The sequence below is a fragment of the Brevundimonas lutea genome (assembly GCF_003704105.1).
Classification (GTDB): Bacteria; Pseudomonadota; Alphaproteobacteria; order Caulobacterales; family Caulobacteraceae; genus Brevundimonas; species Brevundimonas lutea.
The window spans coordinates 617,651-666,087 of record NZ_QUOQ01000003.1 but is presented as its reverse complement, the minus strand read 5'-3'; the positions used below and the strand labels follow the sequence as shown (position 1 = coordinate 666,087).

The 48,437-nt window shown below is 69.2% G+C and carries 47 protein-coding genes and 2 pseudogenes (1 of these 49 cut by a window edge); 41 read left to right on the top strand and 8 right to left on the bottom strand.

Features of this window, described 5'->3' with window-relative positions; genetic code table 11:
* From EES48_RS07255 to nadE, 3 genes and pseudogenes are all read left to right on the top strand, one after another.
* Positions 1–812: mechanosensitive ion channel (locus tag EES48_RS07255; protein ID WP_162998070.1), on the top strand; the 812-nt coding region annotated here is incomplete at its 5' end.
* A 125-nt stretch (positions 813–937) separates the two neighbouring features.
* Positions 938–1,138: an NAD-dependent epimerase/dehydratase family protein gene (locus EES48_RS15305; RefSeq protein WP_420807944.1), complete on the top strand. Its 201-nt coding sequence runs from the start codon at positions 938–940 to the stop codon at positions 1,136–1,138.
* A gap of 34 nt (positions 1,139–1,172) precedes the next feature.
* Positions 1,173–1,490: pseudogene (nadE, locus tag EES48_RS07245) on the top strand (NAD(+) synthase); the annotation flags it as partial.
* Positions 1,491–1,629: 139 nt separating this feature from the next.
* On the opposite strand, the gene EES48_RS07240 reads toward nadE, so the two are convergent.
* Together EES48_RS07240 and EES48_RS07235 are read right to left on the bottom strand one after the other, a co-directional pair.
* Positions 1,630–2,802: a zinc-dependent alcohol dehydrogenase gene (locus tag EES48_RS07240; protein ID WP_122465675.1), complete on the bottom strand. Its 1,173-nt coding sequence runs from the start codon at positions 2,800–2,802 to the stop codon at positions 1,630–1,632.
* A 22-nt stretch (positions 2,803–2,824) separates the two neighbouring features.
* Positions 2,825–3,394 (bottom strand): SRPBCC family protein, encoded by a 570-nt coding sequence (locus EES48_RS07235; protein WP_122465674.1) that lies wholly within the window; start codon positions 3,392–3,394, stop codon positions 2,825–2,827.
* Between the two features lie 130 nt (positions 3,395–3,524).
* Between EES48_RS07235 and EES48_RS07230 the strand changes: the two genes are divergently transcribed.
* The 7 genes from EES48_RS07230 to EES48_RS07195 all read left to right on the top strand — a co-directional run bounded on the left by EES48_RS07230 (position 3,525) and on the right by EES48_RS07195 (position 11,303).
* Positions 3,525–4,325: an SDR family NAD(P)-dependent oxidoreductase gene (locus EES48_RS07230; protein ID WP_122465673.1), complete on the top strand. Its 801-nt coding sequence runs from the start codon at positions 3,525–3,527 to the stop codon at positions 4,323–4,325.
* A gap of 407 nt (positions 4,326–4,732) precedes the next feature.
* Positions 4,733–6,736, top strand: a complete 2,004-nt coding sequence (locus tag EES48_RS07220; protein WP_122465671.1) for a TOL_0244 family TonB-dependent receptor — start codon at positions 4,733–4,735, stop codon at positions 6,734–6,736.
* Positions 6,737–7,309, top strand: coding sequence for a TOL_0243 family YfiR-like periplasmic protein (locus EES48_RS07215; RefSeq protein ID WP_122465670.1), 573 nt, complete (start codon positions 6,737–6,739; stop codon positions 7,307–7,309). It begins immediately after the preceding gene.
* Entirely contained in the window at positions 7,306–9,060 is a 1,755-nt protein-coding gene (locus EES48_RS07210) for an ATP-binding protein (RefSeq protein ID WP_240623255.1), read from the top strand. The genes EES48_RS07215 and EES48_RS07210 overlap by 4 nt, the downstream gene beginning before the upstream one ends.
* A 1,084-nt stretch (positions 9,061–10,144) precedes the next feature.
* Positions 10,145–10,639, top strand: a complete 495-nt coding sequence (locus tag EES48_RS07205) for a Crp/Fnr family transcriptional regulator (protein WP_162998069.1) — start codon at positions 10,145–10,147, stop codon at positions 10,637–10,639.
* 33 nt (positions 10,640–10,672) lie between these two features.
* Entirely contained in the window at positions 10,673–10,900 is a 228-nt protein-coding gene (locus EES48_RS07200; RefSeq protein WP_122465668.1) for a DUF6894 family protein, read from the top strand.
* 94 nt (positions 10,901–10,994) lie between these two features.
* A complete protein-coding gene (locus tag EES48_RS07195; protein ID WP_122465667.1) occupies positions 10,995–11,303 on the top strand; it encodes a SemiSWEET family sugar transporter in 309 nt (102 codons plus the stop codon).
* Positions 11,304–11,836: 533 nt separating this feature from the next.
* Here EES48_RS07195 and EES48_RS07190 read toward each other — a convergent pair.
* Positions 11,837–12,730 carry an SDR family oxidoreductase gene (locus tag EES48_RS07190; protein WP_122465666.1) on the bottom strand — a complete coding sequence of 298 codons (894 nt, stop codon included), beginning with the start codon at positions 12,728–12,730 and terminating at the stop codon, positions 11,837–11,839.
* A gap of 126 nt (positions 12,731–12,856) precedes the next feature.
* Between EES48_RS07190 and EES48_RS07185 the strand changes: the two genes are divergently transcribed.
* The 3 genes from EES48_RS07185 to EES48_RS07175 all read left to right on the top strand — a co-directional run bounded on the left by EES48_RS07185 (position 12,857) and on the right by EES48_RS07175 (position 13,982).
* The gene (locus EES48_RS07185; protein ID WP_122465745.1) at positions 12,857–13,327 is read left to right on the top strand and encodes a DUF305 domain-containing protein; all 471 of its coding nucleotides are present in this window, start codon (positions 12,857–12,859) and stop codon (positions 13,325–13,327) included.
* Positions 13,328–13,575: 248 nt separating this feature from the next.
* Positions 13,576–13,767, top strand: coding sequence for a response regulator (locus EES48_RS14830; protein ID WP_162998068.1), 192 nt, complete (start codon positions 13,576–13,578; stop codon positions 13,765–13,767).
* The gene (locus EES48_RS07175) at positions 13,731–13,982 is read left to right on the top strand and encodes a response regulator (protein ID WP_122465664.1); all 252 of its coding nucleotides are present in this window, start codon (positions 13,731–13,733) and stop codon (positions 13,980–13,982) included. The genes EES48_RS14830 and EES48_RS07175 overlap by 37 nt, the downstream gene beginning before the upstream one ends.
* 21 nt (positions 13,983–14,003) lie before the next feature.
* On the opposite strand, the gene EES48_RS07170 is transcribed toward EES48_RS07175, so the two are convergent.
* The 3 genes from EES48_RS07170 to EES48_RS07160 all read right to left on the bottom strand — a co-directional run bounded on the left by EES48_RS07170 (position 14,004) and on the right by EES48_RS07160 (position 16,345).
* On the bottom strand, positions 14,004–14,291 hold the full coding sequence (locus EES48_RS07170) for a hypothetical protein (protein WP_122465663.1): 288 nt from the start codon (positions 14,289–14,291) through the stop codon (positions 14,004–14,006).
* Positions 14,288–14,713 (bottom strand): DUF421 domain-containing protein, encoded by a 426-nt coding sequence (locus EES48_RS14825; protein WP_162998066.1) that lies wholly within the window; start codon positions 14,711–14,713, stop codon positions 14,288–14,290. The genes EES48_RS07170 and EES48_RS14825 overlap by 4 nt, the downstream gene beginning before the upstream one ends.
* A gap of 414 nt (positions 14,714–15,127) precedes the next feature.
* Entirely contained in the window at positions 15,128–16,345 is a 1,218-nt protein-coding gene (locus EES48_RS07160; RefSeq protein ID WP_122465661.1) for a hypothetical protein, read from the bottom strand.
* Positions 16,346–17,086: 741 nt separating this feature from the next.
* Here EES48_RS07160 and EES48_RS07155 point away from each other — a divergent pair.
* The 19 genes and pseudogenes from EES48_RS07155 to EES48_RS15125 form a co-directional block, all read left to right on the top strand.
* Positions 17,087–20,032: a monovalent cation/H+ antiporter subunit A gene (locus EES48_RS07155; RefSeq protein WP_122465660.1), complete on the top strand. Its 2,946-nt coding sequence runs from the start codon at positions 17,087–17,089 to the stop codon at positions 20,030–20,032.
* Positions 20,032–20,373 (top strand): Na+/H+ antiporter subunit C, encoded by a 342-nt coding sequence (locus tag EES48_RS07150; protein WP_122465659.1) that lies wholly within the window; start codon positions 20,032–20,034, stop codon positions 20,371–20,373. Before EES48_RS07155 ends, EES48_RS07150 begins: the two co-directional genes overlap by 1 nt.
* Complete coding sequence (locus EES48_RS07145; protein ID WP_122465658.1) at positions 20,370–21,965, top strand: monovalent cation/H+ antiporter subunit D; 1,596 nt, start codon at positions 20,370–20,372, stop codon at positions 21,963–21,965. Before EES48_RS07150 ends, EES48_RS07145 begins: the two co-directional genes overlap by 4 nt.
* A complete protein-coding gene (locus tag EES48_RS07140) occupies positions 21,962–22,450 on the top strand; it encodes a Na+/H+ antiporter subunit E (protein WP_122465657.1) in 489 nt (162 codons plus the stop codon). The genes EES48_RS07145 and EES48_RS07140 overlap by 4 nt, the downstream gene beginning before the upstream one ends.
* Positions 22,447–22,728, top strand: a complete 282-nt coding sequence (locus EES48_RS07135) for a K+/H+ antiporter subunit F (protein ID WP_122465656.1) — start codon at positions 22,447–22,449, stop codon at positions 22,726–22,728. The genes EES48_RS07140 and EES48_RS07135 overlap by 4 nt, the downstream gene beginning before the upstream one ends.
* A complete protein-coding gene (gene mnhG / locus EES48_RS07130; protein WP_122465655.1) occupies positions 22,725–23,087 on the top strand; it encodes a monovalent cation/H(+) antiporter subunit G in 363 nt (120 codons plus the stop codon). The genes EES48_RS07135 and mnhG overlap by 4 nt, the downstream gene beginning before the upstream one ends.
* A gap of 639 nt (positions 23,088–23,726) precedes the next feature.
* A complete protein-coding gene (locus EES48_RS07125; protein ID WP_122465654.1) occupies positions 23,727–24,053 on the top strand; it encodes a helix-turn-helix domain-containing protein in 327 nt (108 codons plus the stop codon).
* The gene (locus tag EES48_RS07120; protein ID WP_122465653.1) at positions 24,050–25,303 is read left to right on the top strand and encodes a type II toxin-antitoxin system HipA family toxin; all 1,254 of its coding nucleotides are present in this window, start codon (positions 24,050–24,052) and stop codon (positions 25,301–25,303) included. The genes EES48_RS07125 and EES48_RS07120 overlap by 4 nt, the downstream gene beginning before the upstream one ends.
* A 657-nt stretch (positions 25,304–25,960) precedes the next feature.
* Positions 25,961–26,650 (top strand): RadC family protein, encoded by a 690-nt coding sequence (gene radC / locus EES48_RS07115; protein WP_122465652.1) that lies wholly within the window; start codon positions 25,961–25,963, stop codon positions 26,648–26,650.
* A 4-nt stretch (positions 26,651–26,654) separates the two neighbouring features.
* Positions 26,655–27,563 carry a DUF7146 domain-containing protein gene (locus EES48_RS07110; protein WP_122465651.1) on the top strand — a complete coding sequence of 303 codons (909 nt, stop codon included), beginning with the start codon at positions 26,655–26,657 and terminating at the stop codon, positions 27,561–27,563.
* A gap of 49 nt (positions 27,564–27,612) precedes the next feature.
* Positions 27,613–29,709, top strand: a complete 2,097-nt coding sequence (locus tag EES48_RS07105) for a ParB N-terminal domain-containing protein (protein WP_162998065.1) — start codon at positions 27,613–27,615, stop codon at positions 29,707–29,709.
* Between the two features lie 158 nt (positions 29,710–29,867).
* Positions 29,868–30,308, top strand: coding sequence for a single-stranded DNA-binding protein (locus EES48_RS07100; protein WP_240623254.1), 441 nt, complete (start codon positions 29,868–29,870; stop codon positions 30,306–30,308).
* A gap of 31 nt (positions 30,309–30,339) precedes the next feature.
* Positions 30,340–30,753 carry a single-stranded DNA-binding protein gene (locus EES48_RS07095; RefSeq protein WP_122465649.1) on the top strand — a complete coding sequence of 138 codons (414 nt, stop codon included), beginning with the start codon at positions 30,340–30,342 and terminating at the stop codon, positions 30,751–30,753.
* A 411-nt stretch (positions 30,754–31,164) separates the two neighbouring features.
* The gene (locus EES48_RS07090; RefSeq protein ID WP_122465744.1) at positions 31,165–32,103 is read left to right on the top strand and encodes a DUF2493 domain-containing protein; all 939 of its coding nucleotides are present in this window, start codon (positions 31,165–31,167) and stop codon (positions 32,101–32,103) included.
* Positions 32,104–32,390: 287 nt separating this feature from the next.
* A complete protein-coding gene (locus EES48_RS07085; RefSeq protein WP_122465648.1) occupies positions 32,391–33,632 on the top strand; it encodes a DUF3363 domain-containing protein in 1,242 nt (413 codons plus the stop codon).
* A 759-nt stretch (positions 33,633–34,391) separates the two neighbouring features.
* Positions 34,392–34,874 carry a GreA/GreB family elongation factor gene (locus EES48_RS07080; RefSeq protein ID WP_122465647.1) on the top strand — a complete coding sequence of 161 codons (483 nt, stop codon included), beginning with the start codon at positions 34,392–34,394 and terminating at the stop codon, positions 34,872–34,874.
* A 7-nt stretch (positions 34,875–34,881) separates the two neighbouring features.
* Complete coding sequence (locus EES48_RS07075; protein ID WP_162998064.1) at positions 34,882–35,445, top strand: hypothetical protein; 564 nt, start codon at positions 34,882–34,884, stop codon at positions 35,443–35,445.
* A 376-nt stretch (positions 35,446–35,821) separates the two neighbouring features.
* Positions 35,822–37,375 (top strand): FMN-binding glutamate synthase family protein, encoded by a 1,554-nt coding sequence (locus EES48_RS07070; protein WP_122465645.1) that lies wholly within the window; start codon positions 35,822–35,824, stop codon positions 37,373–37,375.
* Positions 37,376–37,400: 25 nt separating this feature from the next.
* Positions 37,401–37,517 (top strand): annotated as a pseudogene (locus EES48_RS15125) (hypothetical protein); the annotation flags it as partial.
* A 372-nt stretch (positions 37,518–37,889) separates the two neighbouring features.
* On the opposite strand, the gene fixJ reads toward EES48_RS15125, so the two are convergent.
* Both fixJ and EES48_RS07055 read right to left on the bottom strand, forming a co-directional pair.
* Positions 37,890–38,492 carry a response regulator FixJ gene (gene fixJ, locus EES48_RS07060; RefSeq protein WP_122465644.1) on the bottom strand — a complete coding sequence of 201 codons (603 nt, stop codon included), beginning with the start codon at positions 38,490–38,492 and terminating at the stop codon, positions 37,890–37,892.
* Positions 38,482–39,897 (bottom strand): sensor histidine kinase, encoded by a 1,416-nt coding sequence (locus EES48_RS07055; RefSeq protein WP_122465643.1) that lies wholly within the window; start codon positions 39,895–39,897, stop codon positions 38,482–38,484. The genes fixJ and EES48_RS07055 overlap by 11 nt, the downstream gene beginning before the upstream one ends.
* Before the next feature lie 225 nt (positions 39,898–40,122).
* Here EES48_RS07055 and EES48_RS07050 point away from each other — a divergent pair, with 225 nt between their 5' ends.
* The 9 genes from EES48_RS07050 to trbE form a co-directional block, all read left to right on the top strand.
* Entirely contained in the window at positions 40,123–40,812 is a 690-nt protein-coding gene (locus EES48_RS07050) for an alternative oxidase (protein ID WP_122465642.1), read from the top strand.
* Positions 40,813–41,031: 219 nt separating this feature from the next.
* Positions 41,032–41,481 (top strand): Ros/MucR family transcriptional regulator, encoded by a 450-nt coding sequence (locus tag EES48_RS07045; protein ID WP_122465641.1) that lies wholly within the window; start codon positions 41,032–41,034, stop codon positions 41,479–41,481.
* Positions 41,482–41,649: 168 nt separating this feature from the next.
* On the top strand, positions 41,650–41,835 hold the full coding sequence (locus tag EES48_RS07040; protein ID WP_162998063.1) for a hypothetical protein: 186 nt from the start codon (positions 41,650–41,652) through the stop codon (positions 41,833–41,835).
* A gap of 421 nt (positions 41,836–42,256) precedes the next feature.
* Positions 42,257–44,182 carry a type IV secretory system conjugative DNA transfer family protein gene (locus EES48_RS07035; protein WP_122465639.1) on the top strand — a complete coding sequence of 642 codons (1,926 nt, stop codon included), beginning with the start codon at positions 42,257–42,259 and terminating at the stop codon, positions 44,180–44,182.
* The gene (locus EES48_RS07030) at positions 44,175–44,618 is read left to right on the top strand and encodes a hypothetical protein (RefSeq protein ID WP_122465638.1); all 444 of its coding nucleotides are present in this window, start codon (positions 44,175–44,177) and stop codon (positions 44,616–44,618) included. The genes EES48_RS07035 and EES48_RS07030 overlap by 8 nt, the downstream gene beginning before the upstream one ends.
* Positions 44,618–45,574, top strand: a complete 957-nt coding sequence (gene trbB, locus EES48_RS07025) for a P-type conjugative transfer ATPase TrbB (protein WP_122465637.1) — start codon at positions 44,618–44,620, stop codon at positions 45,572–45,574. Before EES48_RS07030 ends, trbB begins: the two co-directional genes overlap by 1 nt.
* 497 nt (positions 45,575–46,071) lie before the next feature.
* Positions 46,072–46,338: a TrbC/VirB2 family type IV secretion system protein gene (locus tag EES48_RS07020; RefSeq protein ID WP_240623253.1), complete on the top strand. Its 267-nt coding sequence runs from the start codon at positions 46,072–46,074 to the stop codon at positions 46,336–46,338.
* Complete coding sequence (locus EES48_RS07015; protein ID WP_122465636.1) at positions 46,338–46,616, top strand: VirB3 family type IV secretion system protein; 279 nt, start codon at positions 46,338–46,340, stop codon at positions 46,614–46,616. Before EES48_RS07020 ends, EES48_RS07015 begins: the two co-directional genes overlap by 1 nt.
* A 5-nt stretch (positions 46,617–46,621) precedes the next feature.
* Positions 46,622–48,437: the 5' portion of a conjugal transfer protein TrbE gene (trbE, locus tag EES48_RS07010; RefSeq protein ID WP_122465635.1), read on the top strand. Its footprint extends 608 nt past the window's final position; the window shows 1,816 of its 2,424 coding nt (coding positions 1–1,816); the start codon lies at positions 46,622–46,624; the stop codon falls past the right edge of the window.

Here is a 48,437-nt window from a genome sequence, read left to right as displayed (position 1 = left end):
TCATCCCCATCACCATCGCCGCGCTCGAGCAGCTGAGCATCGAATCGCTCACCGTTCCGGCCGTGGCCGTGCTGACCATGGTGCTGGCGGCCATTCCCCGCGTCATCGTCGCCGCCATCCTGCTGGCCATCGGCTGGTTCATCGGCCGCTGGGTCGCGCAGCTGATCGAACGTGTCCTGCCCGCCACCGGGTTCGACCGGTCGATCCAGAGCCTGGCCAATCTGTCGTCGGCCCGCTCCACCACCGAGCCGCCGCCCTCGACCCAGCCCTATGCCGGTGACGTCACCCCGGCGACCGCCGCGGCCATGGGCGGCGCGGGCGTTCCGGCCCGGACGACCCCATCCAGGGTTGTCGGCTGGCTGGTGATGGCGGCCATCGTCGCCTTCTTCGTGGTCGAGGCCGCGCATGTCCTTCAGTTCGCCACCATCGCCGAGATGGTCGAGACCGTGCTGGGCCTGGCGGTTCAGGTGATCGTCGGGGGCGTGATCATCGCCGCCGGGGTGATCATCGGCGACCTCCTGGCCAACGCCATCGATCGGGGAACGGGCGGCGCCGACCGCTTCGCCTCGATCATCGTGCGCTGGGCGACCATCGCCCTGGCCACGGCTATGGGCCTCAGCTTCATGGGCATCGCCGACGAGATCGTGCTGATCGCCTTCGCCCTGATTCTGGGCGCGGCGGCGGTGGCCACGGCCCTGGCCTTCGGCCTGGGCGGTCGCGACGCCGCCGGTCGCGTGGCCCAGACCTGGGCGGACAAGGTGACGCGCAAGTCAGGCGGCTCCAGCCCCCGCCCGCCGATGGACAAGGTCTGATTTCAGACTCTTAGAAGAAAGAAGGCAATCCAGGAGCGGCCCGTCGGGCCGCTCCTTTTCTGTGACCGAAGTCAGACTTTGGAACACTCCCGATCAGGTGCGCTTGCCGTGGTCAGGAGGCGCCCATGAAACACGAAAATAGTCCGGAAAAGGTTCTGGTGACCGGTGGGGCCGGCTTCATCGGATCCCATGCCTGCAAGGCCCTGGCCGGCGCGGGCTATCGGCCCGTGGTGTTCGACGACCTGTCCAACGGCCAAATGGGGGCCGCTGGTGGTTGGCGACGTCCGCGACACCGCCGCCGTGGAGGCGTGCCTGCTGCTTCATGAAATCGGGGCCGTGGTCCACTTCGCGGGCCTGATCATCACCCGCTACGGCATGACGCCGTCCAAGGTCGCCTGGCTGGCGCATCAGGCGTGGAAGGACGCCTCGCGCGGCGACTGGCCGGCCGGCACGCCCGAGGACGAGAAGGTCGCGTATGACCTCGGCACGATAAAGACCTGGCTGCGGAAATTCCTGGTCCGTTTCTTCCAGGCCAGCCAGTTCAAGCGCTCGGCCGTACCGAACGGGCCCAAGGTGGTGACCGGCGGCTCGCTGTCGCCGCGCGGCGACTGGCGCGCGCCGTCAGACGCCACGGCGCGAGTGTGGCTGGACGAACTCGAGGCCAACGTCCCGGATTGACCCGCCCGAGCGGACAGTCGGCGGCGCGACCGATCACGGGCGGGCGCTCAATACCCTCGGTGAGGGGGCATTCGCCCCTGCGGTCGCCCGGCCTGGGCGGATGTGAGCGGCCGGGCCCGCCCCGGACCCGGCCACCCCCTCAATGGGGCTTGAGGACCACCTTCGTCCATTCGTTGGGATTGTCGTGGAAGTTCTTGTAGCCTTCCGCGGCCCGCTCGAGCGGCAGGATGTGGCTGATCAGGTCGGTGGTGTCGAGGCGGCCCTCCAGGATGAGATCGAGCAGCTTTGGCAGGTACTTCTGCACATGGGTCTGGCCGGTCTTGATCGTCAGGCCCTTCTGCATGAAGGCGCCGATAGGCAGCTTGTCGCCGATCCCTCCATAGACTCCGGGCACCGAGACCCGGCCGCCCTTGCGGCAGGCCATGATGGTCTCGCGCAGGACATGCTGGCGGTCGGTCCCGAGCTTCGTCTCCTGTTTGACCGCGTCGAGGATATTATCCGGAGAAAAGCCGTGGGCCTCCATGCCGACGGCGTCGATACAGGCGTCGGGGCCGATCCCGGCCGTCATCTCGGTCAGCGCCTCGCGCACCTTGACCTCATGGTAGTTGAGGACTTCGGCGCCGTTCGCCTTGGCCAGTTCAAGCCGGCGCGGCAGATGATCGATGGCGATCACCCGGCCCGCGCCCTGAAGCAGACAGCTCTTGATGGCGAACAGCCCGACGGGTCCGCATCCCCACACCGCCACCGTGTCTCCCGGCTCGATCTCGGCGTTCTCGGCCGCCATCCAGCCCGTTGGAAAAATGTCGGTGAGGAAGAGCACCTTCTCGTCCTCGATCCCGTCCGGGATGACGAGCGGGCCGACGTCGGAATAGGGAATGCGGGCGTATTCGGCCTGGCCGCCGGCATAGCCCCCGGTCAGATGGGAATAGCCGAACAGTCCGGCGGCCGGATAGCCGTAGGCGACCTCCGACAGATCGGACTTGTCGGCGGGATTGGAGTTGTCGCAGGCCGAGTACTGCTGCTTGCCGCAGAAGAAGCAGGAGCCGCAGGCGATGACGAAGGGCACCACCACCCTTTGGCCCACCTTGAGGGTCGAGCGGGACCCGACCTCCTCGACCACCCCCATGAACTCGTGGCCCAGGATGTCGCCGTTCGACATGGACGGGATCATGCTGTCGTACAGATGCAGGTCCGAGCCGCAGATGGCGGTGGAGGTCACCTTGATGATGGCGTCACGGGGATTGACGATCTGGGGGTCGGGCACGGTGTCGACTTGGACATTGTGTTTGCCGTGCCAGGTGAGGGCGCGCATGGGCGAATCCTTGTCGTGATGTTCAGAGGTGACGGTCAGCGCGCGGGGCGGCGTCGGGCGCCTGGGAGGTGGGTATCTCGCCCGTTTCCATCAGCTGTTTGAAGCGCCGCAGGTCACGCCGGGCCTGGATGCGCGGTTCCCGCTGCATGACCTTGGCGGCCAGCTTCCCGATCACTCCGGCAGGCGGATCGTAGCTGATGAAGAGCCGGACCTCGGTGCCGCGGCCGAAGGCGTTGTCGCGGAACTCGATCCAGCCTTCATGGTCGACGTCGGACTCCTCGGTCGCCGTCCAGGCGATATATTCGCCGGGGCGATCCTCGGTGATCTCGCTGGTGAGCTCGACGTCGATCCCGGCGGGACCGGCGATCGTCCAGGTCGATCGGTCCTGGCTGAGCGCCTCCACCGACTTCACATTCTCCATGAAGGCCGGCAGGTTCGAGAGGTCCCGCCAGTAGGCGTAGAGCTCCTCACGCGGGCGATTTATCATCGCCGCGCGCACGCTCGCGGCCTCGTGCTCGCCCTCGACACGGTCCTGGTCGAGAAAGGCGGCGGAATGGACGTCGGCGTCGGTGGACGGCGGGGTCTGGGACATGGGGCCTCCGGTTCAGAGTCACCTGACAACCACCCCCGGCCCGACTCGTTCCCATCGGTCCGGTCTCCGATAGAAGCCCGGAACAGCCGGGCGGGGCGACGGTTGCCCATCCAACCGCGGGAGATGAGACATGGACGATCGCAACACCGGCCCCGGCCTCGCCGTGGTGACGGGCGCATCTTCGGGCATCGGCTACGAGCTGGCCCGGCTGATGGCCGAGGACGGATATGCGCTGGTCCTCGCCGCCGACCGACCGCTCGACGAGGCGCGCGAGGGCCTGGAGGCGTCGGGTGCGCAGGTGGAGACCCTCGAGGTCGACCTGGCGACCAAGGAGGGCGTCGACGCCCTCGTGGCGCGCATAGGCGACCGTCCGGTCGCCATCCTGGCCGCCAACGCCGGCCATGGACTCGGCCGGGGCTTCCTCGATCAGGATTTCGACGAGGTTCTGCACGTGATCAACACCAATGTGACGGGAACGGTGCGACTGGCCCAGCAGGTCGGCCGGCGCATGCGGGAGGCGGGCGAAGGCCGCATCCTGTTCACCGGGTCGATCGCGGGCTTCATGCCGGGCGCCTTTCAGGCCGTCTACAACGCCAGCAAGGCCTTCTTGGACAGCTTCTCCTTCGCCCTTAGAAATGAACTCAAGGACAGCGGCGTGGTCGTGACCTGCCTAATGCCGGGCGTGACCGATACGGAGTTCTTCGAGCGTGCGGGCCTGATGGACACACAGGTCGGGCAGGACGACAAGAAGATGCATCCCGCCAAAGTCGCCCGGATCGGTTACGAGGCGCTCAAGCGCTGCGACGGCGACGTCGTGGCGGGGCTGAAGAACAAGCTCCAGGCGGCCGCCGCCGCCGTGACCCCCCAGACCCTCCTGGCGGAGCGGCATCGCAAGATGGCCGAGCCGGGCTCGGGCGGCGAGGCACCCTAGGATCGTATGGCGGGGGCGGGTGGCGCTGGCGCGACGGGCCCGGGGCGGGCCCGGCCCGATCAGGGTCGAGGCTGCGACTCAGAAACCGGGATGGAAACCGGGGGGTCGGCGCGCCGTCACGGCGAGCAGGAGAGGCCCATGAAAGTCCGAGGCGGGAGGGCGCCCTTGAGCGCCGCCATGGCGCCCGGCTTGAATCCCGACGCGGACACTGAGGTTTTGCTCGGCCGCTTTGGGCTTCGGCGCGCGCGGCGGCGGTCCCCGTCCTTGCCTCGACGTCTTGGCCTCGACCTGCGCATCCTCAGCCGTTGCGGGGAGGAATGGGTTTCGGCGGCGCGTGTGCTTATGTCCGGCAGCTGACGTACGGGAACCGAGTCGGTCTATCGCGACTCTGCAGACGAAAAGGGGGGATGGCGACCATGGACGTCGATCAGTCCGATCACGGAATGTCGGCGCAGGCCGCCGTGGCCGGGGAGGCCGGTCGTCTGGCCCCGCGCGCCGGCGGCTCCGGAGGCTGGGTTCGGGCCGCCGCGGGCCTTGCGGCGGCCGGCGTCGTCCTGTCGGGCTCGCCGGTGCTGGCGGGCGAATCTGTCGTGCCGGACGACGCCGCCCTGGCCCGGCTCCCGGCGCCGCGCGACCTGACCGAGCTGTCGCTGGAGGAGCTGGCCATGGTCGAGGTCACCTCGGTCACACGCCGGCCCGAGGCGCTGAGCCATGCCGCGGCTGCCGTCTTCGTGATCACGGCGGAGGATATCCGGCGCTCCGGGGCCACCAGCCTGCCCGAGGTCCTGCGCTTGGCCCCCAATCTCCAGGTCCAGCGCGTCAACGCCGGCGACTACGCCATCAGCGCCCGGGGCTTCAACGGCTATGAGACGGCCAACAAGCTCCTGGTCCTGATCGACGGCCGCAGCGTCTACTCCCAGCTCCACTCCGGCGTGTTCTGGGACGAACGGCATCTGCCGCTCATGGATATCGCCCGGATCGAGGTGATCAGCGGTCCCGGCGGCGCCCTTTATGGCGCGAACGCGGTCAACGGCGTGATCAATATCATCACCCGTTCGGCGCAGGACACCCAGGGCCTGGTCGTGGACGCCGCGGCGGGGACGGAGGACGCCGTGCTGACGTTTCGCCACGGCGGTCGCCTGGGAGAGGCGGGCGGCTGGCGCGCCTATGTGAGCGGCTTCGACCGCGGCGAGAGTCTCCTCGCCGACGGGGCCGAAGCCGGGGACGGCCTCTCGGGACTGCGGGCGGGGATGCGCCTGGACTGGACCGGGGGCCCCGACAGCCTGAGCCTGCAGGCCGATGTCTTCGACCATGAGGCGGTCGGCCAGGTCGGAATCGCGGGCGGCAATGTCACGGGCGGGTGGAGCCGCGTCTTCGCCGATGGAGCGGCCTTGCAGCTCCAGGCCTATTACGACCGGGTGGAGCGCGCGAGCCCGGGGACGCGCGAGACCGCCGATACGGTCGATCTCTCTCTGCAGCACGCCCTGGACCTGGGCGCGCGCCATCGTCTGGTCGTCGGTGGAAACCTGCGCCAGATCGACACCGAGCTGATCGCCTCCACCGAGGCCTTCCTCGATCCCCCCCGCGAGACGGTGCGGCTCGGGTCCGTTTTCGCCCAGGACCAGATCAGTCTGGCGTCGAATGTGATTTTGACCCTGGGCGCCAAGTTCGAGGACAACAGCCTGTCGGGAGCGGTGCTCCTGCCCAGCGCGCGGCTCGCCTGGACGCCGCCCGGCGGCTCCCTGGTCTGGGGGGCGGTGTCGCGCGCCACCCGCTCGCCGAACCGCATCGAGCGGCGGCTGACCCAACCGGGCTTTCTTGAGCCCGGCGATTTCCGGGCCGAGGACCTGGTCGCCTATGAGATCGGCTACCGGACGCCCCCTCATCCGCGGGGAAGCCTGTCGGTCTCGGTCTTCTACAATCGCTACGACGACCTGCGGACGGTGACGATCGATCCCGAGACCGTGTTTCCCCTGCGGTTCGACAACGGCGGGCGGGGCGCCAGCTGGGGCCTGGAGGCGTGGGGCGTCTACGCCATCACCCCGTCGTGGCGCGTGAACGCCGGCCTCGCCACCCTCACCAAGGACTTCGAGGTCAAGCCCGGTGTGCTCGACATCACCGGTCTCGTCTCGGTCGGCGACGATCCGGATTATCAGCTTTTGCTGGGAACCCAGGCTGACCTCACCGATCGCCTGGAGCTCGATGTCCGGCTCAGGGCGGTGGACGGCCTGGCCGCCGTCCCATCCTATGTGGAGGCGGACGTGCGGCTGGGCTGGCGACTGACCGACGCCCTGGAGGTGGCGGTGACCGGCGCCAATCTGCTGGACCGTGACCATCGTGAGTCCGGAGACCCCGGCCGGGCCCGCAACATCGGGCGCAGCCTCACCGCTTCCCTGCGGGCGCGATTCTAGATGTCCGCCGGGCGCCGCCTCGGGTTTGTGTCGCCGAACGCGCCCCTGCTGGCGGCGTGGGTCGGCCTGTGGGTGGTCCTCGCGGCGGGGGCGGCGCACGCCCAGTCCCTCGAATATCCCGTCAAGGCCAACTATCTGGTCCGTTTCGCCGCCTTCGTGGACTGGCCCGGCTCTGCCTTCGCCTCGCCCGGCAGCCCGATCGTCATCTGCGTGGCCGGCCGCGACCCGTTCGGGCGGCGGCTGGACGAGGCGGTGGCCGGTCAGCTGATCTCCGGACGGCGGGTGCTGGCGCGACGGGTCAGCTCCGCGGAGGCCCGGTCCGGCTGCCACATCGTCTATCTCGGGGGGCTGGAGGCGGCCGCGCGCCGGGAGCTTCTGGCGGCCCTGGCGTCGCGACCGGTCCTGACCGTCACCGACGCCGCCGATCCCGCCGTGCGCGGCCTGATCGACTTCGCCATCGCCCGGGATCGCGTCCGGTTCCACATCGACAACGACGCCGCGCGCGACGCCGGCCTGGCGGTCAATTCGCGCCTGCTGTCCCTGGCCCTCACGGTCCGCGGAGGTCGGTCGTGACCGGCGCCGTGGAAGGACTGTCGACGGGGCGCACGCCGCGGCTGGTCACCGCCACCCTGGCGGCGCTTGTCCTGGGCGGGCTCGTTCTCGCGGTGATGAGCGAGCGTCACTATCGGGACCAGAAGGTGCGCGAGGCCCAGGTTCAGGCCGAGATCCTGGCGGCCTCGGTGGCCGCGCCCCTGGCCTTCGACGACGCCGACACCGCCCAGGCCTATGTCCGGGCCATGGCGAGGAACCCGGAGGTTCTGTCCGTCGGCGTCTATGACGAACGGGGCGAGCGGGTGGCCCATCTGTCGCGGGACGGCGCGTCGCCTCCCGCTCCCCGTCTTCAGGCCGGCGAAACGCCGTCGCGGGAAGGATCGGTCAGGGTCGCCTCGCCCGTGGTGGAGGCCGGGGCCCGGCTCGGCCAGGTCCGGCTGGAGATGGGGAGCGAGCCTGTCGCGCGCAGGCTGGCGCGCTACGGCGGCGTGGCCCTGCTCATCGGGATGGCGGCCCTGGCGATGATTGTCCTGGGGGCGGCCCAGGCCGCGCTGCGCCGGGCCAACGGCGAGCTCGGCCGGCAGGCGCAAGACCTGGCGGGGGCCAACGCCCGGCTGCACACGGAGATGGAGGAGCGGGCCCGGGCCGAGGAGGCCCTGCGACAAAGCCAGAAGATGGAGGCGCTGGGACAGCTGACCGGCGGCATAGCCCACGACTTCAACAATCTGCTTATGATCACCTCGGGAGGCCTGGATCTGCTCGACCGCACCTCGGACCCCAAGAAGCGCGACAGGCTGAAGGCCGGTATCCGCCAGGCGGTGGACCGGGGCGCCGGGCTCACGCGCCAGCTCCTCGCCTTCTCCCGGCGATCCGCGCTCAAGCCCGAGGTGGTCGATCTCGGGGCCCGGATCGAGGGCATGCGCCTGCTTCTCGAGCGGTCCCTGCGCGAGGATATCGAGGTCACGTTCGACGCCCCCGCCGACCTGTGGCCCGTTGAGGTGGACGCCGGCGAGCTCGAGGTCGCCCTGATCAATCTCGCCGTAAACGCCCGCGACGCCATGCCCGCCGGGGGCCGTCTGGTCGTCAGCGCCCGCAATGTTCCGGGGGAGCCCACCTCGTCCTTTCCGCTCGACCATGTCTGTCTGGCGGTGACGGATACCGGGGTCGGCATGTCTCCCGAGGTGGTGGAGCGGGTCTTCGAACCCTTCTTCACGACCAAGGGCGTCGGATCGGGCACGGGGCTGGGCCTAAGCCAGGTGTACGGCTTCGCGCGGTCGTCCGGCGGCCGCACGGATATCAACAGTCGTCCCGGTGAGGGGACACGCATCAGCCTGTGCCTGCCCAAGAGCGCCCGCTCCGCGGGCGAGGCGCCCGCCGACGCGGAGGCCGCCGCGCCCCTCCTGGACGAGGGCGGTCGCCTTCTCCTGGTCGAGGACGATGACGGCGTGGCGGCGGTGGTCATTCAGATGGTCCAGGATCTCGGCCTCAGCGCTCGCCGGGCGATGTCGGCCGAGGAGGCCATCGCCGTCCTCGCGGAAGATCAGGCCTTCCGCCTCGTCTTCTCGGACATGGTGATGCCGGGGACCCTGGACGGACGCCAGCTGGCCCAGCATGTGCGGGACCACTATCCGCATCTGCCGGTGCTGCTGACGACGGGCTTCAGCCAGGCCGCCGAGGCGGCCCGGTCGGAAGGGCTGAGCCTCCTGCCCAAACCCTACCGGCTCCCTGAGCTCCGGGCCGCCCTCGAACAGGCCCTGAGGCCCAAGAACTGAGCCGAGCGGTCGTTGGAGCCTGAGCCGAACCGGACAACCTGCGCCGCCCCCCCGCGGTCGCGTCCCTCCCGCCGCCGGCTCTCGGGCCGTCTTCGGGGGCGACCCCTATCGACCGTTGGGGCGGCCGCAAGCGTCGCGGGGCGCCACGGACGTGTCCCTAACGGGCGCGCCAAGGCGGACACCGAAGGCGGAACGAGCTGAAACCCGCCAGATTCGGCGGAGGTCGGGGAGCGGGGGATCGCCGAATCCACGCGTGACTTCGGCGATCCCCCGCCCACCTCATGCCCGACAGGCGAGGGATAAACACCCGGCGCCCCGAGGGGCTGCATGGGTCGGCTATCGGACTCAGGCGCACGCGCTGGTCGGACGGGATTGCTTGCTGAGGGGGCCCCTGCCCGGCGGCTGGATCTGCCGCGAGGACTTGTCCGGGTCAGGTGCGGGGGGCGCAACCGGGCGACGTCTCGAGCCTTGGACTGAATAGCGGCCCGTGACCAGAGCGGCGGGAGTTGCCGGAGAGCCGGAGGGCCGAAACCGGCGGGCGGGCTCCGGACCCACGCCGACTTCCGGCCTTGCCGAGCCATCCTGAACGCCTTTCGCCGGGTCAGCTCCCGACGGCCTCATTGTGGATGAGGGCGCATGGTAGAGAGTCGGCTTACAGGAAAGGACGGCATGTCATGAAGGAGTCCAAAGGCAGGTCGAAGAAGGCGGGGCCTCCGAAGCAGAACGCCTCCCAGCCCAGTCTGAAGACGGCCGCCCCGGCCCCGGCGGCCCAGTCAAAGGCCAAATAGGACCGCGCCGGCCTCCGTCACGTCCCGCGCAAGGGTAGGGGGAAGCCGTCGGCGTCGGCCGGCGGGAACGGTTCGCCAGGGCTGGCGACAGGGTCGTCGGCGCGTCAGGATAAGCCAAGCCGCTCCACTCGGCCGGCGACGAGGCGGCCATCCGGCCTCTGCTGCGTCCGGTCGCGGTTCGCGCCGAGCAGGTCGTCATCGAGCAGGGCGCGCCGGTCACGGAGGTTCACTTCCCGCTCGACGCCCAGTTCGCCAGTCAGATCCGCTTCTCCGACGGTCGGACGCTCGAGACGGCGGTGGTCGGACGCGAAGGCCTGACGGGGCTGGCGCCCTTCCTGGCCGGCGCCGCAAGCACCTGGGAGGTGGTGGTGCGGGCCTCCGGCGACGCTCTCGTCGCGGCGCCGATACGCCGCGCCCTCAGCCGCGACCGGCTGACCATCAAGGCGCGGCAGCTCGAACTTACCGATCTCTATCAGGCTCAGGCGGCGCAGGCCGGCGCCTGCAAGGCCCTGCACCAGGCCCCACAGCGTCTGGCCCGCTGGCTCCTCACCGCGGACGACCTGAGCGACGACGGACGCGTCAACTTCACCCAGGAGGAATTGGCGCGGCTGTTGGGCGTCCAGCGCTCCACCGTCAGCGAGCTGGCTCACCGCCTCAAGGCGCTGAAGCTGAGCCCCTATTCGCGCGGCGCGATCCGTATCCACGATCGCGTGGGGCTCGAGCGCCAGACGTGCGAATGCTACGCCATGCTGCGGGCCAAGGTCGCCTCGGTTGGGCTTACGAGGGCCTAGGGAACCGTCCGGCGTGCGTCTGCTTGTGCAGACATGCCCCGCTATTTCTTCGATCTCCCGGACGGATCCCTGCTCACCGACGAGGTGGGGGAGATGCTGTCGGACGATGACGCGGCCCGCCGCTCGGCCCAGCGACTCCTGAGCGAACTTGTGGAGTCGCGATCCGAACTCTGGCGCGATGGCCGGTTCTCGGTCGAGGTGTTCGACGCCGATCGCATGCTGGTGGGCCGCCTCGTGGTCCAGGCCGAGACCGCCGGATGACCGAGAGGGCGGGGCGCTGGGTTCGTTGTCTGACAGGGGCTGACTCGCGGGAACGGGAAGGCGGCCGGCGGAAGCCTGCTGGACCACCGGCCCCGTGAGCGCGACGATCGCCAACGTCTTCGGGGTCGCGGCAGCGGTCTGTTCCGTGACCAGTTTCGCGCCGCAGCTGATCAAGATCTGGAAGGCGCGCGACGCGGGAGCGGTCAGCCTGAGAACCTACGCCCTCACGGTCAGCTGTTTCGCCCTGTGGATCGTCTATGGAGTGATGACCCAGGCCTGGCCGGTGACCGTCGCCAACAGCCTTGCTCTGGTGATGTCGGCCGGGGTCCTGGCCATGAAATGGCGCTTCTCCCGGACCGCTCCCGGAACGTCGGGATCGCGGGGCCAGGATAGGCGCGCATGATCAACCGGCGTGCGGGCGGACTGAAGGGACTCGCCCCCGGTCGACGGCGGGCGCCGCCGCCCTCGCGGCGCTGGCCGAGACCCCGCGGGACACCCCTCGCGAGAGATGACCTGATCCGCGAAGGTGACCGGCCGGAGGTCTCGTCGAAGGGGGCGTGCCGCGAGACGAGTCTCCCGACGATCGCGTCACATCCTCGCTATCCGATGCCGGGAAAGCGCGGCCATGACACCGCGGAAGGGCAGGCCGGGCCATGGAATGCGCGGAGAAGGTGGGCGGATCGCGCGTTCGGATCGACCCTCTCTCCCCGAAGCCTCCGTCGAACGTACTGACCCGTCGTGGGCGGTCAGATCCCCGCGGCGGCCGGCCGCCGCCACCTGCGCATCTCGGGCCAGCCTCAGACCAGGAGGGCGAGGGTCCGCGCCGCTAACACGCCGGCCGCGATGGCCCGGCCGGCGCGAGGGCTGGGCGGTGCGCCGGCCGGGCTGCGCCGCAGGTCCCTGCCACGCGGATCTCCAACCGCGCCTGCCGGCCCATCAGGCGACGCCGGCTCCCCCTGTCACCCCATAGACCTCGCCGGTGATGTAGCTTCCCTCCTGGGAGGCGAGCAGTACATAGACCGGCGCGATCTCGACGGGCTGGCCGGGGCGCCCGAACTCGCTCTGCTCCCCGAAATGAACGACCTTTTCCTGTGGCTGTCCCCCGGCGGGCTGCAGCGCCGTCCAGAATGGCCCGGGAGCCACGATATTGGCCCGGACGCCTCTCTTGATGAGCTGTTTGGCCAGGGCCTTGGTGTAGGCGACGATGCCGGCCTTGGTCGTCGCATAGTCCAGCAGGATCGCTGACGGGTCGTAGGCCTGAACCGAGGCCGTGGTGATGACGGCCGCGCCGGGGGCGAGGTGGGGCGTCGCCGCCTGGGCGATCCAGTGAAGCGCATAGAGGTTCGTCTTCAGGGTTCGGTCGAAATCCTCGCTGGAGACCTCGGAGATGTCCTCGCGGTAGGCCTGATGGCCGGCGTTGATGACGAGGATGTCGAGGCCTCCCAACTGGCTCACGGCCTCCTCGACCATGCGGCGGCACCAGGTCTCGTCGGTGATGTCGCCGGCCAGGGCCACGGCCTTGCGGCCTTCGGCCTCTATCAGGGCGATGACTTCGCGCGCGTCATCCTGTTCGGACGGCAGAAACCCGATGGCGACATCGCAGCCCTCCCGCGCATAGGCGATGGCGGCGGCGCGGCCGATGCCGGAATCGCCCCCCGTGATGAGGGCCTTGCGGCCGTTCAGACGCCCCGATCCGCGGTAGCTGGTCTCGCCGTGGTCAGGCTGGGGCGTCATTTTCGCCGCCAGGCCGGGTTCGGGCTGGGGCTGTTCGGGAAACGGGGGCTTTGGATACCGGTCGCGGGGATCCTGCAGGGTCAGCCGGTCGGCCATGGAGGCGCCTTTCTAAAGGGGAGAGAGCCGACAACCCGATCGGCCCCGACGCTGTTCCCCGAGCGGAGCGGTCGGATACCGGAACCGCGATCCCGGCTCCGCGGTTTGCTCCCCATGGAGAAGGGAATGAGCTACGGGCGGTTCGCCGCCATGATCCTCACCTCGACCGGGGTGATGTTCGGCCTCATGTATCTGAACACCTATGCGATCGACCACGTCCGCTTCAGCCAGACCCGCGCCTGGATGGCGCTGCTCATGGGCGCGGCCATGGCCATGGTCATGCTCGGGTTCATGTGGCCCATGTACAGGGGCCTGAGGATCAAGCTGGGCGTCCTCGTCTCCGCCCTCGCGGTCTTCGCCCTGAGCCTCACCCTGGTGCGCAGTCAGGCCACGGTGGACGACGTGAGCTATATGAAGGCCATGATCCCGCATCATTCGATCGCCATCATGACGTCCGAGAGGGCCATGATCCGCGATCCGCGCGTGCGGCGGCTGGCGGACGACATCATCGCCGCCCAACGCCGCGAGATCGACGAGATGACGGCCCTCATCGCGGAGCTGGAGCGCGCTCCACGATCCCCCGACGAAGGTCGCTAGCGGGGAGAACGGCCGCCGAGGGGAGTCGGGAGCCTTGTGGGCCCTTTCGTCGCCAGCAGGGCCTGGGGCCTGGCGGCTCTGGGCGCCGCAAAAGGATGCCGGACGTCCACCAGACCCTCGTTCGGGCTGGCCTCCATCCTGCGGTCGCGTTCGAGGCTCCCAGAAGGGACGCCGCGGACCTTAACGTCAGCCAAGCTTCGTCAGGACTTCGAAACTCTTCGGGCGTTTGGTTGCGGGGAGGTGATCCGATGGCCGCGATCCTGATCGTCGACGACGACCCCACCGTGCGGCTTGTCGCAACGGAGATGCTGCGCGCGTCCGACCACGCGATCGTGGAGGCGGGCGACGGTGTCGAGGCTATCCGCCTGCTCGAGGCCATGCAGTTCCACTGGTCGTTCTCGACATGCTCATGCCCAATTGCGACGGAATCGAAGTGCTGATGTCGATCCGGCGCGAACAGCCGTCGATAAGGGTTCTGGCCATTTCGAGCGGAGGCCGGGTGGGCCCCGGAGACTATCTCAACACCGCGCGTGTGCTCGGCGCCGACGGGGTCATGGTCAAGCCGCTTCGTCTTGAAACCTTTCGCCGGACGGTCGAGGCGATGCTCGCCGCGCCGAGGACGCCCAGGGGCTCCGCCGCGGAGGCCGCCGGCTAGGGGGCGGGGCTGAACACGGCGTCATTCGCTTCGCGGCGGCCAGACCGCGCGGGTGAATTTCAGGACGCCGCGGGACATGTTCCTGAACTTGGGGGCCTCGGCCAGGGGCGCGACGAGGAGCGCCGCGTCCGCCGGAAGCTGGCGCTTGATCCGGTGGTGGAGGCGCGAGCGATCGAGGGCGCTGACCACGAGGTGGAGTCCGGGAGCGAGGACGCAGGTGCGCGTTGCCGGGAAGACGATCTCGGCGTCCGCGTCCGTGTGCGCCAGATAGGCCCGGCGGGGTGGTTCCTCGGCCTCCGCGCGGTTCATCGGCCGATAAGGCTGATGTCGCCATTGCGCTCCAGGGCGGCCGATTTGACGGTCGTCAGATCGGCGTGGCCGGCAGCCCTCAGCGCCATCCGGAGGTCGCCCTGGCCGATACCGGCGCCTTTCATGGCGGCCTCGTCCGGCTCCCCGTCTTTCACAAGTACGACCGAGGCGCCCTTGGTCAGGGTGCTGAGCCAGACCCACCGCGCCGCGGCCGTCGCCGGGAGGCCGTGCAGCAACACCAGGAGGAGGATCGCGATCACGGTGGGAAGGAAGGGCGCGCTTCCCGTGAGGGCCCGGATGAGATTGGAGCCGACGATGACGGCCAGGATGATATCGAGCGCGCTCCATTTGCCGAAGGCGCGGGTGGCGGCGAAGCGGACGATGAGAACCCCAGGACGAAGATCGGGGTGGCCCGCAGGCACATCTGGAGCCAGCCGATGTCCTGTCCCTCGCTCCCGATCAGGGCGTGCAGCGTCTCCATCAGGCGCTCCCGATGAAGGACGAGGAGCCGTCGGTTTGCTGAAAGACCGCCTTGGCGTCCACGACCCTACGACCGCCCAACTTGCGGATGCCGGCCTCGATCGTGTCCGTGGTGATCCGCTGGCGCCGCAGGCCTGGGGCAGGAGCTCGCGCTTGGGAGGCAGGAGCTTGGGCTCGGCCTTGACCCCCGCATTGACCCACGCCCAGCGCACCGAGGCGGCGGCGCCGAGCAACTGCATGCCTACCAGCGACGCGAGGGCCGCCCGGCCGTAGACGAGCAAAAGCGTGCTGCGTGTGATGACCGAGGCCAGGGTGGGGCCGATGGCGATCCGGACCGGAAGGCGCTGGCGCGCGGATCAGCGCACCAGGCGCGATGCCCCCTGACGGGGTCCGACGCCGTCGGGCACAGCGACCTCGCTGCCCGCGTAGTTCGCATTGATGACCAGCGAGGGGGAGCCCCTGAGTTCGATGGATTGAGCGACAACCACCGTCCAGTCGGAGGCCTTGGCGATGTCCTTTCCGCCTTCGATCAGGAGGCGAGCCGCCGGGACGTAGATCACGCCGAGAAGGCTATCGACGTGGTCGCTGCTGATCTTGAAGTCCTTGTCATTCTCGCGGGTGGTGACCAGGACGAAACCCGTTAGGGGACCCGTGCGCCGGCCCTCCAGATCCACTCGGGCGCGTCCCTTGAAATCGGACTTCGAGTTTCGGTCGAAGATCAGGACCACGTCGCGACCTGTGAGCCGCGCATCATCCTCCACATCGAGGTCTCCTTTGAGGAAGTAGTGCTCCCCCGCCGCCAAGGCGGCTTCTGCGCTCCCGCGAACCCGGTAGCCTCCGCAGTGAACCCCGGCGGGAATGGTGTGAAACCCTTCCTCGAACGTGACCTTTGGCTGCCCTGATGTGCAGGCCTGATCTGTTCGCACTCGAGCGTCCCGGAAGGGATCATCCAGAGGCACGGCGCCGAGGTTGGCGGCGGGTACGATGGAGCCCCGGGCCGAGGTGACGGCCTGGACCATGCCCGCGTCGATCCGGCCCTTGCCGGCGCTGATGTCGTAGTTCGAGTGAATGAGACAGCCGGGGGCGGAGATCACGCCATCATTCGCAATCTCGATCACCTGTTCCTTCTTGTTGGAGGTGTCGCCGCTCGCGATGACACAGAGAGGCGTCCGATTGACGGACGCGGCGGTCGCGGACGCGATCACGTCCCAGCCACCGGGTGGCAGAAGATTGCCGAAGAACGACGGTCGTTTGGCCGAAACCGTCACGTTCAGGGCTCGGGCGTCCCCCAGGGGGGCGACGTCCGCTGTCACCTGCGCGTCCGGGAAGGCGTCGGCGAGTTGCGCCTGCGCGAAAGCCTTGGCCCGCTCCCGGGCGACCTCGTCACCCACAGCAAGCGTGAGCTCCCTGGCTCCTGCAAGAGCGGCGATCTCGGCGGCAGACTGGAAAACGCCCCGCTGGACCGAGACAGCGTGCAAGTCCATGGCCCCGGCCGTGAGCAGGCCGACGGCAGGCAGGGCGAGTGCGAACTTGAGCGCGACGACCCCGCGCGTATCGGACAGCAGCGACAGCATCAAAGCCTCGGCAGAATGGGCTGTTATCCCTGCCAGAGGTGAACAAATGGCGAATGGTTAACGTCCAATGTCGGACTTAGCGCTAAAGCCGCTGGTACGACGCCGACCATCGGGCTTTCGCGCGAGAAGGGCCCCTGGCGATGCGGGGACGGCGTGGGGGTCACTGCCCCGCCTGGACTGTTCCGTGGTCCATGATCCAAGGGCTTCGGCCTTGGAGGACGCAAGCCCGTCGGTGGGAACGACCGGCTGGCCGACAGGGACGCGTGCGGTGTTCGGAACTAGAGCGCGATGCGCCGCGGTTGATCAGCGCCGAACGATGGGCGTCGGCCGCCCGTCCAGGCCTGATCTCGGCCAAAGGACGGGCGCATGAGCGACCAGGTCGTGGGGCCGCGCTTTAGGATGGGGCCGGCGCTTGGGACGTGAACCGGGACCCGCCCACTTGGTCAGGCGCGCACAACCCCGTCCAACTGCGCGCGGGGCGAGGGCGCGTGGATTCTGCGCCGGGCGTCGAGACCATGGCTCGAGAGGGATGCGCCATCGCCTTGAGCCGCGGCCTGGACCCAGGCGGCGGCCGCACGAGCCTGGCCGATGCGGGAGCGGCCGCCAAAGGGCGAGAACGGCGCTGGGCGCGAGCCGATGCCGAGAATGTCAGGATGGGCGGCGTTGCGCCGTTGGGGATTCGCCACCTAGACGGTGACCGACGACGCGGCCGGGAGGCGCGGGCGAGGGAGGGCGAAGACGGTGACGGTAAGCGCGCTTCTGCTCGTCATCCTCGCCCTGCCGTTCGTAGGGGCCGTGATCGCTGCGGCGCTGCCACGCCATGCGCGGACGCGGGCCGCCGTGCTGTCCTGGGGCGTCGCCCTGTTCAGCGTGGGGTGTCTCGCCCTGCTGTGGCCGCGCTTCAACGACGGCGAGGTGCTTCGCCAGACCATCCCGTGGCTGCCTTCGCTCGGCGTTGAGTTCGTGCTTCGGCTGGACGGGCTGTCGTGGCTGTTCAGCGCCCTGGTGCTGGGCATCGGCGCCCTGGTCGTCCTCTACGCCCGCTACTACATGTCGCCCAAGGATCCGGTGCCGCGGTTCTTCTCCTTCCTGCTCGCCTTCATGGGGGCCATGCAGGGCGTGGTGCTGTCGGGCAATCTGATCCAGCTGGTCGTCTTCTGGGAGCTGACCAGCCTCTTCTCCTTCCTGCTGATCGGCTACTGGAACCAAAACCCCCTGGCGCGCGAGGGCGCGCGCATGGCGCTGACGGTCACGGCGACCGGGGGGTTGGCCCTGCTGGTCGGAATGGTGCTGCTGGGCAAGATCGTCGGCAGCTACGATCTCGACGTGGTGCTCAACTCGCGCGAGGCCATTTTGGCCGACCCGCTCCACCTGCCGGCCATGGGGCTGATCCTGGTCGCCGCCATGACCAAGAGCGCCCAGTTCCCCTTCCATTTCTGGCTGCCCCGGGCGATGGCCGCGCCCACGCCGGTGAGCGCCTATCTGCATTCCGCCACCCTGGTGAAGGCGGGCGTCTTCCTGCTGATCCTGATGTGGCCGGTGTTCGGCCAGACGCCGATGTGGCTGATGGTGGTGAGCGGGGCGGGGCTGGCCACCCTTATGATCGGGGCCTGGTGCGCCATCTTCCAGCACGACCTCAAGGGTCTGCTGGCCTATTCGACCATCAGCCACCTGGGCCTGATCGTGCTGCTTCTGGGCCTCGGCAGCGAGCTCGCCCTGATCGCCGCCCTGTTCCACGTGGTCAACCACGCCACCTTCAAGGCGTCCCTGTTCATGGCGGCGGGCATCATCGACCACGAGGCCGGCTCGCGCGACATGCGCAAGCTGAGCGGCCTGATCCGGTTCATGCCCTTCACCGCCGCCCTGGCCATGGTGGCGGCGGCGGCGATGGCGGGCGTGCCCCTGCTGAACGGGTTCCTGTCCAAGGAGATGTTCCTGGCCGAGACCCTGGCCGGCGCCGACGCCCACCCCTTCGCCCTGCTGCTGCCGGTGGGCGCCACCGTCGCCCGCGCCTTCAGCGTCCTGTATTCGCTGCGCTTCATTCACACGACCTTCTTCGGGGCGGCCCCGACCGAACTCGACCGCATTCCCCACGGTCCGCCGGTGTGGATGCGCCGGCCGGTTGAGGTGCTGGTCTTCCTGTGCCTGCTGGTCGGGGTCTTCCCGGCCGTGACGGTCGGCCCCTTCCTGCACAGCGCGGCGGTCTCGGTGCTGGGCTATGATCTGCCCTATTACAGCCTGGCCATCTGGCACGGCTTCAACCTGCCCCTGCTGATGAGCGTTCTGGCCCTGGGCGGCGGCGTCGCGGCCTATCTGGTCTTCGGCCGGCGCATCAACACCAATCCGCGCGGCGGTCCCTGGGGACCGAAGCGGCTGAACGGCGGCTATCTGTTCGAGCGGATCATGACGACGGCCTCCCGGGGCGCCGAGCTCACCGTGCGGACCTTGGGGGCCGAACGGCTCCAGCCGCAGCTTCGACTGATCGTCATCGTCTCGGTCGTCATCGCCGCCCTGGCCGGCGGCCTGACCGGGGGACTGACCAGCGGACGGGGCGGCGTCGCCCTTGCGGCGCCCGGGGGCGCACCGGATCTCAACACCCTCGCCTTCGCCCTGCTGTGGATGGTCGGAGGGGCCTGCGCCGTCGCCGCGGCCTGGCAGGCCAAATACCACCGCCTGGCCGCCGTGGTGCTGATGGGCGGGGCCGGGCTGGCGAGCTGCCTGTCCTTTCTGTGGCTGTCGGCGCCCGATCTGGCCATCACCCAGCTGGTGGTGGAGATCGTCACCACCGTCCTTCTGTTGCTGGGCTTACGCTGGCTTCCCAAACGGCTCGACACCATCGCCGCGCCCGAGGCGGCGCGGCGGCGCGCGCGGAGACGCCGCTGGATCGACCTCGCCGTCGCGGGCGTCGTCGGCGCGGGCCTCGCGACGGTCGCCTATGCGGTGATGACCCGTCCTGCGGTCGAGGGGGTGACGCGCTTCTATGTTGAGCACGCCTATTCCGAGGCGGGCGGACGCAACCTGGTCAATGTCATCCTCGTGGACTTCCGCGCCTTCGACACCTTCGGAGAGCTGACGGTTCTGGGTGTGGTCGGCCTGACGGTCTTCGCCCTGCTGCGCCGCTTCCGGCCCCACCGCGACAGTCTGAGCGATCCGGCCCAGAAGCGGATGCGCGAGGCCTCGGACGACGCCGCCGCCGGACGTTCGGGCGGGGACAGGCTCCAGGACACCCTCCTCATCCCGCGGGTGGTGATGCGCTGGATGTTCCCCTTCATCATCCTCCTCGCCGTCCACCTGTTATTGCGCGGCCACGATCTGCCTGGCGGCGGTTTCGCGGCCGGCGTCGCCCTCTCCATCGCCTTTATCCTGCAGTACATGGCCTTCGGCGCGCGCTGGGTGGAGGACAGGCTCTCCATCCGGCCCCTGGCCTGGGTCGGCGCCGGACTTCTGATCGCCATTCTGGCGGGCGCCGGCGCCTGGGCGTACGGGCGCCCCTTCCTCACCTCGGCCTATCACTACGTCGACCTTCCGCTGCTTGGCCGCTTGCCCCTGTCCAGCGCCCTGGTCTTCGATCTGGGCGTGGTCGCCCTTGTGCTGGGCTCGACGGTCCTGATCCTCATCGCCCTGGCCCACCAGTCGCTGAGGCGGCCGCGTGAAGACGGGGCGGCGTCGCCGGGGGAGGGGCCGTGATGGCGCTGATCCTCGCCCTGGCCATCGGCGTCCTGGCCGCCGCCGGGACCTGGCTGCTGCTGCGGCCGCGCACCTTCCAGGTGATCATCGGCCTGTGCCTGCTGTCCTATGCAGTCAATATCTTCATCTTCTCCATGGGCCGCCTCAAATCGGCCGCGCCGCCGGTCACGGCGGCGGGGCTGGAGGATCCGGCCCTCTACGCCGATCCGACGCCCCAGGCGCTGGTGCTCACGGCCATCGTCATCAGCTTCGCCCTCACCGCGCTGTTCCTGGTGGTTCTGCTGGCCTCGCGGGGCGTCACCGGCAGCGATCATGTCGATGGGCGGGAGCCGGGGTCATGACCGACTGGGCCGACCACCTGATCATCGGGCCCATCATCCTGCCGATGGCGGTCGCGGCCGCGATGCTGCTGGTCAATGAGCGGCGTCGATCCCTCAAGACCGCCCTGGCGCTGGGCTCCATGGCCGCCGTTCTGGTGATGGCGCTGATCCTGCTGAACGAGAGCGCCAATCCGGTCGGGGGCGGCGGCGACACCGCGCGCGCCTACCGCCTCGGGGACTGGGCCGCGCCCTACGGCATCGTCCTTGTCGCCGATCGGCTCTCGACGCTGATGATCGCCCTCACGTCCGTGCTCGCCGCCTGCGCCCTGATCTTCTCCATGGCGCGCTGGGACCGGGCCGGCCCTCGTTTCCACGCCCTGTTCCTGCTCCTGGTCATGGGGGTGAACGGGGCTGTGCTGACCGGCGATCTGTTCAACCTTTTCGTCTTCTTCGAGATCATGCTGGCGGCGTCCTACGGCCTGGTGCTGCACGGCTCGGGCGAGGCGCGCATCCGCGCGGGTCTCGCCTATATCGCGGTGAATCTCACCGCCTCGCTCCTGTTCCTGGTTGGGGTGGCGCTGATCTATGGGGTGACGGGGACGCTCAATATGGCCGACCTGGCCGTGCGCATCCCCGGCATCGCCGCCGCCGACCGCGGGCTCTTCCACATCGGCGCCGCCATCCTGGGCGTCGCCTTCCTGATCAAGTGCGCCGCCTGGCCGCTGGGCTTCTGGCTGGTGCCGACCTATGCGGCGGCGAGCGCGCCGGCGGCGGCGGCCTTCGCCATCCTGTCCAAGGTGGGGGTCTATGTCGTCATCCGGCTCGAGGCCCTGCTGTTCTCGCCCCTCGCCGGCGCCTCGGCGGGGTTCGGCGAGGAACTGTTGCTGGGCCTGGGCCTGGCGACGGTGACCTTCGGCAGTCTTGGCCTGCTCGCTTCGCGCAGCCTGTCGCGCGCCGCCGGGTTCGTGGTCATGATCTCCTCGGGGACGGTGCTGGCCGTGGTCGGGACGGGCGACGCCGCCGCCTTGGGCGGCGGTCTCTACTATCTGGTCGGATCGACCCTGGCCTGCGGCGCCCTGTTCCTGATCGCCGAGGTGCTGGACCGGGACCGCAGCCCCGGAGTCCAGGCCGGCGAGGCCGTGTTCGACGACGAATACCGCGACCCTTTCGACGATGACGAGCGCAACGAGCCCGGCCTGATCATTCCGGCCTCCGTCGCGGCGCTGGGCGGCGCCATGCTGGTCTGCGCGGTGATGATCGCCGGCTTGCCCCCCCTGGCCGGCTTTGTCGGCAAGCTGGCCATCTTCAACGCCCTGATCGGGATCGGCGGCGGGTTGTCCTGGACGGTGGTGGCCGTCCTCTCGGTCTCCGGCCTACTCTCCCTGATCGCCCTGGCCCGACTGGGCGTGGCGGCGATCTGGACCCGGGACGAGCGCTCGCCGGCACCGGTTGTCGGCGCCGCGGAGTTCGTGGGCATCACGGGCCTCCTGGCCGCCTGCGTCCTGCTGGCCATCCTCGGGCTGTACGGCTTGACCTACGCCGACAGCACGGCGGGCTGGCTCTCGGAGCCGGACGGCTATGTGGCCGCGGTCCTGACGGGAGAAGGGCGGTGAGGCTCTTCCTCCCGCATCCGGTCCTGTCCTTGGGCCTGTTCGTCGCCTCGATCCTGCTGAGCGACAGCGTTGCGCCGCCCTCGATCGCCCTGGCGCTGCTTGTCGCCCTGGCCGCGCCCCATGTGATGCGGGCCCTGGGTTCGGAGACGGTGCGCCTGCGCGCGCCGGGGGCGATCATTCGGCTGTCGGCCCTCGTCCTGGCCGATATCGTTCGGTCCAACGGGGCGGTCGCCCAAATTCTGCTGGATCGCAGGGGGCGGGACCGGGTCTCGGGATTCCTTCACATCCCCCTGCAGCTCAAACACCCTTACGGACTGGCCGTGCTGGCCATCATCCTGACCTCCACGCCCGGAACCCTGTGGGTCGAATACGATCGCGGCTCGGGCCGACTTTTGCTGCATGTGCTGGACCTGGTCGACGAGGAACGCTGGGTCGCCCTGGTCAAGGGACGCTATGAAACCCTGCTGCTGAGGATATTCGAATGAGCGCCCAGATTCTCGACATCGGCCTGTCGATCGCCCAGATCCTGCTGGTGCTGGCGCTCGGCCTGGCGCTGTTTCGGGTGATCCGGGGGCCGCGCGCCCAGGACCGCATCCTGGGCATGGACACCCTCTATCTCAACGCCATGCTGCTCATCCTGGTGTTCGGCGTCCGCACCGGCAGCGACCTTTATCTCGAGCCGGCCCTGATCGTCGGCATGCTGGGCTTCACCGCCACGGTCGCGCTGGCCAAGTTCCTGATGCGCGGCGAGGTGATCGAATGAACGGCGCGGAGCTCCCCGTCTGGGTCGCGGTGGTCGTCGCGGGGCTGGCGATCGCCGGCGCCGGCCTGTCCCTGCTGGGGGCCTTCGGGCTCGTGCGCCTGAGCTCTTTTTATGACCGGGTGCACGCCCCCACGCTCGGCGCCACGCTCGGCATGACGATGATCCTGCTGGCCTCCTGGATCTATTTCGCCGCCTCGGGCGAACGGCTGCTGCCCCGCGAGTTGCTGGTCGGGCTGTTCCTGACGGTGACCACCCCCGTCACCCTCATCCTGCTCGCCCGGGCGGCCCTGTTTCGGGACCGGACCGAGTCGGGGGCTGCTGGGAAAACGGAGGTTCCGCCCGCGCCTCTTGTCGAGTGAGGTGAGCAGAGCCTCGAGACGCCGAAGTTTTTGCGCGAAATCGAAGACACCGACCTGGTCCAAACCCAGCTGGCGAGCCTCCACCACTCCGGCTTGAGGTTGGTCAGTCGATTGCGCCGGGCGTCGAGGTCGGGCCGTCGGCTGATCGAGACCTATGGCATCCATGTCCCTCACGATAATCCGCATCGGCCGACATGAGGTCTGTGCGGATGTCGGATCCCAGGTCCCGTCAATAAGGGTCGCCGGCTTGGCGCCGACGTCTCCGGTCTGATCGCGGATAAGGTCGAGCCGGCGTTACATGGAAATCGGTCCGAAAGAGCCGTTGTCGGACGATCGCGTCGCGGACGGGCGGCCCGCCCGCCACCGGGCGCTCGCGATGGCGCAGTTTATGCGAGCTTGGGAAGACTGTCCGCCCCGGTGCCAAATCCGACGCCATAGCGAACGTGTCCACCTTCAGGAATCGACAGGGGGCGATGCCCGGCCCGCAGCCTTGCTCTGGTGTCGCCGCGGCGGCGGACACAGGCGTCGGCTCGGGCGTCGTCCCCCCACCGTCGGAATAGCGCCACATTGTCCCCTTGCAACCAGCCCGAATTGGACAATTATCTTGTATATTGGGCAGAGAATGGCCATATACGGACGATGATGAAAACGTCCTTGGAGATCCTGAACGACCTCGCCGGGCGCATCAGGGCGCGTCGGGTGGCCCTGGGCTGGACCCAGAAGGAGGCCGCTCAGCGGGCCGGGGTCGCCTACCGCACCTGGCGACGTCTGGAGACCGAAGGTCGAGCCTCGCTGGACGATCTGGTCAAGGCTGCGGTCGGTCTGCGCTGCGAGGACGGGCTGGAGACCCTGTTTCCCCCGACGGCCGCCGCCAGCCTCGATGCGCTTCTGGCGCGGCAGGCCGCGGGCGCCGCACAGCGGCCCTCGCGTGCTCGAGCGCCGGCCCGCAAAGCCGCGCGTCCGTGAGGCTGGCCGCGGGAACACCGCTGGCCGCCGCCTTGAGCTTCGACGAGGGCCAGGCCTCCTTGCCCGCCGGGCGCTTGGCCATGGATGCCGGCCTAGCGCAGCTGGAATGGTCGCCGGAGCTGATCGCCGCCCCGCTGCCCGTCTCGGCCCTGCTCTACCCGCCAGAGCCCGGTCTGCATCCCGCTCGGGGCCGGGAGTTCGAAGGTCTGCACGGCTTTCTCTCCGATAGCCTGCCGGAAGGATGGGGCTATCTCGTTCTGCGGCGGCGCCTCAGCAGAAGGGGAGTCGCCATCGAGACGCTGAGCGCTCTTGATCGTCTGGCGCTGGTCGGCGCGCAGGGCCGCGGCGCCCTGACCTACCGGCCGGCCACCGCGCCACCGCCAGAAGTCGAAAGCCTGGATCTCGACGCCCTGGCCGCCGAGTCCACGGCGATCCTGGCCGGCCGGGAGGGCGAGCTGGCCGATACCCTGGCCACCCTTGCGGGCGGCTCGGGCGGCGCGCGGCCCAAGGTGCAGGTCGGATTCGACGGGGCGGGGCGGGTCTCTGTCTCGGAAGGCGACACCGCCGTCGACCACGAGGCCTGGATCGTCAAGTTCGCCGCGACCCACGATCCGCCCGACATCGGCCCCATAGAAGCGGCCTATGCGGCCATGGCCCTGGCCGCGGGCCTGGACATGGCCCCCTGGCGTCTGCTGCCGTCAAAAACCGGACCGGGCTATTTCGCCACCCGCCGCTTCGATCGGCCGGCGTCGGGTCGGCGCCTCCACATGGTGTCCTTGAGCGGCGCGGTCGAGGCGCCCTGGCGCACCCCGGCGAGCTACGACCTCTTCCTGCGCGCGACCCTATCCATCACTCGCCATGCTGATGACCTGCACGCGGCCTTCCGGCGCATGGTCTTCAATGTGCTGGCCAGCAATCGCGACGACCACACGCGGCAGCACAGCTACCTCATGGACGAGACCGGCGGGTGGCGGCTCGCGCCGGCCTATGACCTCACCTATTCGGCGGGGCCCGGCGGGGAGCATTATCTCGACGTCGAGGGCGAGGGCCGAACGCCGACATGCGAGCATGTGCGGGCCCTTGGACGTCGGCATGGTCTGTCAGGCCGCGTGATCGACACCATCGTCGCCGAGGTCCGGGCCGCCGTGGCGGACTGGCCGCGCTTCGCCGACGAGCTCGGCGTCTCCCGCGCCTCCCGAGCGGAAATCTCGACGGCTCATGACGCTGTCGCCGCCGGTTTCATGGCGTGACCTCGAGCCCGCGCCACGCGCGCGCTCGTCATCCTATACTCCCGAGCATGGTCAGGGAGCCGTCGGGCGCCAAGGATATCGCAACATCGTCGTTGATCCCGCGACCCACGACCGGGACAAGCGGGTGAGCGCGGAGCGTTTCGCCGCCGCCACCGACACAACGATCCACGCCGATGCGTTAGCCCAGGACCATGAGGGCGCTCCGCCGTCGTCAGGAACTCGCGGGAGGCCTGGCGTCCCCGCGTCCACGGCAATGTCTCGGCATCGGCGTCGCTCAGCGCGAACCGTCCAACTCGCCGGCAACGCTCGCCGCCTCCGTCTGGTTGGTCGCGGCCTGGGCCCGCCCTCGGGGCCGAACGACGGGCCCCTCGGTGCGGCGACAAGGGCCTTGAAGAGCCCGACCGTCGACAGATCGGCCGGGCCCCACCCAGGCTGGAAACGCGGATTGTCCGGGCTCCCGCCATCAAATCACCAGACAGGCCCAACGCCAAGGAGGGACGCGGACCTCGCGCGGCCGCCCAAACCATACGCGGCGCGCCGCCGCCGCCGATACCGGGAGCCGCGCAGGAGGCGCGGCGGCCCGGTCGTCGCGCGCGTCGGGAGGCGAGGGGAGGGCGGGGCGGGGTGCTCCGAACGGGAGCGGCAAAGGAGTCGGACATGCCCCAGAGCCCCAGAACCGCTGGCCCGCGAGACGCCGAGCCGCCCGAGCCGCCCGAGCCGGGCATCGCCCGGCCCGGATGTGAGCAGCTCGACGACCGTGCCCTTCTCGCCCGGCTGCTTCGTCATGTCCCGACGGATTCCGTCGCGATCGCCTCGACGCTATTGGCGCGGTTCGGCAGCCTGGGCGCGGTCGCCTGGGCCGACCCGGCGGAACGGGCGCGCGCGGCCGGGACGGAGCCCGAGGCCCTGCTTGACCTCGAGGTCCAGCGCGACGTCGCCGTGCGACTGGCGCGGATCGAGGCCTCGCGCCGGCCGGTGATCTCGTCCTGGGCGGCGCTCGAGGCCTACGCCCGGGCGGCCATGGCCCATCGCCCGCGCGAGCAGTTCCGCGTGCTCTTCCTCGATCATCGCAACAGACTTATGGCGGACGAGATGGTCGCGGACGGAACGGTCGATCATGCGCCCGTCTATCCGCGCGAGGTGATCCGGCGCGCCCTGGAGGTGTCCGCCTCGGCGCTGATCCTGGTCCACAATCACCCCTCGGGCGATCCGACCCCGTCGCGCGCCGACATCGAGATGACCTGCAAGGTCGTCGAGGCCGCCAAGGCTCTGGGCCTTCAGGTTCATGATCATCTGGTCGTGGGCCGGGAGGGGACGGCCAGTTTTCGCGGCCTCGGTCTGATCTGAGCCGATGTTAACCCTGCAGCCCCTCGTCGCGGCGCTCGGCGGCGACCTCTACGACGGCGGACGGCGCGCCAATGCGCCGGCGCCGGGACACAGCGCCTCGGACCGCTCCGTGTCGCTGATGCTGAGCGGCGATCGCGTGGTGATCCACTGTTTCGGCGGCGTGGACTGGCGGACGGTCCGCGCTCATCTGGAGGACAAGCGTCTCATCGATGGCGCGGGTCGCCTGATCGGCGCCGGACCGGCGAGGCCGAGGGCCCCCCGTGCTCGCCCGGACCGGACCGACCGGATCGCCGCGGCGCGACGGCTCTGGGATGAGGCCGTTCCAATCGGTCGGGCGAGCCTGTCCCGCCGTCACCTGGAGGGCCGCGCCATCCGCCAGGACCCCGAAACCCTTCAGGCGCTGCGCCACCACCCGGCGGTCCCGATCGCCGTCTACCGAGATTGCGTCACCAGGCGGCCGGCGCTCGTCGCCGCCATCACCGCGCCGGGAGGCGCGCTCACGGCCGTGGAGGTGACCTATCTCGCGCCGAACGGGCGACGGGACCACGGGCTCCGGCTTTCGCGCAAGACCGTCGGCGTCGTGCCGCCGGGGTCGGCCGTGCGGCTGGCGCGCGCCTCGAGCGACCTGGTGGTCGGCGAGGGCGTCATGACCGTCCTGTCGGCCGCCGACCGGTACGGCCTGCCGGGATGGGCGTTGCTGTCGGCGAACAACCTCGCGGCCTGGCGCCCGCCGCCGGAGACGCGCCGGGTGGTCGTCGCCGCCGACCGGGGCGCCGTCGGCGAGGCCGCCGCCGGGCGCCTGGTTGAGCGTCTGGCCGGATTTGGCGTCCGAGGCGTCCTGGCCCTGCCGCCCGCCGGCGCCGGGGACTGGAACGCGGTCGCCGCGGCCGAAAGTCGGGAGGAAGGGGGGTGAGGGGCGCCGATCGGCGGGGATGGTCCCCGTCGACGGCGGGAGACTGCTCATGCCCCGATCCTCATCCGCCCGCGCGACCGCCCCGACGCCGTTCGAGGCCGCCACCTTCCGCATCCGACGCAGGGTTCCTCTCAAGGACCTCGATGTGGCCCCGGAGAACCTGCGCGCCGGCGAGCCGGCCGACGACGGCGTTCCCCAGTTGGCCGACACCCTTCTGGCGGCCGGACAGCTCCAGCCGCTGACGGTCCGGCCGGGCCGCCGCAGGGAGCGCCCGTGGATGACCCTGGACGGCCGCCGGCGGCTGCTGGCCCTGCGGCTGCTGGCCGAGCAGGGCCGGATCGAGGACCGGTTCCAGGTCGATGTCTTCGTGGAGACCGAACCGGCGCGCCAGGCGGCGGCCGCCGTCCTGACCAACACGGCCGCGCCGGTGCATGTGGCCGATGTCATCGCCGCGATCGGCCGGATGCTGACATCCAAGCTCGATGTGCCGACCATCGCGCGCGCCCTGGGTCACGCCGAGATCGATGTGAAGCGGCTGGCGGCGCTGTCGGCCCTGCCCGAGGCCGCCGTCTCGGCCCTGCGCCTGGGCCGGCTCAATCTTCGCCAGGCCCGGCTGCTGGCGCGTCTGCCCGATGCCGCCGAACAGGCGGAGCTGGCCCAGGCCGCGCTCGACGGGCAGGGGTTCGCCGACTGGCGCGTCGTCGAGAAGCTGGATCGGGCGCAGGTGGACGCGACCGATCCGCGCTGCGCCCTGGTCACGCCGGAGCGCTACGCCGAGGCGGGCGGCCGGATGGAGACCGACCTGTTCGGGGAGCGGGCGCCGGCCCTGCTCGATCCGTCCCTGCTGACCGATCTGTGGATGGGGCGGGCGGCGGAGATCGCCGCGCCGTTCGAGGCCCAGGGCCTGACCGTGAACGTCTCGCCGCACGGGGACATCGACCTGCCCGACGACCTGGAGGCGCCCGGCTATGTCTATGGCGGGCGTCTGCCCGCCGACGAGATGGCGCTGTATCGCGAAGCCCGGTCTGAGTTCGAGACGGCGGCGGAGGCGGTTCAGGAGACGCTGGCGGCCGCGTCGGGTTCCGAGGCCGAGACCGACGCCATCGCCGCCATGATCCGGGCCGCCCTGGTCCGGGACCAACTGGCGCTGGGCGGCCGGGTGGCGACGGTGCTGGCGCTCGGGGCGTCGCGCCGATACGGCGTGTCGATCGGCATCTATGCGCCGGTCGAGCCGGAGATCGCCGACGAGGGTGACGCCGAGGGCGAGGGACGCTCTTCCATCCCGGAAGAGGACGGTCCCGCGCCCTTCACGCCGCCGACGGCCGCGGCGCCGCTACCGGAGGTGGACGGGGTCGGCCACGGCCTCCACGCCCTCAGGACCGAGGTCGCGACCCGGGGTCTGATCCGGGCGCTCGCCGACGATCCTCGCGCCGCCATGACCGCGCTGATCGCCCGACTGTTCGCGGTGGTCGCCGGTCCGGGCGTCCGGTCCCCCTCGGCCTCGGCCCTGACCGTGACGGCCGAGGTCTTCGGTCCCCGGGGCGGCCGGGTCATCCCGGCGGTCGACGGCGTGGTTCGGGAGCGGCTCGACGACCGGCGCGCCGCCTGGGAGGCCTCCGGCCTCACCCTGATCCGCTGGGTCCACGACCTGGACGACGGCGAGCGGCTGGCCCTGCTCGCCGATCTCACGGCCCTGACGCTCGATCTGAGGGAGGCGCGCACCGATCGGATCCGCACCGAGGCCCGCGCCGAGGCCGGGGAGCTGGCCGCGCTGTGCGGGGCGGACATCACCCGGCACTGGACGCCCGACGCGGACTTCCTCGCCGCCCATTCCAAGGCGCTGCTCTCGGCCATGCTGGAGGCCATGGGCAAGGCCGCGCCGAGACGACCGGCGCCGGGCAAGGCGGACCTCGTGGCCCTGGTCGAGGCCACCGCCGCCGCGCGCAACTGGGCGCCGTCCGTCCTGTCCTGGCAGGGGGGCGGCGACGAGGAGGGGGCGGCGGAGACGCCGGACGATCCGGACGCCGGCGATCCTGGGTCGGGCCGGAGCGAGCCGGCGCCGGCCGCCGGAGACGGCGATGACGGTGTCGGCGCCTTCGAGGTGACGGTCGAGGGCGAGGCGGCGCTGGCGCACGCGGCCGAATGAGGCAGGTCAGGGCCGTCGCGCGAAGGCGCGGCGGCCGCTTCGTCTGGCGGATCGCCGGCTCGTCAGAAGAGGAGAAGAGGGGAGGAAGGGGGGACCGGGGCGAGGCGGGATCGAGGAGATCGGCTCCCCGGCGGCCTCGACATTCCAAGGAGACTGACATGCAGACCATGGTGTTCACCGGCCGGCTGGCGGCCGACCCCCAGATCAGCGACGAGTTCGGCAAGGCCATCTTCCGCCTGATCGAGAAGCGCGGCGTCGACGCGGCCGGCAAGGACCGGCTCGTCGGCGTCAACTGCGTGAGCTGGTCGAGCGGCCTGAACGAGAAGGTCATCGCCCGGGGTATGGCCCAGGGCTGCGAGGCCGTGGTCACCGGGGTCTTCGTCGACACGGCCTATGAGACGCGCGACGGCCAGGCGCGGACCGCCAAGGAGCTGGTGGTCAACCGCCTCACCCTGCTCGACTGGGCGGAGGACCGGCGGGCCGACGGCGCCCGGTCGGGCCAGGAAGACGACGGGGAGACGCCGCCGGTGTCGGACCCGACCCCGGAAACCCAGACCGCTTCCACCCGGAAACCCCGCCGCGCCGCGCGCGCGGCCTGATCCCAGCCTTGTTTCAGCAGGAGACTGACCCATGCAGACCCTCATCATCGAAGGCTATCTGGCCGCCGATCCCTCCATCCTCTCGGCCCAGGGCTCGGGCCGGAAGCGCGCGAGTTTCCGCGTTCTGGAGACCACGCGGTTCCGCCGCTCCGACGGCTCGCCGGGCGAGCGCACGACCGGCTTCAACTGCCACTGTTTCAACGAGGCGACCGCGGAGAACTATATTGCCCCCTATGCCCACAAGGGCACCCGGGTGGTGATCCAGGGCCATGTCGAGAACGACAGCTGGACCGGCAAGGACGGCGTGGAACACTATGATCTGCGCCTGATCGTCGGCGACATCCGGCTGAAGAACCGGCGGCCGGCCGAGGCGTCTGTCGAGGCTCCGGACGGAGAGAATGGATCGTCCGACGGCGAGGTTCTCAACGACGACATTCCGTTCTGATCGCTGGAGGCTGACGCCGCGGCCCGGGGCTTCGGCTCCGGGACTGCGGCGTCCGCCGACAGGCGTCCGGATTGAGGGGCGGCGATCTCGCGAGAGGTCGCCGCCCTTTTTCTGCGCTGCGCCCGAGGTGGGGCTCGCGGCGTGCCGCCGCGGTCAAGCGGGTGTGGCGGGGCGGGCGCTATCGGCGCAAACGATGCGCCGAACGGCGTCGTCGTCGCGGAAGGGCGACGACGACCTTGCCCCCACACAACGCCCTCCGATCCTGTCACGCCACCCCGGAAGTCAACGGCTTCGCCGTTCCCCTCCGCCGAGGGCGAGGGCCCTCCGCTCCGGTGACTGCCGGGGACCCCGCCGTGGCCAGGAGCGGGGTCGTTGCGCATGGGGCGCGCGGCCTTCTCAAGGACCGAACTCATGACCCTCTTCACCAACCCTGTCTCCTCGACCGCCAAGACCGACTCCGCCTTCGACGACCTGGCCGCCTCCCTCGGCGACGGGCGTCCGCATCCGACGGAGGAGGCCCTCGTGCAGCTTGGGCGCGCCCTCATGACCGAGCTGGTGGATGTGATCTCCGACACCGCGCTGGAGGACTACCAGACCCTTCTCGGGGAAGCCCTGATCGGCGCCTTTCACTCGGCGGCGGGGCGGATCGAGCGGGACGCCGACCGGGCCCGCGACGCGATGCGCGCCCTCGACCGACACTTCGACGGGTCGGAGGCGGCGGATACCGAACTCCAGGACGCCACCGCCAGGGCGCGGGCGGGCGATGTCGCCACCCGGGCCGGCGAACTGATCCGGGATGCGGCGGCGGACGCCTGGACGGTGGCGACCGGGGAGGTCTGGACGGCCTGGCGCGGATCGCGGCGCGGCACGCATCTGACGGCGGCTCAGCTGGAGGCCAAACAGGCGATCCGGGCGATCCGGGATCGGCGGGCGGGCGAGGCGCATCCGGGCGGCCCGGTGATCGCCTTTCGGGGCGCCCCCAGCGCCGACACCGCCGAGGACGCGGGCCGGATCTTCGACGCCCTGAACTGGACGAAGCAGGCGTGGCCCGACATGGCCCTCGCCACCACCGGGGCGAAGGGGTCCGAGAAGCTGGCGATCCGATGGGCCCAGCAGAAGGGGGTGACCCTGATCCTCGCCCGCGCCGATTTCGACGCCCACGGAAAGGCGGCCCCGTTCCGGGCGAACGACGCGCTCATCGCCCTCGAGCCGGAGATCTGTCTGACCCTGGCCCAGTCGCTGGCCGAGGCCAAAGGGGAGGGGCGGCCGTTCGGACCGGCCCTCAACCTGGGCCAGAAGGCGAGGGAGAACGGCGTGCGGCATCTGCCCATCAGGGCGCGCGCGGCCTGAGACATCCAGCCCTCATCACCGACCCGCCCGGCTCCGGCCGGGCGGGTTTTTGTCTGTCGAGCGGCGGCCGTTCGTCCCTCCTGATGCGGCGTGGCGGGTCGTGATGGCGCGTGGTCAGACCTGTCGAGAATCTCGAAAAAGGGGGGGAGGGCAAGATAAAAGGAGGTGCGCGGCGCTTGGGCTTTCCCGTAGTCTTCCCGGGACTTGAAGCGGCCGGCGACGCCCTTGGACGACTTGGCTTGAGTTGTCGGGCGGGGGACCTGGGCCGGCGATCCTGGAGCCGTGGGATGTCCGTCCGCGAAGCGATCGAGGAGCGTGTGAGCCTGGGCCCCGCGGTCGAGGATGACGGGCTCCGTCCGAGGCTGCCGACCTCACTCGGGAAGGACGCGTCGGGCGCCCGCACCGGCCTGTTGAGGCGGCTCGCCGGGTCGCGGACCTTCGCGCTGGGCGATCGCTCGGGCGTGCTCAGGGCGGCGCAGAGGCGGTCGGGCCGCGCCTTCCGCCTCGACGTCCGCCAGAGGGTCGTCGTCAAGGCCCTGGTGTGCCGTCACGTGGGACGCGGCGCCGAGCGGGCGGCGGCGCTGGGCAAACATGTCGTCTATCTCGGGCGGGCCGGCGCCGGGCTCGACGGCGACCGGCCGGAGTTCTTCGATGCCGCGGCGGACGACCTCGAGACGCGCTTGGCGACGGCGGACTGGCGCGGAGACCGCCACCATTTCCGCTTCATCATCTCCCCGGAGCACGGCGATCGGCTGGCGCTGAAGGCCTATGTCCGGGAGGTGATGGCGCGGGTGTCGGCGGATCTCGGCGAGCCGGATCTGACGTGGTTCGCGACCTGCCATTACGACACCGACCAGCCCCACGCCCATGTGCTGGTGCGGGGCGTACGGTCCGATGGCCGGGACCTGGTCATCCCTCGCGACTACATCGGCTACGGCTTCCGCGCGCGGGCCCAGGAGGTGGCCCAGGAACGGCTCGGGGACCTGTCCCGTGTCGAGGCCGAGCGACGAGTCTGGAAGGAAACCGAGGCCGACCGGTTCACCGGTTTCGACCGGCGACTGATCGCGCAGGCGGACGGCGACGGCCTGGTCGAGGACGGGGTTGGGGCGACCCATGCATGGGCCGCGCTCACGCGGGGCCGTCTTCGGCATCTGGAGCGGCTGGGGTTGGCCACGCCGGAGGCGGGTCGGCGCTATCGGCTGGACGGTGAGCTGGAGACCCGGCTCCGGACGCTGCAAGTCCGCCGAGATGTCATCCGCACCCTGAACCAGCGCCGGCTGGAGGGAGCGCGCGACGTGCGGGTCCTGGACGGCGAAGTGATCCGGGGCGTGGTGGTGAAGACCGGTTGTCACGACGAGGCGGGCGCCGCGCCCTGGGCCGTGGTGAGGGACGGTGCCGGAGTGGAGCACTATGCGAGGCTGAGGGCGGGTAGCCCCGGGCTGCAGGTGGGCCGGGTCGCGACCCTGAGATCCGGACCGAAGGGCTTGGCCCAGGTCGTGTTGGGCAGGGGGGCGGACCTAGAACGGTGAAAGGCGTGGGCTGGCGCGGTTGGCTGACCTCACGCCTTGCGGTGGCGGCGGCCCCAAGCGCCGGGGCCGGATGTAGCGCCGGAAGCCGCCGAAGCCGGGCGCGTGCCGTTGTCTGGCCGGCGCAGCTACGGCGTACGGTTCGACGGCCCGGGCTCGGATGCCGGTAGGGCCGCAGCGGGAGCGACGTTCGCTCACGGCGAAGCCTATGCCCTTCTAGGCCTAGCGTTGACTCTACACCTCTCGGATGAGGTCAGGGCCGACCCCAGCTCACGACCGCTCAGCGCCAGGATCGGTCCTCGGCCACCTCCTGCGCCGTCAAGGTCGCTTCCTGACTCCAAACGGACCTTGATTGGGTCCGCTTCCAGATCCTGTTCTGGCCCATGTGCCACATGGCTGGGCCTTCATTTATCCTCCGCGTCACCACCGACCCTAGCTGAGGCGGTGAGCGAAGTGGGGGTCGCAGCCCGTCGTCGCCTGGGATGTCGTGGAACGGTCAAATGTTCGGCGGTGCGTGAAGAGTTGACCAACCATGGGTAAAAGCGCACAATCGCCCTCATGATGTGGAAATGCGCCGTACATACGCGGAATACGCTTCACGCAGGACGTTTCGTCGGAGGCGTCTAGCCCCAAACTCGTGTTGAGCGAACGCTCAGGGTTTGGGGACTACTTTCTCGCGCGAGTTTCAGACTGAACGCCAGCTCGATAACGCTGGCGACGTGATGTCGCGCTTGCGAATTCTTTCTCACATTCAGTCAGCCCATGCGCCGCTCGGTGCGGCCGTGCCGTGCCGTGTTCCGGCCGTACGCGACAAGGACGTTCGCCATGACAAAGATTCGGTCAAAAGCGATCAGAAAGCCCCGGCTCCTGATCACCACCCAAGACCACGCAATCCTCGCTGCGATGATCGGCAGCGCGCCGACCTCGGCCGCGGCGATGCTGCTCGAGGATGAGCTCGACCGGGCTGTGATGGTCGACGAGACGTCGGACACGCGACCCTTCTGCCGGATCGGCAGCTGGGTCACATACGAGGATCACAGCAGCGGTCAAATCCGTGAAATTCGGCTGGTCCTGCCGGCGGAGGCCGATATCGACAAGCGCTGGGTTTCGATCCTCAGCTTGGTCGGCGCCTCCCTGCTCGGCCTAGCTGTCGGGGCCGAGTTCGGCTGGATCGACGACAAGGGCCGACCGCACCGGTTGAAGGTTCTGGACGTGGTGAATTCTCATGACGCGCATGCGTGCTAGTGACACGATGTTGCTGGAAGCCGCCGCGTCAGAAGCAATAAGCGCGGCGTGGTGGGAAAGGGTCGATCTGGAAGCTCGCCGCCCCGGCGAGATTCACGTGGACCTGATCTTGGGCAAGGCGGCCGAACTCGCGTTCTCTCCCGTAGGCCGGGACCAGCTGATGTCCCTAGCGCTGGAGAAGGGTGTCCGAGATGCCGGCAGCGCCGAACCTCTGCTGGAGACATCCGGGCTGCCTGTGGAGCGGGCAGTGATTGCGAAGCGTGTTTTCCGGCATGCGCCGCACCGCACTTCGGAAACCGAGGCTCTGGTCGTTAGGATCGAGGAACGCATTGCGCGGCGGCTCGGCCGTGACACTCGCTACGACCTCCTCCCGCAACGAATGCGCCAAGAGGCCGCTCTGCAGGAGATCCTGTGGAATCATCCCGCCATTCCTGCTGGTGACGACATCCGCCTGGCGATGCTCTGCTCGGTCCCAAAGCTGCTTGAACGCGTTGAGGCGCTCTCGGACGATCGGCCTTGGCGGCTCTTGACCCGATGGGTCGCTCCCTTCGTCGGAAGAGGCGCATCATGAGAGGACGACACAACATTGTCGGCACAGAGGTCGGCCGTCCAAGACCGCCATTCTATGCAAGCAATCTTTCGAAGCTCCAGGTCACGAAGCCACCGTCGACAAGGCGCTGGATCGTCATTTTATTGCTGGCTGCGGGCTTGCTCGGCCTGATTGTCGCCACTCGACTGACCTGAGCCGACGCATCGAACCGCCGGCACTCAAGACCTGTCCGCCGGCTGGACGCGCGCCATGGCGGCGACGATCCCGAAAGATCTGCCCGCTTCTCTAGCCCGTGTGGACGTCGTCTTGGCGAGGTCCACAGAACGTCTCTGCACCGAGTTCGGAGTTTCTCGTGTCATTCATTCGCTTCGCCCCTCTCGCGGCAAGCCTGGCCTCTATGCTGCTGGCCATCCCGGCGCTGCCCGCCCGCTGGGCGTGGCCTGTACTCGCCCTAACGGCGGTCCTGTCTGCGCTCGGACTATTAGACCTGGTCCAACCGGCGCATTCGGTCCGACGCAACTACCCAATCGTGGGCCGGCTTCGCTGGTTCTTTGAGGATATTCGTCCCGGCATCAGGCAGTATCTCTTCGAAGACGAGCACGAGGAGACGCCGTTTTCCCGGAGCCAGCGCTCGCTGGTGTATGCGCGCGCCAAAAATGAGGTCAGCGACCGTCCGTTCGGAACTCTTCTGGACGTGTACGCGAACGGCTACGAATTCATCGCCCACTCCACCAGGCCTGTCCCCGCAGCGGATCCCGGCTCTTTCCGTGTTTCGATCGGGGGCGAAGCCTGTCACCAGCCTTATTCCGCCTCAATCTTCAATATCTCCGCCATGAGCTTTGGCGCACTGAGCGCCAACGCCGTTCGCGCGCTCAACAAGGGCGCCAAACTCGGGGGGTTCGCGCATGACACCGGCGAAGGCTCCATCAGTCCCTATCACCGCGAGCACGGCGGCGACCTCATCTGGGAGATCGGCAGCGGCTACTTCGGATGCCGCGACGACCAGGGACGGTTCGATCCCAACCGGTTCACCGAGCAGTCGGCCGATCCCCAGGTTCGGATGATTGAGTTGAAGATCAGCCAAGGCGCCAAGCCCGGCAAGGGCGGGATTCTACCTGGCGAGAAGGTCACCCCCGAGATCGCGCTCACCCGCGGCATTCCCGTCGGCCGCGATTGTATCTCTCCGCCAGGGCATTCGGCATTCAGCACGCCCGTGGAACTCGTTCGGTTCATCGCCCGCCTGCGCGAGTTGTCCGGCGGCAAGCCGGTGGGATTTAAGCTTTGCGTCGGTCAGCCTTGGGAATTCATGGGCATTGTCAAGGCGATGCTTGAGACGGGCATTCTTCCTGACTACATCGTCGTCGACGGCGCCGAGGGAGGGACGGGGGCTGCGCCTCTCGAATTTGCAGACCATCTGGGCATGCCGCTTCGCGAGAGTTTGCTCTTCGTCCACAACACCCTCGTGGGCGCGGGCTTGCGCGACCAGATCAAGATTGGCGCAGCGGGCAAGATCGTCAGCGCTTTCGATATCGCGACGGTCATGGCGCTCGGCGCGGACTGGACCAATGCGGGGCGCGGCTTCATGTTCGCCATCGGCTGCATCCAGTCCCTCTCCTGCCACACGAACCAGTGCCCCACCGGCGTCGCCACTCAGGATCCGATGCGCCAGCGAGCGCTCGTGGTCAGCGACAAGGCCGAGCGCGTGCACAGCTTCCATCGGAATACCTTGTTGGCCCTGTCCGAAATGGTCGCCGCCGCCGGCCTGCACCATCCGAGCCGACTTGGGCCGCACCATCTCGTCCGTCGCGTCAGCCTGACCGAGATCAGACTGTTCTCACAGCTGCACATTTTCCTTGAAGTGGGTGAGCTTTTGGCGGGCAAATCGGACCGGGATTTCTACGGCGCGGCATGGCGACTCGTACGGGCGGACAGCTTTGACATCGCGGCCTGAGCCAGAGATCGTTCAATGGACATGGAAACTGGAGAGCACTGTCCGCTATCGCGACATCGAGGTGGATGACGCGCTGAAGATTTCTGAGCAGATCGACTTGTTACGGCTGAGTGCGGGGCGCTCTTGGCGCAGAGCCGCCTAAGATTGGCGGCGGTGAATTGCCTACACTTCTAAATCCTTGATCGCCTCCTCGAGCTCGGACGCTGAGAATCGCACCATCGTCCCGTCTAAGATCTGGCAAGTGATGTAAGAGGTGCCGTCGCCATGCGGATCCGCATGGGCGGCTACCATTCGATGGCAAACGGCGTTTCTGATGTGGCGGACCCTCTCCAATTCCGTTGGGACCGCTCCACCATTCAAGCAATCTTCCAGCCGACCCCATCGAAGGAGAAAGTGGCCGACAAGAGCCATTAGCCCTTAGAAATCTGGTGCCGCCGGCAATGCTTCCTCCTCTAGACCGCATCCGACAGACAATGTCCGGTTCTTACTCAGCCGCCAATGACCGCTGCTGGCGCTAGCCGGCTGTCATGACCATTCTGACCAAGTCCGAGAGGCTGCCGGCCTGCATTTTGGTCATCGCGTTCGCGCGATAAACCTCAACGGTGCGTGGGCTGATGCCGAGATCGAAGGCGATGACCTTGTTGGCGTGTCCCTTGACCAAGCCCTCCACGACGTCGCGCTCCCGGGGTGACAGCGACTGCAGCCTGGCGACGAACTCCCGGCGCTCGGCGTCCGCAGAGGTTGCCTTGCTGGCCTGATCTAGAACGCGCTGGATTGAGGCAAGGAGAATCTCGTCATCAAAGGGCTTTTCAATAAAATCAACGACGCCGGCTCGCATTGCTTCGATTGCGAGAGGGACATCGGCGTGTCCGGTGATCACGATGACAGGCTCAACCGACCCGTTGTCGCGTAATCGGCGGGCAAGCTCGAGGCCGTTCATATCAGGCATGCGCACATCCGTGACGATGCAACCCGCGGGACGATCCCGCTCGGCGAGAAAGGCGAGTGCGGATTCGTAGGTCCGTGCTGTCAGGTCGGCGGTCTCCAGCAGGAAGGCGATGGAATCGCGCACCGCCGCGTCGTCGTCGATGACATGGATGATGGTGTCAGCCGACATCGGCAGTCTCCTCTTCGATCCGGGCGCGCTGGAGCGTGAAATGGAAGACGGTCCCGCCGCCGGGGTTGGGTTCGAACCAGATACGGCCACCGTGGGTTTCAATGATGGTGCGGGAAATGGAAAGCCCTACTCCCATGCCAGACCGCTTGGTGGTGACGAAGGGCTGGAACAGTTGGTCCGCGAGGTCTTCGCTGACACCAGCTCCCGTGTCCGAGACTGAGACCCGCAGCAGTTCGGCGTCGACCGGAGCCGCGGCGATGAGCAGCTCTCGCTTCGGTGAATCCTCCATCGAGTCCATCCCGTTGCGGATCAGGTTGAGCAGAACCTGCTGAACCTGGACCTTGTCGGCGAGCACGCGATCGGCGGAGGGGGCGACGTCGAACCGTACCCGCACTCCGTGTTCGCGAGCGCCGACGAGCGCCAGCGCGCTGGCTTCCTCGATGAGTTTCGGCAGGTCCTCGATGCGCCGCTCCGTTTCGCCACGGGATACGAATTCGCGCAGCCGCCGGATGATCACACCCGCCCGCAAGGCCTGATCGGCCGCCAAATCAAGAGCGCTGGCGATGCGATCCTCGCCCAAGCCCCTCGAATTCAGGAGCCTCTTTGAGCCCTTCAGATAGTTCGAGATGGCGGTCAGCGGCTGGTTCAGTTCGTGCGCCAGCGCCGAGGCCATCTCCCCCAGAGCGGTGAGCCTCGAGACACGCACGAGATCGCTCTGCAACTCCTGCAGACGGGCCTCGGCCTGCTGGCGTTCGGTCAGGTCGCGGACGAAGCCGGTGAAGAAGCGGCCCTCCGCCGTGCGCATTTCGCCGACGGCGAGCTCCATCGGAAAAGTCGAGCCGTCCCGCCGCTGACCGACAACGATGCGGCCACGGCCGATGATGCGGCGCTCTTCAGTCAGGTAGTACCGTTGCAGGTAGCTGTCATGCGCCTCGCGATGGGGCGAGGGCATCAGCATGCTGACGTTCCGGCCCATCGCCGCCTCGACGGTCCAGCCGAACAACCTTTCGGCCGTAGGGCTGAAGGCGCGGATCCGGCCGCCGTCGTCGATCAGGATCATGGCGTCCGGAATCGTGTTCAGGATGAGCCGGAGGTGGGTTTCGCGGGCGGAGAGCTCGCGGTGGGCGCGCTGGAACCACTCCCCGCCCACGGTCACGGCGGCCGCCGCTGCGACGAACAGCGCGGCCTCGATCCACGGGCCCGCGCCGTCGGGCGCGAGAAGCAGGCCCGCGGCGAGGCCAAGGAGGGTCGCCAGGGCGCCGGGCGCCCAGCCGCCCATGGCGGCGCCGACCACGACCGCCGGGACGAAGATGAGGAAGGCCCCGTGGTCGCCGATACGCTCGCCGAGGGCGGCGCGGAGCCCCGCCCCGGCCATGGCGACGAGCACCGTCGCCGCGACCGCCATCCACGGGGAGGCGGGGCGGATGAGGGCTGAGGGCGCTGTCTCAGGCGACTGGAGGGCTCGCATCGATGCTCCTTGCCCCGGTTGGCCGACCTTCGCGCCTCCGGGATTCCCCTTAGGGCGAAGACCCGAATACCGCCGACGGCCGCGCCCTTCTACACCGGTTGCAACTTCAAGACGCCGCCGCAGCGGCCCGGAGCGCTCTCCGGATCACCAGGAGCCAAGGCCATGACCGCCCCCCTCGTCGACCTCTCGGTCCACCACAAGCCCAACGGTCTCTCGGACCGCGTCGCCTTCGGCTTCACCAAGCTGCTGCGCTTCTGCGCCGACACCTTCTTCGCCAAGCGCTACGGCCACCGGGCCGTGGTTCTGGAGACGGTCGCCGCCGTGCCGGGCATGGTCGGCGCCACCATCAACCACCTGAGCTGCCTGCGCCGCATGTGCGACGACAAGGGGTGGATCAAGACCCTGATGGACGAGGCCGAAAACGAGCGCATGCACCTAATGACCTTCATCGAGATCTCGAAGCCCACCCTGTTCGAGCGCTTCGTGATCGTGTCGGTGCAGTGGGTCTTCTACCTGTTCTTCTTCGGCCTTTACCTGGTCCACTCTAAGACGGCCCACCGCGTGGTCGGCTATTTCGAGGAGGAGGCGGTGATCAGCTACACCCACTATCTGGCGGAGATCGACGAGGGCCGCAGCTTGAACGTGCCGGCCCCGGAGATCGCCAAACGCTACTGGGGCCTGCCCGACGACGCGACCCTGCGGGACGTGGTGCTGGTGGTCCGGGCCGACGAAGCCCACCACCGGGACGTCAACCACGGCTACGCCAACGAGCTGGGCGGACTGCCGATCCAGGCTGTGGCCCCATGCCCGCCGCATGCGGCGCTGGAGCCGACTTGGAAAGCAGCGGCCTAACCTAAGCCAACTATATCTGACCCTCCCGTGTCGCCGTCACGGGAGGGCTTCTCTACGTTGATTGCGTTCTAGCTCGGCTGCGAACCAACGATCCTCAGCGTCCGGTTTCCGGCTGTGAGCCAATGCCCGCTGCTGGCGCGCAACAGCCGTGCGCGCGCGGCAGCGCCTTGGTTCGTCTGCAAACCCTGCTACGGTCGGCGATCTAACGAGGAGACCGATGTGCAAGACGACCAAACGCCGAACCTAATCAACGCGACCGCCGACATCGTCATCGCCTATGTGTCGAACAACAAGGTGGAGGCTGGCGAGCTGCCGGGTCTGATCTCCTCGATCCATGCGTCGCTCGGCGGCCTGGGTCAGCCGGTCGAAGAGCCTGCGGTCGACGAGACCAAGTCGCGTGCGGAAATTCGCCGATCGATCACGGACGAGGCGCTGATCAGTTTCCTGGACGGCAAGCCTTATCGCACCCTCAAGCGCCACCTTACGACAAAGGGCATGACGCCCGATGAGTATCGGACGCGGTTCGGCCTCGGCGCCGACTATCCGATGGTCCATCCGACCTATTCAGCGCGACGGTCTGAACTGGCCAAGTCGATCGGCTTGGGAGCCCGAGGTCGGGGCGCGAAATCCGCGCCGGCGTCCGCACGCGGCCGCAAGAAGACCGTCTGAGCCGCAACCCCCAGCGCTCTCGCTCCCACGGCCGAGATCTACTTAGACTCGCGGCGTGAGAGCCGACCTCGATCTTCGCCGGAGAAGCAGCGCGCCGAACTCGATCGCATACGCACGTTCCTGCTCGACGGCTTAGTGGCGGCGCAACGGCAAGGTGCTGAAATCATCTTGTTGGGGTCGTATGCCCGACGCGACTGGGTCGATGAGCCGGAGCGCGGCTACCTCTCGGACTTCGAGCTGCTGGCCATCGTCAACCAGGAGAAGCTGACGGACGTCGCCGACATCTGGTGGTCCGCGAGGACCGGGTTCGGCGCGACCGCCGCCATCGGCTACTGTCAACATCATCGTCCATGACTTGGCCGAGGTGAATGCGGCCCTCGGCCGAACCGGCTCCGCGATCTGGTGGCCGATGCCTCCCGCTAGCGCTCCGACCGGCTGCGCCGCCAAGCAGGGTAACGGTGTCTAATGGCATCGGAGGCACTTGCTCCCCCGGGCGTGAATGGCTGGCTCCGGCGCGCTGGTGTGGATGTTCCGCTCTATAGGTGCGGCCTTTCCGAAGTTTTCTTGCGGTGAGGACGTTCTAGGGCTGCACCCGGTCGGCGAACGCGGCATCGGGACAGGCAAAGGTTCAACTTTGCGGAGTGTGTTGTGGCCACGGCCCGCCGTCCCCTCGATCTTGTGCTCGCCCACCCCCCGGACGGCCTGGCGGCGTCGCCCCTTGATCTGACTGGTGGGTCCGCTCGTGGAAATCCGGGCCTCAAAAAATGGATCACCCATGGCGTTCACCGCCGTCGGCGCTGTCGCTTGGTCTCGGGCGGCGGCTGAGATGCGGGCGCGACTAATCATGGGCGCGCTGGGTCTGCTGCTGGGGTTGCAGACCGCCAGCCAGGCTTTCGCCTGGATCTACGGGAACGCGACGGCGCTGGGTCCTGCGCTGCGTCCGGCGGAGGGTGTCGGCCTATATTCGCCTTGGGCCATCGTCCTGTGGCGGCTGGAGTTCGGAGACGAGGCAGCGCGGGCCTTCGCATCCTGCGCGCCCCTGATCCTGATCGGCGGCGTCGGCGGTCTCGGCCTTGGCGTCCTGGCCGAGGGGGGCGGACGGTCGAGACGGGCGCGCGGCTGGGGCGGCCCGGCGGAGGCGAGGGCCGCGGGCCTCATGGCGGGAGGCGGGTGCGTTATCGGTCTGATGGGAGGGCGGCTTCTGGCCACCACGGACCTGCGGCCAAGTCTTGTCACTGGGGGCACGCGGTCGGGCAAGGGGAGGGGGCATGTGATGCCGACCCTGCTGTCCTGGCAGGCGAGTGTTCTGGTCCACGACCCGAAGCGGGAGCTCTGGCGGCTAAGCGCCGGGTGGCGGGCCCGGTTCAGCCATGCCCTGTTCTTCGATCCCCGCGATCCCGCCTCGGCCTGCTGGAATCCGCTGGCGGAGATCCTGCCCGGACCCGGCGAGCTGGCGCACGTCCAGAGACTGGTCTCCATCCTCGCGGATCCCGGGGGAGCGCGCGACGACGAGGCGATCTGGGATCGGGCCGCGTCGGAAATCCTGGAGGCGGTGATCCTCCACGTCCTCTATACGGCCGACGACGGCGACAAGACGCTGCTGACCGTCCGGGGCCTCCTCGCGGACCTGGACAAGACGGCCGAGGTGATGGCGCGCACCCTGCATCGGACGGACGCGGCCGGGAGCCCGCAGACCCACCCCTTCATCGCCACGGCCACGCGCGGCTATGCGGCCATGCACGACCGGTTCCGGACGTCGGTGCAGGGAACGGCGCGGTCCTATCTCAAATGGCTGGCGGGAGAAGACATTGAGCGGGCGTTGTCCCGTTCGGACTTCGCCCTGGCCGATCTCATGTGCGCGGATCATCCCGTGTCGCTTTACGTCCAGGTCGCGCCAGCCGACGCCGCGGCGCTGCGGCCGCTGGTGCGGCTGCTCTTCTATGCGGCGGCCCAGGCCCTGACCGTCGAGGAGAAGGCCGTGGCGGACGGACGGGCCAAGCGCCACACCCTCCTGATGCTGATGGACGAGTTTCCGCTGCTGGGCCGCGTCAGCTTCTTCGAGAAATCACTGCGGCTGCTGAGCGGCTACGGGGTCAAGGTGATGTTCGTCGCCCAGTCGCTCAACGACATCGTCGAGACCTACGGGCCGAACAACACCCTGCTCGACAACTGCGCGGTCTACACCGCCTTCTCCGCCCTTGATCCCCTGACCCAGGACAAGGTGTCCAGGCTGACCGGGTCGGTCCTGGAGACCCGGTCCAGCCGTGCGTCGCCGACGGGGCTGGGACAGGGGCGCGGATCGGTCTCGCGCTCGGAAGTTGAGCGACCCCTGCTGGAGCCGGGGGAGGTCAGGGCCCTGCCGGAAGACGTGCAGCTGGTCTTCGCCGCGGGAATCCTCCCGCTGCGCTCCCGCAAGCTCCAGTACGACCGGCGCGAGCCCTTCCGAAGCCGGGCGCGCGACGTCGCGCCCGACCAGGGGGCGCGGCTCGACGGCCCGCCGGTCGGACCGCATCCCTGGTCGGGCCGGCGAGGCGTCGGCGAGAGCGCCCAGGCGTCCCTCCCGCTGTTCAAGGAGCGGGCGGCGGCGATGGACGACAAGAAGGTCGCGGCCAAGGTGGCCGAAATCTACGGGCAGGTGGCCCGAGAGATGGCCGCCGAGGAAGCGGCCCTGGATCATCTGAAAGGATTGTCCGATGGCTAGGAAGCCAGCGTCGACCTGCCGGGTGCAGGTCTATCTCACCGACCCCAAGATCGCGGCCGGTCTCAACCGGGAGGCGCGCAGCGGGCGGATGCCGGTCAGCCAGGCGGCCGGCCGGGCCATCGCCCGCGGGCTGATGCGCAGTCCCCAGGCGGATCCCGAGGACCGCCTGCTGCAGCTCGAGCGATCCCTGCGCGACCACATGCGCTCCACGGCGCGCGACATGCAGATCGTCCAGGAGCTTCTGATCGAGGTGGCGCGGGCCTTCTTCCTGCGCCTGCCCGACGCCATCGTCGACGAGGACCCGACGGTCCAGGCGGCCGTCGATCGCCGAATCGAGCGGCTGCTGGACGCCACCGCGGCGCGGATCGTCGCCGGCCGCGCCGATCGCACCGGCGCCGCGCCCCCCGTGCAGAGGACGCTTGGTCCGGCGTCCTGATGGCCGACCATCCAATCATCGCCGGCCGGCGGCTGGAGGCGCTGCGTCACGCTCTGGGCGAGACGGTGCTGGCGGCGCTGGTCGAGCCGGAGGTGGTGGAGATCCTCGCCAATCCGGACGGACGGGTGGTGCTCGATCGAAGCGGGGAGGGACGGCGGGACACCGGCGAGACCCTGTCGGTGGAGGCGCGGGAGCGAGTGATCCGGTTGATCGCCGACTATGTGGGAGAGACGGTCACCCGCGATGATCCGAGACTGTCGGGCGTCCTGCCCGGCACGGGGGAGCGGTTCCAGGGTCTGTTGCCACCGGTGTCGTCCGCGCCGGCCTTCTCAATCCGCAAACGCCCGGCCGTCGTCTGGACCCTGGACGACTATGTCCGGGACGGGGTGATGACCCTCGACCAGGCCGGGCTGCTGAAGGCCGCGGCGCGGGACCGGCTGAACATCCTCATCTCGGGCGGGACGGGGTCGGGAAAGACCACCTTGGCCAACGCCGTGCTGGCCGAGCCGGCCTTCGCGGAGGATCGGGTCTTTCTGGTCGAGGACACGCCGGAACTGCAGTGCTCGGCCTGGGACGTGGTCGCCGTGCTCACCCGCCGCCGGCCGGTGGCGATCGGGGTGGTGGATCTCGTGCGCGACGCCCTCAGGATGCGTCCGGACCGCATCGTGGTGGGAGAGATGAGGGACGGAGCGGCGGCGCTGGAGGCGCTGAAGAGCTGGAACACCGGACATCCGGGCGGGCTGTCGACGATCCACGCCAATTCCGCCGCCGACGTGCTGCGACGGGTCGAGGACCTGATCGCCGAGGTCTCGGCCCGGGCGCCCCGTCGCTCCATCGCCGAGGCGGTCGATCGGATCGTCCACATCCGCCGGACCTCCGCGGGCCGTCGCGTCGAGGCGGTGCTGGCGGTCGCTCCGGGTCCTGACGAAACCTATGAGGTGACGCGGCTCGGGTGAGTGGGTCCGCCCGGGAAGGGCCGCACCGCTTCGCTCGACCTACTTTCTCGGTCGCTTAGCGCCGCCTCGATCTCCCGAATCCACAGGGCGCCGGCGTGAGCCAGCGGGGCGTTCGAGCGCCCTTCAGACGGGCCGATTGTGACCAGGCCCGGATGGCGGGCGTGCCTGTCGCGGAGGCGACGCCGCGTCTGCCCCGGTCGACCTTGCTGTAATCCAGCCGGGGCGCGCAAGATCTTCGAGGGTCGCGCCAAGTCGTTGCGCAAGTCACGGCGGCTCTGTTCGCCGACTTGCGATGATTTGCCGGATGACTTGTTGCAAGTCAGAAGTAAGTCGCATCAGAGTTGCCCAAAATAATGGTTAAGAACTGTTGACAATCTGTGGATGAATTTGCTTGCGTTGAGTCGTGGCGCGCTGAGAAGCGCTGAAACAACGGGAAGCCAGACATGGGACGGATACAGGGGCGCCGGCTCTTCGGCGCGATGATGACGTGCGGCCTGATGGCGGCCGCGCCGGCTTTGGCGGGCGGCTCGGGCATGCCCTGGGAGGGGCCCCTGCAGCAGGTGATCGAGTCAATCACCGGGCCGGTGGTCCAGGCGGCGGCCGTGGTGGCGGTGGTCATTTTCGGGGCGGGGATCGCCATGAGCGAGAACGGCTCGTCGATGCGCCGGGGGCTCGGCATCATGTTCGGCCTGTCGATCGCCTTCGCCGCCTCGACCTTCTTCCTGGACTTCTTCGGCTTCGCCGGCGGCGTGGAGATCGGGTGATGCCTGGGAACGCGCCCGACGCCCGACCGGACGGCTGGGATCTTCCGGTCGCCCAGGCCCTGGCCGAGCCCGTGCTGATGGCGGGCATGCCCCGGGACTACGCCATCGCCATGGGCACGATCGCCATGGTGCTCGGCCTGGCCCTGCGCATCTGGTGGCTGGGCCTGCTGTGGTGGGCGGTGGCTCACGCCGTCGGCCTGTGGGCGGCGCGGGCGGACCGGCGCTTCTTCGACGTCCTGCGCCGTCACCTGGCTCTGCCCGGCCATCTGGGGGCGTGAGGGGGATGCGCTTTCTCGAGGACACGCGCCGTCGACCCGCCGCCCTCGCGGATCATCTGCCCTGGGCGGCCCTGGTGGCGCCGGGCGTGGTGCTCAACAAGGACGGCGCCTTCACGACGGGGTTTCGGTTTCGCGGTCCCGATCTGGAGTCCTCGACCGAGGACGAGCTGATGGCGGTCCGGGCGCGCCTCAACAACGCCCTGCGGCGGCTGGGCACGGGCTGGTGCCTGCATGTGGAGGCGCGCCGGCGGCGGGCGGCGCCCTATCCCGAAAGCGACTTCGATCTGGACGTGGCCTGGCTGGTGGACGCCGAGCGCCGCGAGCGCTTCGACAGCGCCGAGCCGGCCTACGAGACCGATTTCCGCCTGGCCCTGACCTGGCTGGCGCCCGCCGACGAGACCCGACGCCTGGAGCGCTGGCTGTTCGACGGCCTGGCGCGGACCGGCGCCGACTGGCGCCAGGCCCTGGCCGCCTTCACCCGCGAGGCGGCGACCGTGTTCGATCTCCTGTCCGACGCCCTGCCGGAGATCGCGCCGCTCGGGGACGGCGACCTGCTCACCTGGCTTCACGACTGCGTCTCGACGCGGTCGGTGACGATCGCGGCGCCCGAGCGCCCCATGTTTCTGGACGGCCTGCTGGCCGACGCGGGACTGACGGGCGGGGTCTCGCCGAGGCTTGGCGACCAGTGGCTCCAGGTGGTGTCGGTGCGCGGCCTGCCGGCCTCGACCCAGCCGGGCTTGCTGGACGCGCTCGGCGCCCTGCCGTTTGCCTATCGGTGGACGGCGCGCTGGATCGGTCTCGACAAGCCCGATGCCGAGCGGGAGATCGTTCGATTGAGGAAGCGCTGGTTCGCCAAGCGCAAGGGCGTCGGGGTCCTGCTCAGGGAGGCGATCACCAAGGAGGAGATTCCCCTTCTCGACACCGACGCGGCCTCCAAGACCGAGGAATGCGACGGGGCCCTGGCGGCGCTGGGCGCCGAGAGCTGCGCCTTCGGCTATCTGACCCTGACGGTCACGGTGCTGGACCCCACCGAGGCGGGGGCCTCGGCCAAGGCGCGCGCCGTGGAGGCCGCGCTCAACGCCCAAGGGCTGGTGGCGCGGATCGAGGACCTGAACGCGGTCGAGGCCTGGCTCGGCTCCCTGCCGGGAGAGCCCTACGCCGATGTGCGACGTCCCCTGGTGTCCACCCTCAACCTGGCCGACCTTCTTCCGGTCTCTGCGGTCTGGGCCGGACCGGAAGGCGATCTCGCCCTTGACGGTCCGCCCCTCGCCACGGCGCGGACCACCGGCTCGACGCCCTTCCGGCTGGTGCTTCATGTGGGCGATGTCGGCCACGCCCTGGTCATCGGGCCGACCGGGTCGGGCAAGAGCGCGCTCCTGTCCTTCCTGGCGCTGCAGTGGTTCCGCTATCCCGCGGCCCGGGTGGTCTTCTTCGACAAGGGCCGATCGGCCCGCGCCGCCACCCTGGCCGCCGGCGGATGCTGGCGGGCGCTGGAGCCGGGAGCCGCCTTCTCGCTGAAGCCGCTGGCGAGGATCGACGAGGAGGCCGAGCGGGCCTGGGCGTCCGAATGGATCTCCGAGACCGTACGGCTGGCCGGACTGGAGCCGACGCCGCGGGTGAGGGAGGAGATCTGGTCGGCGCTGACCGCCCTGGCCGAGGCGCCGGCGGACCAACGCACCCTGTCTGTGTTCTGCGCCCTGGTGCAGGACAGGGCCGTCGCGGCCGCCCTCGAGCCGTTGACCCTGAAGGGCCCGCACGGAGCGCTGCTGGACGGGGAGGGCGGCTCGGTCGCGGCGAGCCGCTTCGACACCTTCGAGCTGG

Coding starts and splice junctions, on each gene's coding strand:
- EES48_RS15305 (WP_420807944.1), top strand. CDS start 938: ATGAAACACGAAAATAGTCCGGAAAAGGTTCTGGTGACCGGTGGGGCC.
- EES48_RS07240 (WP_122465675.1), bottom strand. CDS start 2,802: ATGCGCGCCCTCACCTGGCACGGCAAACACAATGTCCAAGTCGACACC.
- EES48_RS07235 (WP_122465674.1), bottom strand. CDS start 3,394: ATGTCCCAGACCCCGCCGTCCACCGACGCCGACGTCCATTCCGCCGCC.
- EES48_RS07230 (WP_122465673.1), top strand. CDS start 3,525: ATGGACGATCGCAACACCGGCCCCGGCCTCGCCGTGGTGACGGGCGCA.
- EES48_RS07220 (WP_122465671.1), top strand. CDS start 4,733: ATGGCGACCATGGACGTCGATCAGTCCGATCACGGAATGTCGGCGCAG.
- EES48_RS07215 (WP_122465670.1), top strand. CDS start 6,737: ATGTCCGCCGGGCGCCGCCTCGGGTTTGTGTCGCCGAACGCGCCCCTG.
- EES48_RS07200 (WP_122465668.1), top strand. CDS start 10,673: ATGCCCCGCTATTTCTTCGATCTCCCGGACGGATCCCTGCTCACCGAC.
- EES48_RS07190 (WP_122465666.1), bottom strand. CDS start 12,730: ATGGCCGACCGGCTGACCCTGCAGGATCCCCGCGACCGGTATCCAAAG.
- EES48_RS07185 (WP_122465745.1), top strand. CDS start 12,857: ATGAGCTACGGGCGGTTCGCCGCCATGATCCTCACCTCGACCGGGGTG.
- EES48_RS14830 (WP_162998068.1), top strand. CDS start 13,576: ATGGCCGCGATCCTGATCGTCGACGACGACCCCACCGTGCGGCTTGTC.
- EES48_RS07175 (WP_122465664.1), top strand. CDS start 13,731: ATGCTCATGCCCAATTGCGACGGAATCGAAGTGCTGATGTCGATCCGG.
- EES48_RS07170 (WP_122465663.1), bottom strand. CDS start 14,291: ATGAACCGCGCGGAGGCCGAGGAACCACCCCGCCGGGCCTATCTGGCG.
- EES48_RS07160 (WP_122465661.1), bottom strand. CDS start 16,345: ATGCTGTCGCTGCTGTCCGATACGCGCGGGGTCGTCGCGCTCAAGTTC.
- EES48_RS07150 (WP_122465659.1), top strand. CDS start 20,032: ATGGCGCTGATCCTCGCCCTGGCCATCGGCGTCCTGGCCGCCGCCGGG.
- EES48_RS07145 (WP_122465658.1), top strand. CDS start 20,370: ATGACCGACTGGGCCGACCACCTGATCATCGGGCCCATCATCCTGCCG.
- EES48_RS07135 (WP_122465656.1), top strand. CDS start 22,447: ATGAGCGCCCAGATTCTCGACATCGGCCTGTCGATCGCCCAGATCCTG.
- mnhG (WP_122465655.1), top strand. CDS start 22,725: ATGAACGGCGCGGAGCTCCCCGTCTGGGTCGCGGTGGTCGTCGCGGGG.
- EES48_RS07125 (WP_122465654.1), top strand. CDS start 23,727: ATGATGAAAACGTCCTTGGAGATCCTGAACGACCTCGCCGGGCGCATC.
- radC (WP_122465652.1), top strand. CDS start 25,961: ATGCCCCAGAGCCCCAGAACCGCTGGCCCGCGAGACGCCGAGCCGCCC.
- EES48_RS07110 (WP_122465651.1), top strand. CDS start 26,655: ATGTTAACCCTGCAGCCCCTCGTCGCGGCGCTCGGCGGCGACCTCTAC.
- EES48_RS07105 (WP_162998065.1), top strand. CDS start 27,613: ATGCCCCGATCCTCATCCGCCCGCGCGACCGCCCCGACGCCGTTCGAG.
- EES48_RS07100 (WP_240623254.1), top strand. CDS start 29,868: ATGCAGACCATGGTGTTCACCGGCCGGCTGGCGGCCGACCCCCAGATC.
- EES48_RS07095 (WP_122465649.1), top strand. CDS start 30,340: ATGCAGACCCTCATCATCGAAGGCTATCTGGCCGCCGATCCCTCCATC.
- EES48_RS07090 (WP_122465744.1), top strand. CDS start 31,165: ATGACCCTCTTCACCAACCCTGTCTCCTCGACCGCCAAGACCGACTCC.
- EES48_RS07085 (WP_122465648.1), top strand. CDS start 32,391: ATGTCCGTCCGCGAAGCGATCGAGGAGCGTGTGAGCCTGGGCCCCGCG.
- EES48_RS07080 (WP_122465647.1), top strand. CDS start 34,392: ATGCGCCGCTCGGTGCGGCCGTGCCGTGCCGTGTTCCGGCCGTACGCG.
- EES48_RS07075 (WP_162998064.1), top strand. CDS start 34,882: ATGTTGCTGGAAGCCGCCGCGTCAGAAGCAATAAGCGCGGCGTGGTGG.
- EES48_RS07070 (WP_122465645.1), top strand. CDS start 35,822: ATGCTGCTGGCCATCCCGGCGCTGCCCGCCCGCTGGGCGTGGCCTGTA.
- fixJ (WP_122465644.1), bottom strand. CDS start 38,492: ATGTCGGCTGACACCATCATCCATGTCATCGACGACGACGCGGCGGTG.
- EES48_RS07055 (WP_122465643.1), bottom strand. CDS start 39,897: ATGGCGGTCGCGGCGACGGTGCTCGTCGCCATGGCCGGGGCGGGGCTC.
- EES48_RS07050 (WP_122465642.1), top strand. CDS start 40,123: ATGACCGCCCCCCTCGTCGACCTCTCGGTCCACCACAAGCCCAACGGT.
- EES48_RS07035 (WP_122465639.1), top strand. CDS start 42,257: ATGGCGTTCACCGCCGTCGGCGCTGTCGCTTGGTCTCGGGCGGCGGCT.
- EES48_RS07030 (WP_122465638.1), top strand. CDS start 44,175: ATGGCTAGGAAGCCAGCGTCGACCTGCCGGGTGCAGGTCTATCTCACC.
- trbB (WP_122465637.1), top strand. CDS start 44,618: ATGGCCGACCATCCAATCATCGCCGGCCGGCGGCTGGAGGCGCTGCGT.
- EES48_RS07020 (WP_240623253.1), top strand. CDS start 46,072: ATGGCGGCCGCGCCGGCTTTGGCGGGCGGCTCGGGCATGCCCTGGGAG.
- EES48_RS07015 (WP_122465636.1), top strand. CDS start 46,338: ATGCCTGGGAACGCGCCCGACGCCCGACCGGACGGCTGGGATCTTCCG.